General features: G+C 54.7%; 46 protein-coding genes (1 of these 46 running past the window's edge). 21 read left to right on the top strand and 25 right to left on the bottom strand.

The genetic code is table 11. The features are described from left to right. The 4 genes in view from tsaB to NP590_RS14065 are tightly spaced (at most 24 nt apart) and all read right to left on the bottom strand, a layout consistent with a single transcriptional unit that may run on beyond the window. Nucleotides 1–635, bottom strand: the 5' portion of a protein-coding gene (tsaB, locus tag NP590_RS14080; RefSeq protein ID WP_256603159.1) for a tRNA (adenosine(37)-N6)-threonylcarbamoyltransferase complex dimerization subunit type 1 TsaB. The gene continues 49 nt to the left of window position 1, outside the view; only the first 635 of its 684 coding nucleotides appear in the window; it begins with the start codon at nt 633–635; the stop codon falls past the left edge of the window. 2 nt (nt 636–637) lie between these two features. After that, nucleotides 638–2554, bottom strand: coding sequence for a DNA repair helicase YoaA (gene yoaA / locus NP590_RS14075; protein WP_256603158.1), 1917 nt, complete (start codon nt 2552–2554; stop codon nt 638–640). Between the two features lie 21 nt (nt 2555–2575). Continuing rightward, the gene (locus NP590_RS14070) at nt 2576–3286 is read right to left on the bottom strand and encodes a tetratricopeptide repeat protein (RefSeq protein ID WP_256603157.1); all 711 of its coding nucleotides are present in this window, start codon (nt 3284–3286) and stop codon (nt 2576–2578) included. Between the two features lie 24 nt (nt 3287–3310). Beyond that, nucleotides 3311–3850, bottom strand: coding sequence for a hypothetical protein (locus NP590_RS14065; RefSeq protein ID WP_256603155.1), 540 nt, complete (start codon nt 3848–3850; stop codon nt 3311–3313). 217 nt (nt 3851–4067) lie between these two features. On the opposite strand from NP590_RS14065, the gene NP590_RS14060 reads away from it, so the two are divergent. Then, the gene (locus tag NP590_RS14060; RefSeq protein WP_256603153.1) at nt 4068–5483 is read left to right on the top strand and encodes a PhoH family protein; all 1416 of its coding nucleotides are present in this window, start codon (nt 4068–4070) and stop codon (nt 5481–5483) included. On the opposite strand, the gene NP590_RS14055 is transcribed toward NP590_RS14060, so the two are convergent. The 13 genes from NP590_RS14055 to NP590_RS13995 form a co-directional block, all read right to left on the bottom strand. Beyond that, nucleotides 5478–6584, bottom strand: a complete 1107-nt coding sequence (locus tag NP590_RS14055; protein ID WP_256603151.1) for an AI-2E family transporter — start codon at nt 6582–6584, stop codon at nt 5478–5480. The two genes, NP590_RS14060 and NP590_RS14055, sit on opposite strands and share 6 nt — an antisense overlap. Nucleotides 6585–6650: 66 nt before the next feature. Continuing rightward, nucleotides 6651–6950 (bottom strand): STAS domain-containing protein, encoded by a 300-nt coding sequence (locus tag NP590_RS14050; protein WP_371927309.1) that lies wholly within the window; start codon nt 6948–6950, stop codon nt 6651–6653. Nucleotides 6951–6992: 42 nt separating this feature from the next. Next, nucleotides 6993–8198 (bottom strand): methyl-accepting chemotaxis protein, encoded by a 1206-nt coding sequence (locus NP590_RS14045; RefSeq protein WP_256603149.1) that lies wholly within the window; start codon nt 8196–8198, stop codon nt 6993–6995. A 7-nt stretch (nt 8199–8205) separates the two neighbouring features. Beyond that, entirely contained in the window at nt 8206–9246 is a 1041-nt protein-coding gene (locus tag NP590_RS14040) for a protein-glutamate methylesterase/protein-glutamine glutaminase (RefSeq protein WP_256603148.1), read from the bottom strand. Between the two features lie 7 nt (nt 9247–9253). Beyond that, on the bottom strand, nt 9254–9895 hold the full coding sequence (gene cheD / locus NP590_RS14035) for a chemoreceptor glutamine deamidase CheD (protein ID WP_256603147.1): 642 nt from the start codon (nt 9893–9895) through the stop codon (nt 9254–9256). Beyond that, nucleotides 9892–10740, bottom strand: a complete 849-nt coding sequence (locus NP590_RS14030; protein ID WP_256603146.1) for a CheR family methyltransferase — start codon at nt 10738–10740, stop codon at nt 9892–9894. Before NP590_RS14030 ends, cheD begins: the two co-directional genes overlap by 4 nt. Nucleotides 10741–10783: 43 nt before the next feature. After that, entirely contained in the window at nt 10784–11377 is a 594-nt protein-coding gene (locus tag NP590_RS14025; protein WP_256603145.1) for an STAS domain-containing protein, read from the bottom strand. Further along, nucleotides 11377–12138: a ParA family protein gene (locus NP590_RS14020; protein ID WP_256603144.1), complete on the bottom strand. Its 762-nt coding sequence runs from the start codon at nt 12136–12138 to the stop codon at nt 11377–11379. The genes NP590_RS14025 and NP590_RS14020 overlap by 1 nt, the downstream gene beginning before the upstream one ends. Next, nucleotides 12135–12644: a chemotaxis protein CheW gene (locus tag NP590_RS14015; protein ID WP_256603143.1), complete on the bottom strand. Its 510-nt coding sequence runs from the start codon at nt 12642–12644 to the stop codon at nt 12135–12137. Before NP590_RS14015 ends, NP590_RS14020 begins: the two co-directional genes overlap by 4 nt. A 40-nt stretch (nt 12645–12684) precedes the next feature. Continuing rightward, on the bottom strand, nt 12685–15024 hold the full coding sequence (locus tag NP590_RS14010) for a methyl-accepting chemotaxis protein (protein ID WP_256603142.1): 2340 nt from the start codon (nt 15022–15024) through the stop codon (nt 12685–12687). 42 nt (nt 15025–15066) lie between these two features. Next, nucleotides 15067–15600: a chemotaxis protein CheW gene (locus NP590_RS14005; protein ID WP_256603140.1), complete on the bottom strand. Its 534-nt coding sequence runs from the start codon at nt 15598–15600 to the stop codon at nt 15067–15069. 11 nt (nt 15601–15611) lie between these two features. Then, nucleotides 15612–17657, bottom strand: coding sequence for a chemotaxis protein CheA (locus NP590_RS14000; protein WP_256603139.1), 2046 nt, complete (start codon nt 17655–17657; stop codon nt 15612–15614). 42 nt (nt 17658–17699) lie between these two features. Next, a complete protein-coding gene (locus tag NP590_RS13995) occupies nt 17700–18062 on the bottom strand; it encodes a response regulator (RefSeq protein WP_256603138.1) in 363 nt (120 codons plus the stop codon). Between the two features lie 476 nt (nt 18063–18538). On the opposite strand from NP590_RS13995, the gene NP590_RS13990 reads away from it, so the two are divergent. From NP590_RS13990 to NP590_RS13960, 7 genes are all read left to right on the top strand, one after another. Next, the gene (locus NP590_RS13990; RefSeq protein ID WP_256603136.1) at nt 18539–19189 is read left to right on the top strand and encodes a GspH/FimT family pseudopilin; all 651 of its coding nucleotides are present in this window, start codon (nt 18539–18541) and stop codon (nt 19187–19189) included. 4 nt (nt 19190–19193) lie between these two features. Continuing rightward, nucleotides 19194–19646: a type IV pilus modification protein PilV gene (gene pilV, locus NP590_RS13985; protein WP_256603134.1), complete on the top strand. Its 453-nt coding sequence runs from the start codon at nt 19194–19196 to the stop codon at nt 19644–19646. Further along, a complete protein-coding gene (locus NP590_RS13980; RefSeq protein WP_256603133.1) occupies nt 19643–20077 on the top strand; it encodes a HEPN domain-containing protein in 435 nt (144 codons plus the stop codon). The genes pilV and NP590_RS13980 overlap by 4 nt, the downstream gene beginning before the upstream one ends. Then, nucleotides 20064–21293: a PilW family protein gene (locus NP590_RS13975; RefSeq protein WP_256603131.1), complete on the top strand. Its 1230-nt coding sequence runs from the start codon at nt 20064–20066 to the stop codon at nt 21291–21293. The genes NP590_RS13980 and NP590_RS13975 overlap by 14 nt, the downstream gene beginning before the upstream one ends. A 16-nt stretch (nt 21294–21309) precedes the next feature. After that, a complete protein-coding gene (locus NP590_RS13970; RefSeq protein WP_256603129.1) occupies nt 21310–21798 on the top strand; it encodes a pilus assembly PilX family protein in 489 nt (162 codons plus the stop codon). 214 nt (nt 21799–22012) lie between these two features. After that, on the top strand, nt 22013–26419 hold the full coding sequence (locus tag NP590_RS13965; protein ID WP_256603128.1) for a pilus assembly protein: 4407 nt from the start codon (nt 22013–22015) through the stop codon (nt 26417–26419). A gap of 398 nt (nt 26420–26817) precedes the next feature. Then, nucleotides 26818–27240: a type IV pilin protein gene (locus NP590_RS13960; RefSeq protein ID WP_256603127.1), complete on the top strand. Its 423-nt coding sequence runs from the start codon at nt 26818–26820 to the stop codon at nt 27238–27240. A gap of 321 nt (nt 27241–27561) precedes the next feature. Here the strand turns inward: NP590_RS13960 and NP590_RS13955 are convergent, their stop codons facing one another. Continuing rightward, complete coding sequence (locus NP590_RS13955) at nt 27562–28152, bottom strand: LOG family protein (RefSeq protein WP_256603126.1); 591 nt, start codon at nt 28150–28152, stop codon at nt 27562–27564. A gap of 213 nt (nt 28153–28365) precedes the next feature. Here NP590_RS13955 and NP590_RS13950 point away from each other — a divergent pair, with 213 nt between their 5' ends. From NP590_RS13950 to NP590_RS13940, 3 genes are all read left to right on the top strand, one after another. Next, nucleotides 28366–28587: a DUF1289 domain-containing protein gene (locus tag NP590_RS13950; RefSeq protein ID WP_256603125.1), complete on the top strand. Its 222-nt coding sequence runs from the start codon at nt 28366–28368 to the stop codon at nt 28585–28587. 270 nt (nt 28588–28857) lie between these two features. Then, nucleotides 28858–30279: an Nramp family divalent metal transporter gene (locus NP590_RS13945; protein ID WP_256603124.1), complete on the top strand. Its 1422-nt coding sequence runs from the start codon at nt 28858–28860 to the stop codon at nt 30277–30279. 11 nt (nt 30280–30290) lie between these two features. Further along, nucleotides 30291–32606, top strand: coding sequence for a cyclic nucleotide-binding and patatin-like phospholipase domain-containing protein (locus NP590_RS13940; RefSeq protein WP_256603123.1), 2316 nt, complete (start codon nt 30291–30293; stop codon nt 32604–32606). Here the strand turns inward: NP590_RS13940 and NP590_RS13935 are convergent. The 5 genes from NP590_RS13935 to ald all read right to left on the bottom strand — a co-directional run bounded on the left by NP590_RS13935 (nt 32529) and on the right by ald (nt 44255). Next, nucleotides 32529–36464, bottom strand: coding sequence for a non-ribosomal peptide synthetase (locus tag NP590_RS13935; RefSeq protein WP_256603121.1), 3936 nt, complete (start codon nt 36462–36464; stop codon nt 32529–32531). The genes NP590_RS13940 and NP590_RS13935 overlap by 78 nt on opposite strands. A 207-nt stretch (nt 36465–36671) precedes the next feature. Next, complete coding sequence (locus NP590_RS13930; RefSeq protein ID WP_256603120.1) at nt 36672–37589, bottom strand: LysR substrate-binding domain-containing protein; 918 nt, start codon at nt 37587–37589, stop codon at nt 36672–36674. Beyond that, nucleotides 37579–41490 (bottom strand): PAS domain S-box protein, encoded by a 3912-nt coding sequence (locus tag NP590_RS13925; protein ID WP_256603119.1) that lies wholly within the window; start codon nt 41488–41490, stop codon nt 37579–37581. Before NP590_RS13925 ends, NP590_RS13930 begins: the two co-directional genes overlap by 11 nt. Before the next feature lie 32 nt (nt 41491–41522). After that, nucleotides 41523–42653, bottom strand: coding sequence for a response regulator (locus NP590_RS13920; RefSeq protein WP_256603118.1), 1131 nt, complete (start codon nt 42651–42653; stop codon nt 41523–41525). A gap of 483 nt (nt 42654–43136) precedes the next feature. Continuing rightward, nucleotides 43137–44255, bottom strand: coding sequence for an alanine dehydrogenase (gene ald, locus NP590_RS13915; protein WP_256603117.1), 1119 nt, complete (start codon nt 44253–44255; stop codon nt 43137–43139). 217 nt (nt 44256–44472) lie between these two features. On the opposite strand from ald, the gene NP590_RS13910 reads away from it, so the two are divergent. The 3 genes from NP590_RS13910 (at nt 44473) to NP590_RS20505 (ending at nt 48987) form a co-directional block, all read left to right on the top strand. After that, a complete protein-coding gene (locus NP590_RS13910) occupies nt 44473–46218 on the top strand; it encodes a bacteriohemerythrin (RefSeq protein ID WP_256603116.1) in 1746 nt (581 codons plus the stop codon). A gap of 21 nt (nt 46219–46239) precedes the next feature. Continuing rightward, nucleotides 46240–47532, top strand: a complete 1293-nt coding sequence (gene nosR, locus NP590_RS13905; protein WP_256603115.1) for a response regulator c-di-GMP phosphodiesterase, NosR family — start codon at nt 46240–46242, stop codon at nt 47530–47532. Nucleotides 47533–47859: 327 nt separating this feature from the next. Beyond that, nucleotides 47860–48987, top strand: a complete 1128-nt coding sequence (locus tag NP590_RS20505) for a methyl-accepting chemotaxis protein (protein WP_305888690.1) — start codon at nt 47860–47862, stop codon at nt 48985–48987. Nucleotides 48988–49070: 83 nt separating this feature from the next. Here NP590_RS20505 and uvrD read toward each other — a convergent pair whose 3' ends face one another. Next, complete coding sequence (uvrD, locus tag NP590_RS13890; RefSeq protein WP_256603114.1) at nt 49071–51239, bottom strand: DNA helicase II; 2169 nt, start codon at nt 51237–51239, stop codon at nt 49071–49073. Nucleotides 51240–51344: 105 nt separating this feature from the next. Here uvrD and NP590_RS13885 point away from each other — a divergent pair, with 105 nt between their 5' ends. Then, nucleotides 51345–51611: a YgaP family membrane protein gene (locus NP590_RS13885; protein WP_256603112.1), complete on the top strand. Its 267-nt coding sequence runs from the start codon at nt 51345–51347 to the stop codon at nt 51609–51611. Between the two features lie 48 nt (nt 51612–51659). Here the strand turns inward: NP590_RS13885 and NP590_RS13880 are convergent, their stop codons facing one another. Next, a complete protein-coding gene (locus tag NP590_RS13880; RefSeq protein WP_256603111.1) occupies nt 51660–52109 on the bottom strand; it encodes an FxsA family protein in 450 nt (149 codons plus the stop codon). A 134-nt stretch (nt 52110–52243) separates the two neighbouring features. Between NP590_RS13880 and cutA the strand changes: the two genes are divergently transcribed. The 6 genes from cutA to accC all read left to right on the top strand — a co-directional run bounded on the left by cutA (nt 52244) and on the right by accC (nt 57644). Then, complete coding sequence (cutA, locus tag NP590_RS13875) at nt 52244–52561, top strand: divalent-cation tolerance protein CutA (RefSeq protein WP_256603110.1); 318 nt, start codon at nt 52244–52246, stop codon at nt 52559–52561. Beyond that, the gene (locus tag NP590_RS13870; RefSeq protein WP_256603109.1) at nt 52543–54762 is read left to right on the top strand and encodes a protein-disulfide reductase DsbD; all 2220 of its coding nucleotides are present in this window, start codon (nt 52543–52545) and stop codon (nt 54760–54762) included. The genes cutA and NP590_RS13870 overlap by 19 nt, the downstream gene beginning before the upstream one ends. Beyond that, nucleotides 54759–55307 carry a TlpA family protein disulfide reductase gene (locus tag NP590_RS13865; protein ID WP_256603108.1) on the top strand — a complete coding sequence of 183 codons (549 nt, stop codon included), beginning with the start codon at nt 54759–54761 and terminating at the stop codon, nt 55305–55307. Before NP590_RS13870 ends, NP590_RS13865 begins: the two co-directional genes overlap by 4 nt. Before the next feature lie 78 nt (nt 55308–55385). Next, nucleotides 55386–55847, top strand: coding sequence for a type II 3-dehydroquinate dehydratase (gene aroQ / locus NP590_RS13860; protein WP_256603107.1), 462 nt, complete (start codon nt 55386–55388; stop codon nt 55845–55847). Further along, nucleotides 55837–56283: an acetyl-CoA carboxylase biotin carboxyl carrier protein gene (gene accB / locus NP590_RS13855; protein ID WP_256603106.1), complete on the top strand. Its 447-nt coding sequence runs from the start codon at nt 55837–55839 to the stop codon at nt 56281–56283. The genes aroQ and accB overlap by 11 nt, the downstream gene beginning before the upstream one ends. A gap of 17 nt (nt 56284–56300) precedes the next feature. After that, nucleotides 56301–57644 carry an acetyl-CoA carboxylase biotin carboxylase subunit gene (gene accC / locus NP590_RS13850; protein ID WP_256603104.1) on the top strand — a complete coding sequence of 448 codons (1344 nt, stop codon included), beginning with the start codon at nt 56301–56303 and terminating at the stop codon, nt 57642–57644. Nucleotides 57645–57671: the final 27 nt, after the last annotated feature.

Here is a 57671-nt window from a genome sequence, read left to right as displayed (position 1 = left end):
ATTGCCTGTTCGACCGGCACGGCCAGACCGTTGGCAAAATCATGCGCGCCCAAGCGAGCAATGCAGGCGGCGCGCGGCCAGACTTCGCTGTCGATCTTTTTCACCCGCGAGCCCAAAAGCGCTCCCAAAGTTTCGCCGTGCACGGTCCAACCGGACCCCACGCCGGCGCCCGTCAGGTCCGGAAACGACACCTCGCCGGCCGGCGTGACCGCTTCGTGGCCCAGCAATTTCGCCAAACCCAGCGTATTGCGCCGATAAACGCCCCAAAAAATTTCATGCATGCGGGCATCCATGGCAACAAATGCCGCATCCTCCGGCTGGCGGTCGAAAAAATCCTGGGCAATGGCCGCCAGCGTGGATACCGGCACCACCGGAATATCAGCGCCGAAGGCAATCCCATGCACCACCCCGGTGGCGATGCGCACGCCGGTAAACGAGCCCGGCCCCCGGCTCAAGGCCACCGCATCGAGCTGTTGCGGCTTGAGTTGGGCGTCCGCCATCAAACTGTCTATCATCGGTAAAATCAGCTTGGTGTGCTCGCGCGGGGCCAGTTCGAATTTTTCCCTGATCTCGCCGTCGATAAACAAGGCCGCCGAACAGGCATCGGTGGAGGTTTCTACTGCCAATAATTTCAACGCTATTCCTCGCCGGCAAAAAATCGCCTTACATCTTCAATATCCCGGCTGCGCCTCATCGCCGGCACGCTATCCAAAAACATCTGTCCATAGGACTTTTTCAGCAGGCGCGGATCGCACACCATCAACACGCCCCTGTCGTTGACATCCCGAATCAAGCGTCCCACCCCCTGCCGCAGCATGATGATGGCGGCGGGCAGTTGCTGCTCGAAGAACGGGTTGCGGCCCTGTTTCTCCAGCGCATTCATGCGCGCCTTCAGTACCGGGTCGCCCGGCGAGGCAAACGGCAACTTGTCGATAATCACGCAAGACAAAGCATCGCCGCGCACGTCCACGCCTTCCCAAAAGCTGGCGGTGGCCAACAACACCGCATTACCCAATTCCTTGAACTGATCCAGCAAAACGCCTTTTGAGCGACTGCCTTGCACCAGCAAGGGATGATCGATTTTGCCTTCCAACAATTGCGCGGCCCGCTGCAAGGCCCGGTGACTGGTAAACAGAAAAAACGCCCGCCCCCGGCTGGCTTCCAATACCGGCAGGGCGAACTCGAGGATCTTGTCGGTAAACGCCGGATCGCTGGGTTGCGGCAACCCCTTGGGGTGATAAAACAAGGCCTGATTGGGATAATCGAAGGGACTCTCCCAACTGCGGCCCAGTTCGCTGCTTAAACCCAAGCTTTTGGCAAAGTGGACGAAATTGTTCGCCACGCTTAAGGTGGCCGAGGTAAATATCCAGCTGGCTTTGTGCCGAGCCATGAAGCCCCGGAATTCCTTGGCGATATCCAGCGGCGTGCGGCTGAGGGTAAACGACTTGCTGTAGGTTTCGTACCATTTGATCCACTGTCCGTCCTGGTCGTTAATCAGGGTTTCCAGTTGCATATCCAGCGTTTCCGCCCTATCGAAGCAGGACTCCAAGCCTTTACCGCGCACCGAAGCGCGTTCCAGTTGATTAGTCAGTCGGGCCAGTTGTTTTTGCAAGGACTCCAATGCACCGACTAATTTGGGGTTGGTTTCGATATCCCGCCAATCGCCTCGGCGCAATTCCAGACCGAAGGCCAGCCGCATATCCTTGACTTCCAATTGCAAATCTTCGCAAGCCGTCCGCAGATCCGGCATATCCTTGGCATCGGTAAAGTATTCCGCCAGCGTATCGTCGGCCAGATCGGTCAATTGTTTGCCGCTGAGCGTTACGCCCAAAAAATTCGATGCGGTATCGGCCAGTTGATGAGCCTCGTCGATAATGACCACTTCGGCATCCGGCAACAATTCGCCGAAACCGATTTCGCGTATCGACCAGTCGGCGCATAACAAATGGTGATTCACCACCACGATATCCGCTTCCTGAGCCTGCTTGCGGGCCTTGGTCAAAAAGCAGTCGGCATAGTCCGGGCAGTCTTGACCCAAGCAATTATCGGCGGTAGATGTGGCATGAAACCAGACCGGATCGCCGTCGTGTACATCCACTACTTCCGAGACGTCGCCGACCTTGGTGCGCTTGGACCAGGCCTTGATTTGCGCCAGGGCGGCAGCCTCTTCCTTGCCGTAGCCGAACGAAGCATTCAATGCCTGTTCCAATCGATAGGTGCATAGATAATTGCCGCGACCCTTCAACAAGCTGGCTTTGAAGGGCATGCGCGGCAGCGCTTTACGGATGAGCGGGATGTCTTTATTGAACAGCTGATCCTGCAGATTTTTGGTGCCGGTGGAGACGATGACCTTTTTGCGGGATAAAATCGCCGGAATCAGATAGGCAAAAGTTTTTCCGGTGCCGGTGCCGGCTTCCGCGATCAGATGCCTCTGATCGGCTATCGCGTCGGCGATGGCTTGCGCCATTTCAATCTGGGCAGCGCGCGGCGAATACGCCGAGATGACACTTGCCAACGCGCCGCCGTCGCCAAAGACCTCGCTAAGATCGGTCACAAAAACTAAAAACCTGTTCCATCAACGGCCGAAAAAGCTTTCCGATTTGGCCTTGGCTTCCTTGGCGCCTTGATAGTTTTGTTGCATGCGGCGAGCTTCGGCGATCAATAACCAGCTCTTGCGTTTTAAATCCAGATCGCTACCCGCCAGCAAGGCCGCCTTGCCGGCCAACTCCTCGGCCAGTTGCGGCTTGTTCTGTTTGATCCTGAGCTGGGCCAATTTGTAAGTGAGGGTGGGATTGCGCGAATCGATACGCAGCGCGCGCTCGGTGGATACCACTGCCGCATCCAGATTTCCCGCCACGCGATTACGATCAGCCTCGGTCAGCAAGGCCAGGACGGCCGGCGGCGTGCCAGTGGGGACGCGGGCTTCCTCGACTGCAAAAGCCGGCAACGCGGGCGCTGCCGGCACCGCGCCGGCCGACGGAACCTCGGGAAGCGGATCAAGCGGCGGCGTCAGCGGCTCGGCTCTGAATGCCGGCAGGCTGGGCTCGACTTTAAAATCGGTTTTGCCGTCGTCGATGGCATAGGTGGCGGTTCCGCTGCCGGGAACCGGCTTTTTGGCGACGTAAGGTTTCGGCTGGGGCTTTTGAAGGTTGGCGCCGGGAGCTTGCGGCGACTTCGGTTTGACGACCTTGGCAACCGGCTTGGGCGGAGTTTGTTCGGTGAATGTGCTGCAACCCGTGCTTAACAGCCAGAGCGGGAGAAGACATAACAGGACTTTGTTTTTCATTTACAACTTAAAAATTCGTGGCGATTAAAAGATTTCGATTTCGTCTTCGGACGACTTGCCGCTGTAGTCGTTTGCCAATGCCAAAGCCTCTTCTATGGTTTTGCCTTCATGAATGGCATCGAACATGATTTTTTCGGTTTCCATCGTATAGCGTCCGCGTATTTCTTCCTGAAAGCGGCACCATTCCGCCGGATTATACAAGCGATTTGGCGTTTCGATGATGGACGACAAGCCCTTAAGCCCGATCGACACGTGCTCAAGGCATTGCTGCAAGCGGTCGTAAAACTGAAAGGCAAAGATGGAGGTATAGATTTTTTCCTGGGTGGTCGAGCAATGCCGTAGCGCCGAGTCGCGCTGCTCGCTGGGCGGCAAGGCCTCCAGGGCGTCCTGGATGGCACTCATGTCGTCCACCATTTCCGTGAAGGAGGCGGCCAACACGCTGACAGACTCATCGCCGATCTTCAAACTGCCCTCCACCTGAGCCACCGAAACAGCCAGCAACTTAACGGTTTCCCTGATTTGGCTCCAATCCAAATCCGGCTGGTTTGATCCTGAAAATGCCATAACTGGACACCAAAAATGATTTAAAAATACATCGCTGTAACCTGTAGCCAACGGCGCATTCTAGTGTAATTAAACAAGCAATACAAACCACATCCGCGATACCGCGACTTGGCGCCCGCCGCTGGCCCGGGCCAGTTGACGGCGGCTCGGCAGATGGAGTAGAACTACTCGCGGGCATAAAATCAATAACAATCCGACCTACTCGACCAAGGACGCCATGAATATTCATTCTTCCACCAAAAAACTGTTCGTGCTGGATACCAACGTACTGATGCACGATCCGGCCTCGATTTTCCGCTTTCAGGAACACAACATCTTCATTCCCATGGTGGTTTTGGAAGAATTGGATCACGCCAAAAAAGGCCTTTCCGACGTCTCGCGCAACGTGCGCCAGGTCAGCCGTTTCATGGATGAACTGATACGCGACGCCGACCAGCACACCATCAACGAAGGCCTGCCGCTGTCTCGCATCGAACACGGTCCAGCCGGCGGCAATGTCGAATCGCCCGGCCGCCTGTATTTTCAAACCCGGCAACTCAAACATCTGCTGCCGGAAGACCTGCCCGGACAAATCGCCGACAATTCGATTCTGAGCATAGTGCTGGCGCTGAGCAAGGAATATCCGGACGTCAATGTCATTTTGGTGTCCAAGGACATCAACATGCGCATCAAGGCGGCGGCCTTGCAGATCAACGCCGAGGACTATCATAACGACCAGACCATCGAAGACATTGACTTGCTATACAGCGGAGCCATGGCGCTGGAAGCGGATTTCTGGGAAGAACACGGCGGCAAGATGGAGTCCTGGCAACAGAACAATCAAACCTTTTACCGCATACATGGCCCGCACGTGGCGGATTGGTATCCCAACCAATTTTTATATCTGGATGACGAATCCGGCTTCGAAGCCATCGTCAAAACCTGCGACGGCGAAACGGCGGTACTGCAACTGGCCCGTGATTTTCGCACCAAGCACCAAAGCGTCTGGGGCGTCAGCGCCAAAAACCGCGAGCAGAATTTTGCCCTGAATGCCCTGCTCGACCCCGATGTCGACTTTGTAACCCTGCTGGGCACCGCCGGCACCGGTAAAACCTTGCTGGCCCTGGCCGCCGGCCTGTCCCTGACCATGGAACACAAGGCCTTTCTGGAAATCATCATGACCCGGGAAACCATGCCGGTGGGCGAGGATATCGGCTTCCTGCCCGGTTCCGAGGAAGAAAAAATGGCGCCGTGGATGGGGGCCTTGATGGACAATCTGGAGTTATTGGGCAGCCGTTCCGGCAGCACCGACTGGGAACAAGGCGCTTCGCACAATATGATGATGAACCGGGTAAAAATACGCTCGCTGAACTTCATGCGCGGGCGAACTTTTTTAAACCGTTATTTGATCATCGACGAAGCGCAAAACCTGACGCCCAAGCAAATGAAAACATTGATTACCCGAGCCGGCCCCGGCACCAAAATCATCTGCATCGGCAACCTGTCGCAAATCGACACCCCCTATCTGACGGCTACCAGCTCGGGTTTGACCTATGTGGTGGATCGCTTCAAAAACTGGGAGAACAGCGCGCATATCACCTTGCGGCGCGGCGAACGTTCGCGCTTGGCCGATTTCGCCTCCGACAATTTATAATCCGCCCTCCAGCGTCGACACCTGACCCGCTCTCGGCCATGCGGTCAACACGGCTTTCACCAGCGTGGCCAGCGGGATGGCGAAAAACACTCCCCAAAAGCCCCATAGGCCGCCAAAAAACAAAATGGCCACGATAATTGCAATCGGATGCAGATTGACCGCTTCCGAAAACAGCAAGGGAACCAGCACCACCCCGTCGATGGCTTGAATAATGGAATACGCGATCAACACATACATGAATTCATCGTTGCCGCTCACCCCCCACTGCACATAAGCCACGCCCAATACAGGCAGGGTCACCAGCGTGGCCCCCACATAAGGAATCACCACCGACAGCCCCATCAACACCGCCAATAACATGGCATAGTTCAAATGCAACAAGGCAAAGGTCAGATAGCTGACGGCCCAGAGGATAAACACCTCAAGAAACTTGCCCCTGACATAGTTGGCGATTTGGGCATCCACTTCCCGCCAAACCCGCAAGGTCAAGGTCATGTCGGTGGGAAAAAACTGGGCAAACCAGGCGATCAACAAATCCTTGTCCTTCATGCAGAAAAATACCATCATCGGCACCAGAAACAGGTAAATGACCGCCGCCAGCAAACCGGCAAAGGATTGCGCCGAGCCGGAAATGACATCCTGCCCGTATTTCAACAAATCCTGCTGCACGGAAAACATGATTTCCCTGATGCGATTCTGGGTTATGAACTCCGGATACATGTCCGGCAAGCGCATGATTTGGCTTTGCGCGCTGGACACCATTTCCGGTATGCGTTGCACCAATTGCACGGTTTGTTCCGACACCATGGGAATCAGTACGAACAGGATAAAACCCAGTACCGCCAAAAACGCGAAAAACACCGCATGTACCGCCACAACCCTGGGCAAGGCACGCCGCTCCAATTTGCTCACCAAACCTTCCAACAAATACGCCAGTACCACCGATGCAAACACCGGCATCAATAAACCGGAAAGGCTGTAGACCAATACCGAGCCGAAAAAAAGACTCAACGCCAATGAAACGACTTGCGAATTGGGTAAGAACCGGTGAAAAAAGTCCCTGACAAAGTCAAGGTTGGAAAAATTCGTTTGTTTGCTCATTTGGAATTTCCGGCCTGAAACAGCCGGATACGGGGATTTAACCGGGAAAAGAAAACAGGGGATTATCTAAACAATGCTGAAAAGCTTGTCGAAATTGGCAATTTGGAGAATTTTTCTGACATCCGCCGTGGCGCCCTTGATCACCACGGACTCTTTATTGCCGGCAATCTTATCACGCAAAACCAGCAACATCCCCAAGGCCGAACTATCCAGATAATGGGTGGCGGCCAAATCCACTTCTATTTTCAAGATATCCGCAACGATCAGGTTTGACGCGTCCCTAAACTCCTTATGCAAACTGAAGTCGAATCTGCCGCCGATCTTGATATACAGCGTGCCGGACTCAATTTTTGATTCAAAACTCATTTCAATACCCCGATTGTTGGCAAATCCCAAAAATTGCCGATTTTAAAATAACTCGATATCGCCCTCTTCCACCGACGATTGCGATACGGCTTTACTACTCGCCGACCGCCACTGCTCCCGCATGGAGCGCAAGCGTTTGACACCTTCATCCAGTTGCCGCTCCCACGTTGCGCTATCCGTAGTCTTGAACACGCCCATGCCGATCGCCACTTCGTCGGCCACCGCTTGAAAATGTTGCGTGTTCGTTTGTAAAAACTCAATCAATTGCCGGCACATATCCTCAAACTGCAAGCCTCGCACGGCGTCGTTGACGCTCAACTCGACCTTGCCCGTCAAGGCGGAAACTTCCGCGATGCTTTTCGAGACCTTGCTGTTCATGGAGGCAATACTGGTCATCATGGAATCTATTTTATCTTTCGAGCTCAGCGCAATGTTCATATCCTTGGACGCCATCATTTCAATAATGGTGTGAGCCTGTTGGATATTGTTTTTCGATGCATTCACCACGGTTTTGATTTCTTCACTGAATTTGTCCGAATTTTTGGACAAATTCCGCACTTCATCCGCCACCACCGCAAACCCCCGGCCGGCTTCGCCCGCCCGAGCCGCTTCTATCGCGGCATTCAGCGCCAGCAAATTGGTTTGATCGGCAATTTTTTGCACATCCACCAACAATGTCTCGACCTTCGCCATATTGGTGCCCACGTCATTGATAACGCCGACCATTTCGATACTTTGCTTGCTGATTTGCAAAATATGGTCAATAAAAAATCTCAACACGCTGTCGGTTTCCTCGGCAAATTGTTGAAAACCCATGGTCCCCTGTTGTTTTGCGGTTGAGCTATCCAAATCGTGCACCAAGGTTTTGACAATCGCGGCCTGGCCGGCCGTCAAATGGTGCAAACTGTTAAAACTGCCGGACATGGTGCTTACCGCATCGGCCACCATGGACTTAAGCTGTTGCAGTTCCGCGTAAAAATTCCCCGACTCATCGCTCAGGCATTCATTTAAACCGGCTACATAGCGATCTATGCAACGGTTCAATCTGTCGTCGTCCCGCCGCTTTGACTCCAACTCCGCCGCATGCCGCAACTGCCGCTGCAACACGCCGGCCTTTCTCATCCACAACAATGCGATCAGCGGAACCGGCAGCCAAGTGCCCAAGCCGGCGGGCAACAGCAAGGGGGATAAGGCAAGCAAGGCCGTAACGAACAGCAATGCGCGGTTAACTGCTAAAAAGTCGGTCATAGCCATATCAGTTGATCAGAGTCATGATTCGCGCGGCAATATTGTCCAAGGGCAGGACTTCATGCGCGGCTCCCAGTTTGAATGCTTCGCCCGGCATCCCCCAAACCACCGAACTGGACTCATCCTGCACGATATTGAACGCTCCCGCTTCCCGCATCCGCAACATGGCATTGGCGCCATCCGCCCCCATGCCGGTCAACATCAGACCGATGGCATTCTTACCCACATTTTCCGCCATCGAATCGAATAACACTTCCACCGAAGGCTTATGTCGGTTGACCACGGGACCGTCGTCCAGACGGCAAATATAGCGGGCACCGTCGCGACCGACCCGTAGATGCCTGTCGCCGGGCGCAATGTAAATATTACCCGGCTGTATCGATTGGCCATCCGCGGCGATACAGGCTTTCATCGGCCCCGCCTCGTCGATGTGCTTGGCAAAGGACACGCTGAAACTGACAGGTAAATGCTGGGTAACGACCATGGCCGGCGCATCGGCCGGCAACATTCTTACCAGATGTTTAAAGGCTTCGGTTCCGCCGGTGGACGAGCCGACCGCCACAATCCTGTCGGTGGTTTGAAAATGCCGTCCCGGAACGGCTTTGCCCTGTTCGGCCGTAGGTTTGGCGAATTCCAGGGCCTTGACTTTGACCTTGGCGGCCATCCGCACTTTTCTGACGATTTCATCCGCATAGTCTTCCAGGGCTTTCGGCACATCCGCCTTGGGCTTGGCGACGAAATCGACCGCCCCCAGCGACAGCGCCTCCAAGGTGACTTCGGCGCCCTTGGCGGTCAAGGTGGAAATCATCACCACGGGCATCGGGCGCAGCCGCATCAGATTACGCAAAAAGGTCAAGCCGTCCATCCGCGGCATTTCCACATCCAGGGTCAACACGTCCGGATTGAAGGCCTTGATTTTATCCCGGGCGATCAAGGGGTCGCTGGCCGTGGCAACCACCTCAATATCCTCGGTTTCGCTAAAAATCTGCTTTAGCATCTGCCTGATCAACGCCGAATCGTCCACGATCAACAGCTTTATCTTATCCATATCGGTCCTAAAATAATTCTATGCTACTTTCAACAGAGATATCCCTGATTTGCGACCCGTAGCGTTTTTCGCGCAGGACAATGGTTTCGTTGTGTAAATCCTTGATCTTTTTCATTCTGACCCGACCGGATTGCGGGAAGAAATTGACTTTGCGCGGATAAATGCCGCCCAAATCGTGCGAGGCCAGTTTAAGCGCTTCCATATCGACGTAATCCAGCACGAACTCAATGTTCCTGGCGCCCACGTCGCCCAGCGTAGCGATGATCTTGCTGCCGCCGAACAACTTGACTTCCAGATTTTTCCGCTTGCCGCCGTATTGCAATATGGTATTGATCAGATGTTCCATGGCGTAATTGCCATAGCGCAACGCCGTACCCACCACGGCTTCTTCCCTGGAGTTCAAGCGCGAGCGGCTGGTTTCCGGCAACATGAAATGATTCATGCCGCCTATTCCCAACACGTTGTCCCGGATACAGGCAGACACGCAGGATCCCAGCACCGTGGTTATCATCTCATTATCCTTGGTCACGTAGTAATCGCCAGGCAACAATTTCGCCGAGATCAAATGATTTTCCTTATCCCAGTAGCGATTGATATTTTCAAAACCTGGAATGGATGCCGGCCCAACGATTTCCCTATGAGTTGTCATATCCTGTTTTTTTCATATTGATATATGGTATTTCCCAACAGCGTAAATGGCGTATCGAGCTGATGTAATGATTCGGAATGACCGATGAACAAATACCCGCCAGCCCGCAACAGGCCGGCGTAGCGGTTCGCCAGGCGCTGCTTCGTTTCCCTATCGAAATAAATCAATACGTTACGACAAAAAATAAAATCAAAACCGCCTTTCATCGGCCAATCTTGCATAAGATTCAGTTGTTTGAAATGAATAAGCTGACGTACCGGCGACTTGATTCGGACTTTGTGGTTTTGGCTGCCCGAGCCTTTCTGAAACCAGTCGCGCAAGCGTTGTTCGCCAATTGTGGCTACGCGATCCAGCGGATAGACGCCTTCGGCCGCCACGGCCAGCACGTTGGTATCCAGATCGGTCGCCAGAATTTTTATGTCCCAGTCCCTCGGTACGTTTTCCAGCAGCGTCATTGCCAAGGAATAGGGCTCTTCCCCGGTCGAGCAGCCCGCCGACCATACCCTGATTTGCTTTTGTGCCTGATTTTTTTTCAGCAGTTCCGGCAACAGGGTTTGGGCGACGAACTCAAAATGGTGCATCTCCCGGAAAAATGAGGTCAGATTTGTGGTAACGGCGTTGATGAATTCGGTAAACTCCTGCTCCGGATGATCCTGCAAGTATTGGCAATACTCGGCAAAACGATTAAAGCCCAAGCGCCTGACCCGCTTCGATAACCTGGAATAAAACATATCGAACTTGTCGTCCGGCACCAAAATGCCGGAATGCCGGTTCGATATTTTGCGTAAAAAATTAAAATCGTCCAGGGTGTATTCGAACTCCCGCGCTTTATCGATACCAGCCACTTTATCAATGCCCCTTGCAAACGGTTATCGGAACAGCCCCGGTTCAGAAAAAACCCGCAACAGCCCGATCGACACTCAACATTTCAGATAAGCCCAACAAATCGGCGGCTTCCATAAATTTTTCGGACGGAAAATCGATACTGACTTCTTTCTGCTGCTTGACCGCGGTCAGCTTTAACACCAGCAACAACTGCAGGGTGGCGGTATCGATTTGCGAGACGGCGGAAGCGTCTATGTCGATTTTGTTGCAACTATCCAGCATATCCAGCAAGCGCCGATGTAACTCGCCGACCGTCTGAATGCTCTGTACCGGCTCCAACGCTATATGACCGGAGGATTCCGCGGACTGGCCTTGATCGGGAGCCGACTGCAAGGCCAGATCCGTTAGGTCCGCCTCCGTCTCATCCCATTCGACCGGCACATCCGGCTCAACAACATTCTGCGCTGCTTCCACGGCCCGGGCAGCGATATCTTCGCACTCGGACGCATCGCCTTCCTCATCGACGCCCCCGGCCCCGGCCGGCGCCGGCCGGGATTCGGGCACGGCTGTGGACTTTGTATTCTCCGCTTCCGGCGAATCGTGTAACCAAGCCAGGGGATCGTAACCGATCATACTGCTTTCATCTTGCTCCGCCATTACATCACCCTGCCGGTTAAAAAATCGTCCGCCAATGCTTCGAAATCCCTTGCCGAACGCCAACCCGGGCGATATTCGAACACGGTTTTACCGAAACTGGGGCACTCCGCCAACGACGCCGTTTCCCTGATGGGCGTTGCCAAAATCTGTGCCGGAAAATACTTTTTTACGGTATGCAAAACATCCCTGGAAAGCCTGCGCGTCGGTATGAAGCGCGACATCACAATAAGCAGGCGATATTTTTTATTTAAAGCCGCCTCGAACTTTTTGATCGTACCCATCAGATGGGACAAGCCCTGCAATGCCAGATAGTCGCTGGTCATCGGCACCAACAATTCCTCGGCGGCAAACAGGGCGTTCGCTACCAATATACCCGACGAAGGCGGACAGTCGATCAACACCAAATCTCTATCGCCGGTTCCCTGAGCCAGGGCCTTGCGCAACAAATCCCCCCGACGGGATGCGCTGTCGCTTAACTGCTCGATTTCCTGCAAGCGCGGTCCGGCCACGATCAGATTCAGATTATCGCGAACCGGAATTTGCTGCCCGGCAAAATCGGCATTCCCCAACATGACCTCATCTATCCCGCTCTGCTGCTTGGATACCACGCCCAGCGCCACCGCCAGATGGCATTGCGGATCGAAATCGATCACCGTGACTTTCCTGCCCATTCGGGCCAAGGCATGGGCCAGATTAACGGTTGTCGTGGTTTTCCCTACCCCGCCCTTCTGATTCAGTACGGCAACGATTCTGCTGGTCATTTAGCCTCGGGATTAAAAGGCAATGCGGCAATATCCATGAATTCATCCGGGTTCAGCAATTTATCCACATCCAACAGCATCACCATGTTCCCCTTACCCACATACATGCCCCGAATATAGCGGGTATTGATTTTGGCGCCCAGATTGGGAGAGGCCTTGATTTCATTCGGGTCGATATCCAACACATCGGATACCGCATCCGCCACGATACCCATGACCGAATTTTCGGCGGTTTCAGTCCGAATGCTTAAAACGATGACGACCGTGGTCGGGGTATAGTCGACCAGTTCCATGCTAAACCGCTCGCGCAAATCCACGATAGGTACGATGGAACCGCGTAAATTCAATGCGCCCTTCAGGTAAGCCGGCGTGTTGGGGATTTTCCTGATCGGTTCCCAGCCACGAATTTCCTGTACCTTCAAAATTTCTATGCCATAGGCCTCGCCCGCCAACTCGAAGGTCAGAAATTGTTCAGCGTCGATATCAGACTTGGCTTCGGTGCTCATTACGGCATATCCTTGGAGAGGCTAAATAAATACGGCATCATCAAAAATCCTGCCACTCCTCGTCACTGGCGGCACTTTTATAAGCGGGTTGCCTAGGCGTAAAAGTCGCGCCGGCTTTTGCCGCCGTGCCGGTCGAGGAGCGCGAGTGGTCGTGTCTTTCGGCAACCGGATGTTCGTTACCGCCGTCATCCAGCTTGAAAAACGACAACAATTCGACCATGTTGGTGGACAAGTCGCTCATCGATACGCTGGCGGCCGAAGCCTGTTCGGCCAGAGCCGCATTCTGCTGGGTGATTTCGTCCATTTGCGCCACGGCCTGATTGACCTGGGCTATACCGGCGGACTGTTCGACGCTGGCGTTGGCAATCTCCGCCACGATATCGCCGACTTTTTTCACGCTGCCGACGATCTCGGTCAAGGCCGCTCCGGTTTGATTGACAAACTCGCTGCCGGCCCGCACTTTCTGCACGCTGCTTTGTATCAGTTCCTTGCTTTCGCGCGCCGCCGTGGCACTGCGCTGGGCCAAATTTCTAACCTCGGTCGCCACCACGGAAAAACCGCGCCCCTGCTCGCCCGCTCTTGCCGCCTCCACCGAAGCGTTCAGCGCCAACAGATTGGTCTGGAAGGCGATTTCATCGATCACACCGATGATATCGGCGATTTTGTTGCTGCTTTCGTTGATTTCCTGCATTGCCGCAACCGCCGCCGTTACCACGCTGCCGCCTTTTTCAGCCAGTTCGCGGGCACTGCTTGCCACCTGATTGGCCTGCTGGGCATTGTCGGCGTTGTTCTTGACCGTGCTGGTCAACTCTTCCATGCTGGCCGCCGTCTGCTCCAGATTGGCCGCCTGCTGCTCGGCGCGCTGCGAGAGATTGTTATTACCGCTGGCTATTTCCTGCGACGAATTATTGATGAAATGAGCCGACTCGTTCACTTGACCGAAAATTTCGCTCAGTTTATCGATAGTGGCATTGATATCGTTTTTGCAATTCAGATAAACACCCTGATATTCGCTGGTAATACGATTGGTCAAATCGCCCTCGGACATGCTTTCCATCGTGCTGCCGATGTCCTGAAATACCCGCTCTATCACATCGGTCAACTCATTGATGCCTTCGCTCAACTTGGCAAAAAAGCCTTGTTTGTCGGCCAACGACAGGCGTTTATCCAAGCGGCCGATTTTGACGCTTTCGACGATTTCCTCGATTTCATGCTCGACCTTGACTTCGCCGGTCCTGTCCAGCCACTCCACCACCACGCCAATGCGTTCGCCCTGGTCGTTTCTGACCGGATTGGCAACGATATTCATATGCCGGCCGCCGATCTCCAACTCCGAACTGAAGGTTTTATTCAAGGCCGCCAGTAAGCCGCGCTGATGGGCCGGATTTTTATGGAATTGGTCGATATTGGCGCCCATCAATTTGTTGGCGTCAAATTTCGGCAGTTGGGTGCGAATATCGGCTTCCGCGTTTTGGAACATCTCCAGCACGGTGTTATTCATATAAATGATGTCGAGCTCGTTGTTCGCCACCATCACGCAGGACTGCACGTTATCCAGGGCTTGCTTGATCCGGGTTGCCTCGGCCGCCACCTGCTTGGTGTAGGCCATATCGGCGTTCAACTTGACTTGCATGCCATACAGGGCTCGCTTGAAATCGCCCAATTGATCGCCACTATCAAGATCGATTTTGTTTCTGAACTGTTCGTCGGCCAGCCGATAACAAATTTTGATGGCGCCTTCCACCCCGTCGATAAAGCTTTTGATCAGGCCGAAGCCCAACAAAGTGCCCAACAACAAAGCTATCGCACAAACCGCCAACTCCAGCCATTGCTGCTGCTGATAATAGGAAACCAACCCGCCCACCACGGGCAACAAAAGCAAGGTATACGCCAGACCGGCCTTTTTCCATAGGCTCATGCCGGCCGCCTTGTGCCAAACGGCGGCCAAGCCGGTGGGCCTCATGGCGGCCTTGCCGGCATTCAACTTATCGTATAAAGCCTCGGCTTGCGCGATTTGTTCGCGCGAGGGCGCATAGCGTACCGACAAATATTCGTGCAGCTTTCCTTTTTTATAAATGGGGGTGACATTGGCCTCCACCCAATAATAATCGCCGGACTTGGTGCGGTTTTTTACCGGAGCGGTCCAGGGTTTGCCGTCTTTCAGACATTGCCATAAATCGGCAAAGGCCGCCGGCGGCATATCGGGATGACGCACCACATTATGATTAGAGCCTATCAATTCGTCCTTACTGAAGCCGCTGATTTCAATGAAGGCATCGTTGGCATAGGTAATGATGCCCTTTAAATTGGTGCGCGTGACCAGGATGGTGCCCGGCGTCATTATCACTTCATGATCAGTCACGGGGTGATTGATTTTCATTGCAAGTTCTCCGTTAATCCCCAGCCAAACAGTTCATTTTCTTTATTCTTCATCGTCTTCACCTAAGCCCGTCAGGGTATCCACGCCGTCCAGTTGCAATAATTTGTCCACATCCAACAGCATCACCATGCGTTTATTCACGGAAACCAAGCCATTGATGAACTCGGTACTCACCTTGGTGCCAAAATCGGGAGAACTCTGAATAGCGTTTTTTTCCACATCGATGACATCGGATACCGCATCCACCACTACGCCCATGACGCGGACTTTGTCGCCAATCCTGGCCTGCAACACCACAACCACGGTCAACGGGGTATATTGGCCGCGGCCCAAATCGAAACGCTCCCTTAGATCGATGATAGGCACGATGGCACCGCGCAAATTCACCACGCCCTTTTCATAAGCCGGCACATTGGGAATGCGCGAAACCGGCTCCCAGCTGCGAATCTCCTGCACCCGCAGAATATCCACGCCGTATTCTTCACCACCCAAGCTAAAGCTCAAAAACTGGGCATGCTCGGCCAGCGACCGCCTATCCCGTTGTTCCGCTGGTTTGCCTGTATCTGTATTGGACATGCTATCCGTCTTTACTGGTTGGCCAGACGCACCAGGCCTGGAATATCAAGAATCAACGCCACCGAACCGTCTCCTAAAATCGTCGCCCCCGACACGCCTTCCACCCGCCGATAATTGGCTTCCAACGACTTGATGACCACTTGCTGCTGGCCGAGCAGATCATCCACGAACAAGCCGCATCTGACACCCTGCCCTTCCACGACCACCAACAAACCTTCGGTCAGTTTAGTGTGCCTTGCGGAAACCACCTTAAAAATCTCGTGCATCCGGATGATAGGCAGATATTGGCCGCGCAACAGAAAGGTTTCGCCCTTGCCCACCACCCGATTCAGCCTATCCTCCTTGATGTTCAGCGATTCAATGATGCTGCCCAAGGGCACGATATAGGTCTCATCGCCCACCGCAACCGACTGTCCATCCAGAATGGCCAGCGTCAGCGGCAAATGGATGGAAATGGTGGAACCCTTGCCCAGGGTGGAAATAATTTCGATATTGCCGCCCAGCGCCTGAATATTGCGCCGCACCACATCCATGCCGACACCGCGCCCGGAAATGTCGGTGAGCTTTTCGGCGGTGGAAAACCCCGGCATGAAGATCAATTCGTAGGTCTGCTTATCGGTTAAAACCGCATCCGGTTCTATCAAGCCTTTTTCGACGGCCTTGGCCCTAAGTTTTTCCTTATCCAGCCCCTTGCCGTCATCGGTGACTTCTATCACGATATTGCCGCCCCGATGATAGGCTTCCAAGGTGACCGTGCCGGTTTCCGGCTTGCCGGCCGCCAGCCGCGCTTCCGGCATCTCTATGCCGTGATCCAGGCTGTTTCTAACCAGATGCACCAGCGGATCGCTGAGCAGTTCCACCACGGTCTTATCGACTTCGGTATGCTCGCCCACCAGTTTCAATTCAATTTTTTTACCCAATTTGCTGCTGATATCGTGGGCCAGCCGGGGAAAACGGCTGAACACGAAACTGATGGGCATCATGCGAATATTCATGACGCTTTCCTGCAACTCGCGCGTGTGCCGCTCGAGCTGCGACAAGCCGTTTTTCAGCTGATCCAGTTTGCTCAATTCAAAATGCTCGCCGATCAAACTAAGCATGGACTGGGTAATCACCAGCTCGCCCACCATGTTGATCAAGGTATCGATCTTGCCGGTATCCACCCGTATGGAACTGGACCCTTTCGCGGCAGCCTTTGGCTCCTCTTTTTTCGGCTGCTTAGATTCCATGGTCGGCAGCGCCGCAACCGATGCTGCGGCCGGAGCTTGCACATCGGACTCGGCCTTCCAGTCGTCGGGCAACGGTTCCGCATAAGCATCCCGCGCGGCAAAAACCGGCTGTTTGGCCAAATCGCAATCGTCTTCCACCCAATCGAATATCTCATCGATTTCGTTAAGCGGTACATCGCCTTCCAGTTCCAGCTTCCAGGAAAGATGGCATTCCTCCGGATCCAGATCGTAAAGATCCGGCACTCCCTGCAAATCCGCTCTTACCCGTAAATCGCCCAGGCTCGCCAATTCGCGAAACATCCGCACCGGCTCGTTACCGGTTTTCAGAAGATGCAAATGCGGACTGAATGCAATCGACCAGCCGGAAATTTGCCCATCCGCCCCGTCTGCTTCAACAACGGGCGGCGGAAGACTGGTTTCAAGCAGAGCCGGAGAAGAGGCATGGTTCAATTCATTGTCCAGGGCAGCCTTATGCAGGTCGACACTGTGCCGGTCGACCTCGACACCGTCCTGAATGGCGCGCAGCATTTCCCGTAAACAATCCACCGAACCCAGCAATACGTTCACGGCGGGCTGGGTAACCGATCTGCGGCCATCGCGCATCTCGTCCAGCAAGGTTTCCATGACGTGGGTGAAATCCGAAACGGCCGTAAAACCGAATGTGCCGCTGCCGCCCTTGATCGAATGGGCCGCGCGAAAAATGGTGTTGATCTCGTCGACATTCACGTCACCCATGTCAAGATTCAGCAATCCCGATTCCATGGCATCCAGGCCCTCGAAACTTTCCTCGAAGAAAACCTGATGAAATTGCGCCATATCGATAGACATAACCTTACCCGTGCAGCGAATGTTATGAGATGGCCGGCTTAATCAACCCAAAACTTTTTTGATGGTTTTAAGCAATTGATCGGGATTGAAGGGCTTGACAATCCAGCCGGTCGCGCCGGCATCCTTGCCTTGCTGTTTCTTGTCCATGCCGGATTCGGTGGTCAGCATCAGCATCGGCGTAAATTTATAGTTGGGCAATGCCCGCAAATCTTTTATCAAGCTGATGCCGTCCTTGTTGGGCATATTAACATCCGTCACCACGCAATCGAAGGCCTGGGCCTTGGCTTTATTCAAGGCGTCCACGCCATCGACGGCTTCCACCACTACATAACCGGCCCCCTTCAAAGTAAAGGAAACCATTTGTCTCATGGACGCGGAATCATCGACCGCAAGTATTGTCGCCACTGTTGAACTCCCAGAATTGTTGAAAAGAAAGTAGGTATATCTAAACCCAAAAAAACCGAATTAACAATCATCGCATTGAAAATCCGGTCACACCGCAAACACAGCAAGATCGAACTCAGCGGCCCAAGCCTTGCCATTTTAAAGAGAATAAGCACCTAAACAACGCGTATCACCATTTATGCGATCCAATTAACAGACAAACCGCCCTCAAACAGGACGGCGGACCGGGTGACGGTCACCACGAACACTCTCGATGCGTCGGCATCCACGCCAACCCGCCAGCCACCAACAATTGAATCTTGATCTATTATTAGCGAAACAAAAAATTCAGCCGGAACCGCTCGCCTTCAAGACCAAGCTCAAGCCAAATCCTAACAAACCCAATAGTGTGATTCGTTTAACAGATAAAACAATGCTTTATGATAGCCTTTCCAACCGAAGACGATATCGTCCGCACACCTTGAACAGAGGCAACCATGCTTAGTAAACCTGTCTTAAGTTTAGGTTTTACCCTGATAGAACTCATGGTGACGATAGCGATTGCCGCCATTTTGCTGGGCATTGCCATACCCAACTTCAGTGCCATTGTGGTGCAAAACCGCCTGACAGCTAACGCAAACGAATTCATTACCGCATTGAACATGGCCAGAAGCGAAGCCATCAAGCGCGGCCAACACGTAGTGGTAAGAAAAACCGGCACCAATTGGGAGAACGGCTGGCAGGTCTTTGTCGACATCGACCGCTCCACGGCAGCCAAGGAAAACGTACTTGATGCCACTACGGATATTCAGTTGAGAGTGTACCAAGCATTGCCGGCCAATTTCACCTTGCGGGGTAATACTAACTTTGGCTCTTTCATCACTTTTGGGCCGAATGGTGTAAACGAACAACCTAAGTGCGCAGATAACGAACAACCTAAGTGCGCAGATAATGAGGATTTCCATAACGCAATCGTTCTTTGTCATAACAGTCAACTAACAACAGCTAAGTTAATTACTGTCAATCCTATTGGCAGAACTCGACTAGGTACTGACAGTGATAATAATGGCATCCCCGAAAATTCTAAATGTGATCAAAATCAATCGTTAACCAACATTAGCTCTTGCACAACGACCAGTGGTTTTTAAGCAAATGAAAACACACCACGGATTCACCTTGATCGAAGTATTGGTTGCGGTCGTCATACTGGCACTTGGCTTGCTCGGCTTGGCCGGCATGCAGGCTACCGGCCTGAGAAACAATCAGGACGCCTTCAACCGCAGCCAAGCCACCCAACTGGCCTACGACCTGGCAGACCGGATTCGCGCCAACGCCAGGGCCGTCGATACCTACACGGATATTGGGGACGCCCCGACAGCAGCCGATGAAAAAGCCGATTGCCTCACCAGCACCGGCTGCACCCGGGCCGAAATGGCCGAGAATGACCTGTTCGAATGGAACAGAGACCTAACCACCATACTGCCCTCAGGTGCCGGGACGTTGACGGCCAACGGCAATATTTACACCATTACCATCACCTGGGATGACGATCACGATGGCAACGATGACAACAACCCCAGCTTTCAAACCAGCTTCCGACTATGAACATCCCCACATTAGCAGCGCTCGCCAAACATGAAGGGGCTCATTACGCCTGGCTACGGCAAAGCCTGAATGATTATGAAATGGCCACCATTCTGCAAAACGCTAAAAAATGGGATGGCGCTTGTTACCATGCACAACAGGCAACAGAAAAAGCCTTAAAATTTTTACTCAGCTATGCGGGCGTAACCTTTCGACATACGCATTCAGTGCACGACCTTGCCAAAGACTGCAACGCGGCATTGACTCAAACCGTATTCAACGACGAATACATTGACCGGTTTAAAGAATTAACCCAATACACGACGATTGCCCGTTACCCAACCTCATCAAATGCACCGGTAGACATCATCACGTCGAAACAAGCTCAGGCCGCCATGCAAACCTTGACCGAAACATTATTGCTTTTGGAAAATGTTTATGAAACCCACTAATTTTATTCATGCCGCGCGCGCCAAAAAACAGGCAGAAGTGATTCGCTCGTTGGAGCAAGCCTTTTCGGACTTTCCTTACCCCGTGTATTTATTCGGCTCTTTCGCCAACGGCAACTTCCATGGTTATTCCGATATTGACTTGGTAATCCTGGTTTCAAAACAACAGGCCAGGCAAGCCTATAACCTGGCATGCGACAAACTGGCTGGTTTAAGAGCACCTTACGACATTTTGACTTGTCAATCGGTGGATGAACTCGACAACACCATCAAATCCGCCCTGCATCCCATTCACGCCCCCGAACAGGCAGAAACGCCTCTCAAACGCCAACAAGGCATGACGCTTATCGAACTTCTGATTGCCATGCTGCTGGGCGCATTCCTGCTGGGCGGCGTCATTCAGATATTCGTCAACACCAAACAGACCTACAGGATGCAGGAAAGTCTGTCGCGTCTACAGGAGAACGGTCGTTTCGCGATGGAGTTTTTGACTTACGATATTCGCATGGCGGGTTTCCTTGGCTGCATGAGCCGGGTCACCAGCGTTACCAACACCCTGAATAACGCCACCAACTATTTATTCAACTTCGGCATCCCCATTCAAGGCAATAACTGGGATACCGCCACCTCGACCTGGTTGCCGGCCGCCGACGGTAGCATCACGTCGCCGCTGAACGGTTCGGACATCATCACCATCCGCAGCGTCAACCCCAATGGCACTATGGTTACATCCCATTCCGGCATCAACAACTGCGACATCGCCATTGTCTCCGACTGTCAAGCCGCAGCCGTGTTTCAAATCACCAACTTCAACGCGGCGAACAATAATAATAAGGACTACAAGGGTGGCGAATTGTTTCTGGCCCAGACCACCAGCTATTACATACGTAGCAACCCCGGCGGGATACCGGCTTTGTACCGCAGAAGGATTAGAACCGACGCCGAGGAATTAGTGGAAGGCATAGAACAGATGCAAATTCTATATGGCATCGATACCGACGGCGACAGCACTGCCGACCGTTATCTGACAGCTGATAACGTCGCGGACTGGAATAATGTCTCCAGCGTTAGAATCAGCTTATTGGCCCGCACCATAGACAACAACATCGCCTCGCAAGTACTGGATTACACCTACAACGGTGCCACGGTAACCCCAACCGACCGCCGCATCCGCCGGGTGTTTACCTCCACCATTGCCCTGCGCAATCGGCTGCCTTAAATACCGGACAAACCTCATGAGCCAAACATTCAAGTATCAATCCGGCGCGGTACTGGTGGTGAGTCTGGTCATGCTGCTGTTGCTGAGCATCATCAGCGTGGCCGGCATGCAGACCACCACCCTGGAAGAAAAAATGACCGGCAACCAGCGCGACCGCAATCTGGCCTTTCAGGCCGCGGAATCGGCGATTCGGGCCGGGGAGAACTTTCTCACCCAGGCCACCTTGCCCACTTTCAACGGCAATAACGGTCTTTACGCCCAAAACGGCGCTCCGCCCGGCGCCGATGCCAATTGGGCCAGTTACAGTACCGTAGCCTATGCCTATGACAACGAACAGGTTGCCTCCGCGCCGCTATACGTGATTCAGCGCATGCGCGACATAGAAAGCGGCTCCAGCCTGGATGCCGGCTCTTACGGACAAAGCGAAATGTATCGAGTCACCGCCCGCGGGGTCGGCGGCACCGACACCGCCGTCGTGGTGATCCAAACCACTTACAGAAGATAAAAGCCGCCGCCCATAGCAAGACGCTGCCGCTACAAACAGGAGCACGGATATGAACAACTTGATTTGTCCACTAAGGATTCCACCCAAAACAACTTCCGCACACTATTCCCTCTCCCTTCGGGAGAGGGCTAGGGTGAGGGGTATAAATAGGGAAGTTATTATTGGCGGAATCCTAAAAACCTATCTGCCAATATACGCCGGCCTTATTTTGGGTTTGCTGATTTCTCTGCCGGTGGCGGCCGACTTGGCCTTATCGCAAGCACCCTTGTTTCTGACCCAATCGGCCAAGCCCATCGTCATGCTGAACGTCTCCAACGACCATCAGCTGTTTTTCAAGGCCTATGACGATTTTTCCGACTTGGATCACGACGGCATACCCGAAACCACCTACAAGCACAGTTTCGATTATTACGGCTATTTCGACAGTTACAAATGTTACACCTATGGCAGCGGCGTGTTCAGCCCGGCATCGACCACCGCCGACAAATATTGCTCCAGCCAATGGAGCGGCAATTTTTTGAACTGGGCCAGCATGACCCGTATCGACACCATCCGTAAAATCCTCTACGGCGGCATGCGTTCCACCGACTCATCCACGGAAACCGTCCTGCAACGGGCTTATTTACCCAACGACGCCCACAGCTTCGCCAAGTTTTACAGCGGCAACGACCTGACCCAACTGACGCCATTTACTTCCACCGAGGTGGCAAGCGGCATCACCTTGTGCAATACCACCGTCAATAACGACAATGCCTTGTCGCAAAACGTTACCAATGTACCTTTGATCCGGGTGGCGAAAGGCAACTATTCGCTATGGGCAGCCAATGAACGCTGGCAATGTCGCTGGTCCGGCGAAAAGAGCGATGGCAATGGAAACGTTTCCGCTTCTTCCGGTATTAGCGCATCTAGCAGCAATCCCAGCGAGAGCACCCATGGTTTAGGCAGCAAAAATTACACTGCTCGCGTTAAAGCCTGCGTCAGTAACCTGGTAGGCACGGAAAACTGCAAAACCTACACCAGCAGCAATAAACCCATAGGTTTACTGCAAACCTATGGCGACGACGACAAAGTTCGCTTCGGCCTGCTGACCGGTTCCTATGCAAAAAATAAATCCGGCGGGGTATTACGGAAAAATGTCGGCTCCATGAGCGACGAAATCAACATTTCAACCGATGGCACTTTCAAAACCGCTCCCGCCGCCGGCGGCATCATCAACACCCTGAATCGTTTGCGTATCTACGGTTACCGTCACGAAGACGGCACCTATCATTCCGCCACCAATTCGGACAACTGCATCTGGGGCATTAACACTTTTACCAACGGAAATTGCAGCAACTGGGGCAATCCGCAATCTGAAATATTTCTGGAATCCCTCAGATATCTGGCCGGCAAAACCGTTTCAACCGCATTCAGCGCCAACGACACCAGCAAAATCGCCAATTTGACCACCGCCACCTGGTCCGATCCGATTGCCACCGATCAATGGTGCGCAAAAATCAACACCATACAATTCAATGCCAGCACCAGTTCCTACGATGCCGATGAGTTGAGCGGCGCCGCCGACATAGGCCTGTCCGATCTCAACGGCAAAACCGATTTCATTGGCGGTGCCAACGGTGAAGCTATACACGGCAACGCTTATTTCGTCGGCGAAAACGGCACCGACAACAACCAGTTATGTACCGCCAAATCCGTCAGCGCGCTTAGTAGCGTGCGCGGCACCTGCCCGGACGCACCGCGTCTTTCCGGCTCCTATCAAATCGCCGGTCTGGCCCACCATGCCAAAACCAATAGCATTAGAACCGACCGTACCGGCGATCAGTTGGTCACTACGTATGGGGTGGCCTTGTCTCCCGGCACGCCGAAAGTGGTGATTCCGGTTCCCGGCGACGCCGGCAAAAAAATCACCATCCTGCCCGCCTGCCGTAACAGCAGCGTGGGAGGCAACTGCGCCATCGTGGATTTTAAAATTATTAGTCAAACGGTAACATCAACCACAGCCAGCGGCAGCCTGTATGTCAACTGGGAGGACAGCGAACAGGGCGGCGATTTCGATCAGGACATGTGGGGCGTTATCAATTATAGCGCCACCGCAAGCCAAATTACGGTGACAACCGATGCCATTGCCCAATCCACCCCTTACGCCATGGGTTTCGGCTATATCATCAACGGCACGACTAAGGATGGCTTTCACGCGCATTCCGGAATCAATAATTACGCCTTTACCGACCCGACATCGGTGACGGGTTGCGTTAATTGCGCAGTCGGAGACGCAGCCACCGGTGTCACTTATGACATCGGCACATCCGACGCCGACAGCCTTGAACAACCGCTATGGTACGCAGCCAAATGGGGCGGATTCGACGACGGCAACGACAACGACCGGCCGGATCAACTAAGCGAATGGGATAAAGACAATAACGGGCTGCCGGACCGTTACTTTTTCGCTACCAATCCGGCCGAACTGGCTACTTCACTGGGAAATGCGATGGCGGACGTGATTGCCACCGCCGGCTCATCCGCGTCGGTAGCCACCAACTCCACCCGCCTAGACACCAATACCGTCATTTATCAGGCCAAATTCAACAGCAGCGACTGGACCGGTCAGTTGCTGGCCTTTACGGTTAATGCCAACGGTTCGATAGCGACCTTGCCGTCTTGGGATGCCGGGCAAAAAGTAACGACACAGGGTGCCGACGGCCGTTCCATATTCAGTTATAACCCGACGGCCACCACCAGGGGCATAGCCTTTGCGCATAGCAATTTAAACACCGCGCAACAAGGCCTCATCAACGAAGCGCAGCTTAATTACATCCGCGGCGATCAAAGCAACGAACAACCCGGCGGCACCTTTCGCAAGCGCTCCGGTACCAATGCCCTGCTGGGCGATTTGATCAATTCCGACCCCTGGTTCATAGGCAGGAACGACTTCGGCTATGGTCTGCTGGCCGGTACGGAAGGCTCCAGCTATCTAGACTACCGCGCCAGCACTGGCTATCAAGCCCGCACGCCGCTGGTCGCCGTGGGCGGCAACGACGGCATGTTGCATGTTTTTAATGCCAACATCAGCGGCACCGGCGCCGGCCAGGAAGTATTCGCCTATGTACCGCATACCCTGCTGTCCAAACTGCCCGCCTTGACGCTACCGTCTTACAACAACTCGGGCAACCACCAATATTATGTAGACGGCTCGCCCATCGCGGCGGACGCTTATTTCGACACCAACGCCGACACCGTCAAGGAATGGCGCACCGCATTGGTGGGCACCCTGGCGGCCGGCGGCAAGGGCGTTTTTGCACTGGACGTGACCTTTTTGAACACCAGCAACGTGGCGGAAACCGCTTTTTCCGGCCAACGGGTGCTATGGGAAATCAACAACCAGTCGGCACCGGTCGCCACCGATTTGACCGATGATTTGAGCGGCAACCCCAAACGCTACGGTTTTACCAATCATCTGGGCCATACCTATGGGCAGGCTTCCATCGTCCGCATGGCCAACGGCGAATTCGCCGCAGTATTCGGCAACGGTTACAACAGCGTCAATCATAAAGCCGTGCTCTACATCGTCAACATCGGCACCGGCGCCTTAATCAAATCCATCACTACCGGTGAGGGCGACTCCGGCAACCCCAACGGCCTGTCCACCCCGATTGCCATAGACATCAACGGCGACCGTATCGTCGATGCCATTTACGCCGGCGACTTGCGGGGTAATATGTGGAAATTCGATGTCAGCAACTCCAATCCCGGCTCATGGGACGTGGCCTTTAAATCGGGTAGTACGCCCAAACCGCTGTTCACGGCCAAAAATGCCAGTAATCAGACTCAACCCATCACCGCCAAACCGCAGGTGGGCAAGCACCCCAACGGCGGGGTGATGGTATATTTCGGCACCGGTAAATTTTTCGAGGTAGGCGACAACTCTGCGGCCAGCCCGCAAACCCAAAGCTTTTACGGCATTCGCGATACCTGCGTAAAGGCGGCCGGCGACACCAGCAATTGCAGCGGCAGCGACCCAGCCATAAGTACCGGTTCCAACAGAGATACCAACTTGCAAAAACAATCCATCATTGCCGAAGGCAGTTTCGGCGATTTCGATGTCCGAGTGACCAGCGCCGCTGTCACTAACAAAACCACCTTTTACAGCAATAAAAAAGGCTGGTACATGGACCTGTTGACCCCGCCACTACCCGGCACGGGAGTCGGAGAACGCATAGTCAGTCAGGCCTTATTGCGGGCGGGGCGCATTATTTTCGTCACCATTATTCCGGAGACCGGTCAATGCTCATTCGGCGGCACCAGTTGGCTGATGGAAATGGAAGCCTTGACGGGCAACAGACTAGATTTAACCCCGTTCGACCTGAACGGCGACCAACTGATGAACAGCGCCGACATGACGCAATTGGTTGACACCAATAACGACAACGTCATTAACGCCTCCGATACCAAACTCGCCGCCTCCGGCAAAAAATCCCGCGTCGGCATCATCAAATCGCCCGGCGTCATCAGTGCCGGCGAAAAAGAGTACAAATACACCAGCGGCTCCACCGGCGCACTCGAAACCACGGTGGAATCCGTGGAAAGCGGCGCCGGACGCATGTCCTGGCGGCAATTGCGTTAAGGATTCCGCCCGCAATAACTTCCGCATTCTGTTCCCTCTCCCGCCGGGAGAGGGCTAGGGTGAGGGATATAAATAGGGCAGTTTTTAGGGGCGGTATCCTAAAAGCCGCAAATGGCGCGGCAAATTGTAGGAGCGACGCACAGTCGCGATGATGGCGTTGCAAATCGCGACTATGCGTCGCTCCTACAATTGAAGCAGGATTAAACGGGATTTAACATACTCAACCGATTATTTCGGATATAGCGTTATCTTTTGTAACTGTTCTGCAATGGTGAAGCGTAGGATGGCTAAGCGAAGCGCATCCACCATGACAGCCGGATGCGCTTCGCTTTTCCAGCCCAGGTCCGTTTTACCCTGTTTTAACTGAATAATTAGTATTTTTTTAAGGAAACAAAACCATGAAATCGTCCAAGGGTTTCACTCTGATTGAATTAATGATCACCGTGGCGGTCATCGGCATTCTTGCCGGTATCGCCTATCCCAGTTATCAGGACAGCGTCATGAAATCGCGCAGACGGGATGCCCAGGGCGCCTTGGTGGGCCTGGCCAATGCCATGGAAAGGCATTTCACGGAAACCAACAGCTATGCGGGTTCAGCCGATGCCAATGACAGACCGACCATCTTTGCCATCCAAAGCCCGGTCGATGGCGGAACCGCCGCCTATGAGTTGTTTATCACCTCGGTAACAGCCACCACCTTCACGCTAGAGGCCAGCCCCACCGGCGCCCAGGCAAACGACAGATGCGGCAACCTGACCTTAACCAATACCGGCGCCCGCGGCTTTGACGGCGCCAACGGAAATACCGAGGATTGTTGGTAAATGCTTGAGAATCTGCTGATAAACTTCCCGGAATCAATATTGTTCAGTATCACATGGTCAATGCCGTCCCCTTGAAGAGGTTGGTAAACATCGAAACGAAATGTAGGCCGGAATAAGCCTGCCCGGCGACAGCAAGGGCGGGCGTTTCCGACAATCAACAGAGGGTGTCTTAAAGCTCTCCTCGCGGGCTGGGGAGAGGGGAAATAACAAGGCAAGGCGTTGATTTTTATACCCTCACCCTACCCTCTCCCGGAGGGAGAGGGTTCTGTTATGGCTTTTACGACACTCTCCGGAGGGAGAGGAAACAGAAGGCGCAAGTTCTTAAATTTCGCCCTCTTCAACCCAACGTTTTACCTCGGGCGCTTGAAAAGCAACGTAGCGTTCCAACAGCGCATCCGGACCGGTTTCCACCATCAACAAGCCGTGATACCGCCGGCTGACGAATTGCTCGGCCAGCACATGATCCAGAAAAGCCAGCAAGCCGTCGTAATAGCCGGCCACATTCAACACGCCGCAGGGTTTTCGATGAAAACCCAACTGGGCCCAGGTCCATATCTCGAACAATTCCTCCAGCGTGCCTATGCCGCCCGGCAGCGCGATAAAACCGTCGGATAACTCGGCCATCCGCATCTTGCGTTCGTGCATGGACGCCGTAACAATAATTTGGCTGAGATTGGCATGGGCAACTTCCTTATGCGACAGGGCCTTGGGTATAACGCCGATTACCTCGCCTCCCAGTTGCAATACCCTATCGGCCAGTATTCCCATGATGCCGATACCGGCGCCGCCGTATACCAAGCGAATGTTTCTTTCCACCAGCGCCCCGGCAAGCGCCCGCGCCGCATCGGCATAGACTTCGCTTCGCCCGGGACTGGAACCGCAATACACGCATAAACTTTTAATCGTGGCCATTGTTGTGTTACCCATTGGAAAACCAGCCCGGAATTGTACTGCTAAACGCTGGCGATTCAGCCCAACAAAAAGCCGATTGCGCCACGGTATTTCATGCCGGGATCAGCCTTTGCTTTGTTCTACGTCGATACAAAAACCTGCCCTTTGCCGAATCCCGATCCGCCGACATACAATAGCCGGCAAACCTTCACAGCTTAAATTCGAGGAAAGCCCATGAAATTCAATCCCTGTATCGATCAATGCACCAAGGAAGGCACGCACTGCGCGGGCTGCGGCCGGTCGCACGAGGAAATCGCCGGCACCAAGCAGATTGTGCAAGCGGCGCTGGCCTTTATTCAGGCGCGGGACTACGATAATCCGGACGAATTCGTCGCCGCCATCGGCAAAAGCATTTTGAAGAAACTGCAAAAAGCCAAGGAGGCCAACCAGGCATAGGATTCCGCTCCTAATAGGATTCCTATTTATATCCTCCGCCCTAACGCTCATGAAACCGGCGCATCGCCCCGGCAAATGAAAGTAGTGCAGCTGGGCACGGTTCCTCGCCGGACAGGACGCCGTAAATACGTCCGTGTAGGCTCGTCGGCAGCATCCTTGCTGCCGACGCCTGTCCAACAAGCAACCGTACCCGCTCGATTTTTTACTTTCAGAGTAAAACCCTTAGGCAACAAATCCGTCATCGACTTTGTCCCAACCGCGCCAAACACCATGAACATCACCGATTTACATCAACTCAAACGCCGCCCCGTCCCGGCATTTCCCGGCTGGTGGGCCGCTCTGGGACCGGGCGTGGTCTGGATGGCGCTGGCCCAAGGCAGCGGCGAATTGATCTGGTGGCCGTACATGGTGGCCAAATACGGTTTGACTTTTATCTGGCTGTTGGCCCCCGCCTGCCTGCTGCAATACCCCTTGAATCTGGAAATCGGCCGTTACACGATGCTGACCGGAGAAAGCATTTTTCACGGCTTCATTCGCCTGCATCGCGGCTTCGGCATATTCTTGTGGTTGTTGATGAGTGTGTCTTTTTTATGGTTTGGCGCCTTTGCCTCGGCCGGCGGCACCGCCATGGCCGAACTGACCCACTGGCCGGAGGGTTGGAGCCAGCGCGGCCAAAGCCTGTTTTGGGGTTATGCCTCGATTGCGGTGTTCGTCAGCGCCATTCTGGCCAGCGGGGTGGTGTATACCCTGATCGAACGCTTCATGAAACTGGTGGCGCTGGTGACTGTCATCGGCCTGCTGTCGGCCTGCATGCAAACCGAGGTGCTGGCCAGCCTGCCCGGCTTTATGCGCGGTCTGCTCGGGCCTAGCGAAGCCATCCCGCGTCCGTGGGAGGCGGCCGATGCCAGCAAACTGCTGACCGCCATTACCTTCGCCGGTCTGGGCGGGTTCTGGATTTTGTTTTATTCCTATTGGCTGCGCGACAAGGGCGCCGGCATGGCTGGCCTGATCGGCCGTATCACCGGCTTGGGCGGCGCCGAGGAAGCGGTGCACAGCGACGGCTTTTTACCCGATGAAGACCAACAAAGCGCGGCAAACTGGTCGATCTGGCGGAAATTCTTGAGCGCCGACATTATGGTCGGCATTCTGGGTAATTTATTCACCACCCTGATGACCTGCCTGTTGGCTTATGCCCTGCTGTTTCCCAAGGGCTTGCTGCCGCGGGAATACGAACTGGCCGTGGTGCAAAGCCAGTTTTTCGCGGTAAGTTGGGGCGAATTTGGCCGACTGCTGTTTTTAGTGATTGCCGCCGCCTTCCTGACCGACACCTGGCTGGCCACCGCCGACGCCGTCAGCCGCATTCAGGCCGACATCGTCATGACGCTGTTTCCGGCCAGCCGCCGTCTGCCTGCCCGGCGCTGGTATTATATTTTCCTGGCGCTGCTGACCGCTATCACCTCGTTTACCATGCTACTGGACGCGCCGGGCCCCTTGATTTTGACCAGCGCCTTGATCGGCTTTGTCGGTACCATCATTTTTCCAGTGGCGCTTTATATTCTGAACCATAAACTGCTGCCGCCGCATTTGCCCGAATGGGCCCGTCCCAAGCGGCGGCCCTGGCTATTGGGCCTCAGTTTTCTGGTTTATTTGGTTCTGGCGGTTTTATATCTCAAATCCAGTCTGGGCTATTGAGAATGGTCAGCATGCCTTCATCCCCGCCTTCGCGCGAGCAATTGATCGAACTGGTGGGACAAAACATTCTGGTGGCCGGCGCGCGCCGCGAGCTGTTGAATACCATTGCCGAATGCCTGCAATTTGTTGCGCTCGAGCGGGACACGCTGATTTTCAAGCAGGGCGCGGAAGCCGACGGTTTATATCTGGTCATTGAAGGCACGGTGCGGATTTTTTGCGAACACGACAACGACCGGGTAATTATCTCCCATTCCGGCCGTGGTCATCTGTTCGGCGAATTTCTGTTATGCGGCAATAGCATGCGCTCGACCAGCGCGCAGGCCTTGACCGATTGCCGCTTATTGTTTTGGCCCATGGCAACCTTCGGCAGCCTGCTGCTGCAACAGCCCGACGACTTCACGCCTATCACCACTCGTCTGGTCAGACGTCTGGGCTGGAACCAGACCATGCTGGCATTGCGCCTGTCCACGTTGTTCATCGGCCTGAACGAGGAAATCGTCCGCGAACTGATCAATCAATTGATCATTAAACCCATACCCGCCAACACCTTGTTACTAAAGCAATACGACCCGGCGGAGGATATGTGCATCGTTATAAACGGCCAATTCCAGATCAGCCGTGAGAACGCCGCCGGCCAGAACGACATTTTGGCCTTGATCGGCCGCGGCGAAACCGTGGGCGAAATCGGCTTGATGTCCGGCTGCAAACGTAGCGCCAGCGTGGTTGCCATGCGCGATTCGACCGTGGCTTATCTGAATCGCAATGCATTCGAACACCTATTGAAACAGCATCCGCTGGAGATCAACCAAACCTTCGTCAGAAGCCTGATCAAGCACCTGGACAAGAATTCGCGGGTTAAAACCAATACCGCCAATACCTTTGCCCTGATCAGCCTGTCCCCGCGGCTGGATACGTTCGGATTTTGCCAAGCTTTACTGGACGGCCTGCAAAACCACGGCTTGGCCAGCATATTGACCAGTACTATCGTCGATCAGGCATTCATGCATAGCGGCGCGGCCCAATGCGACTTCAGCAATCTGGACAATGCCAGTCTGGTACAGTGGCTTTCCGAGCAGGAGCTGGTGCATGAACACATCGTTTATCTGGCCGACCCCAAACTGAACCAATGGACCCGCCGCTGCCTGCGTCAGGCCGACCAGGTATTGTTTTTGGTCGATGCGCGGGACAGACCCGACATCACGGCATTTGAAGCCCAGATACGGAATGAACTGAACGGCTGTTCGGTGAAACGCTCGTTGATTCTGCTGCATCCCGGCGCCACTCAAACCCCGCTGGCCACCTCCAGCTGGTTAAAATCCAGAGCATTGGACGCGCATTACCATGTCAGACAATCTCTACAAAGCGACTTCGATCGACTGGCGCGCTTTCTGACCGGCAATGCGCTGGGCTTGGTTTTGGGCGGCGGCGGCGCCCGGGGCTTTGGGCATATCGGGGTGCTCAGAGCGTTGAAAGAACTGGGTATCGCCGTGGATATGGTGGGCGGAAACAGCATGGGCGCGGTGTTGGCCGCCGAATTCGCCTTGCAGTGGGATGAAAAACGCATGCTGGAAAAAACCCGCCAACTTTGCCTGCAAGGTGATCGCATGACCCTACCCTTGGTATCGCTGTTTTCCGGAAAGACCATGACCGATGCCCTGCAAAAATTGTTCGGCGATATTTACATCGAAGATTTATGGATGCCGTTTTTCTGCGTGTCCTGCAACATCAGCCGGGCCACGCTGATGACGCACCGTCAGGGCACCTTGTTGGCGGCCCTGCTCAGCAGCAATGCGCCGCCCGGCCTGTTTCCGCCTCAAGTGCGCGACGGCGATTTACTGGTGGACGGCGCGCTGTTGAACAACCTGCCGGTCGATGTGATGCGGGAGTTGAATCAAGGCGGCCGAGTCATTGCGGTGGATGTCAACGAACGGGAAGACTTGCTGAACAACACCGACCATCTGGGCGGTATCAGCGGGTGGCGCCTGTTATGGCATCGCCTGAATCCGCTGGCACCGCGCATTCAGATGCCGGGCATGGTGCAAATATTGACCCGCGCCAGCATGATTGGCGGCTTGGCCCAACAGAAAAAGATGCGCGAAGGCTTGGCCGATTTATATTTGCAGCCGCCGGTCAGCGGCTTTCCACTGACCGGATACAACCAAGCCCAGGCCATCTCCGACGCCGGCTATCGATATGCCCTTGAACGGCTGCATGCCTGGCGGCAAGCGAACAACGACCCGCCACCGCCGTCAAACTACTTGCAAGCCGCGCAATATCACCCGAGCCAGGATGGGCAAATACCTTCGATTAAACATGGCGCCGTGTAAACCCGGTACGTAATCCACGCTCAGCCGGCCGCCGAACAAGCCGCGCCAACCGGCAAACCACCAATATCGAAAACAACTCATCCGTTTGGACATGATCAACAATGTCGTCCCGGAATACGGCTTAATCTGGTGCCGACTCAAGGCCGCCAATTGTTGAATGATGCCCGGATCCGTCAGCATGGCCCGCAGCTTGCGGCCGTTGACGGAGATTTCATTCAAGCCCCACAGGCCGGACGAGGCTTGCAAGAGCCTGAATACCCAGGCCGACCGCAACGGCCAGCGCGGATAAACGGTGTCCAGCAAAATCAGCTTGATAGGCGGCAAACCCTGTAATTCCAGCAGCCTGGCGGTTTCCAACGCCGTTACCCCGCCTATCGAAAAGCCGCCCAAGTAGAACCCTTGCGGAGCCTGTTGCCGAATCAGTTCCGCGTATTGCCGCGCAATCCATTCCATACCGACCGCTTCAGGTGCATTGCCGGGCGGATAAAGCACTCGCAGACAGCAATGGGCCGACAGGCTGTCGGCCAGGGCCTGAAAACGCATGCTATCGCCGTGCCCCGAGGCCGCCAAATAAAAACACAGTCGAGAGTCGGGCGAATTCGGTTCCAGGCCGAGGGTTCGCCCCATTTCGCCGGCCTCGTGTTTGCGCAATAAATCGTTTGCGCCATGTCGTTCGGATTCGAATGCGCCATCTGCTACAAAAAACTGGGGCCCCACGGTGTTCGTCAATTGCGCGGCCTGCTCCGCCACCGTGGGATAGGCCATCAAAAATGCAATCGACTGGCGGACGCCGGTGGCCTTTTCGATGGCGGCGATTAGATCTATGGCTGTCAGTGAGTCCGTATCCTGGGCAAAAAAGCTGTCTTCCACAGCCAGATTCGGCTTTTTCAGAATCCGCCGCCACACATCCAGCAGACTGCTTTCCAGGGCCGAGTCCGGCCCGCGCGGCGCGGCGGTTTGAATCGGTAGCTCCGGCCTCGGCAAACGTTCGTAGGCAATCTTGCCATTGGCGGTCAGCGGCAATTGATCAAGGACGCTTATTGCGCGCGGCTGCATATAATCCGGCAGGCGTCCGCGCAGGAAATCGGCCAATTCGGCCCGCAATAGGTCAGGCTGCTCCGTAACCGCTTGAACATAGGCGACCAGATATTTTTGCCGCCCAGCCTGTTGCGGCGCCACCGCCGCGCGCGCCACCGCCGGATGCCTTAACAGCGCCTGCTCGATTTCGGCTGGTTCGATGCGGTAACCGCCGATTTTCAGCTGCCTATCCAGACGCCCGGCAAAATATAATTCGGCGTCCGTACCGATATAGCCTCTGTCACCGCTGCGATAGAGCGTGGCGCCGGGGCGCTCGCCGTAGGGGTCGGGCACGAAGACCCGCCGGCTTAGGTCCTCCCGCCCTAAATAGCCCTTGGCCACGCAGGCGCCGCCGATGACGATTTCGCCCTCCACGGCCAGCGGCAGCAATTTCAATTGCGCGTCCACAATCAAAATCCGGCTGTCGCTCAGCGGCCGACCTATGGGCAGCACATCGCCGTCGTCCACGCCGCATTGCCAGGCGCTGGCTAAAATGGCGGTCTCGGTGGGCCCGTAGACATTGAACAATTGCGCGCCGGTACGGGCGATAAATGCCTTGGCCGATGCGGCCGGCAGCGTTTCGCCGCCGCAGCAAGCCACTCTGAGCGGCACGGGGCCGGATGCGGGCAAGCCCTGCAACAACTGGTTTAAACTGCCGGGCACCAAGGCCAGCGCATTGATATTTTCCGTCAGAACGAAATCAGCAAACTCCGCCGCCGTCAGATGTTGTTTGGGCGGCAACACCAATTGCGCGCCCTGGGTGAAGGCCAAACCTATTTCAATCAGGGAAGGATCGAAATGGGTTTGCATGCTTTGCCCCACTCTTTCATGGTTTTGAATTTTGAACGCCTGTTGCAGCCAAGCCAAGCGCAAGGAAAGCGCCCCGTGATGAATTTGCGCGGCCTTGGGCTGTCCGCTGCTGCCCGAGGTATAAATCAGATAAGCCGGATCGTCCGCCCTGGGCTCGGGCCATGCTATTTTGCCGGTGCCGGCCTCGCCCTCCAGCCTATCGACGCACAAACAAACGCGATGCATCGGAAACAGTTGTTTTTCCGAACCGATGGTCAATAAAGCGGCGGCCCCGCTTTGCCGCAATATCTCTTGAATACGCTCGCCGGGGCTGTCGATATCGACGGGCAGATAAACCACCCGCAGTTTAAAAATGGCCAGCAAACTCAGCATGGACTCCACGCAACGCGGCATGCAGACGGCCACAATATCGCCGGCGCCGATATGCCGCCGCTGCAATTGACCAGCCAGCCGATCGGCAAGCCGGTCCAGCATCCGGTAAGTCAGGCAACGGCCGTGCTGGCTCAACGCAATCGCTTCCGGAGTCCGTTCGACCCAGGCGGAAAATTGCCGGATGACACCGTTAAACCCGGGCGCCGATTCGGCGGCGTTGAAGCGTTGAAAGATCAGCTGCTTTTCCGCCGCCGGAACCAGATCGACATCGCGCACCAGCATTTCCGGCGAGTCGATAAACTGTTGTAAAACCCACTGTAAGCGGCCGGCCAGCAACTCCAGTTCGACAGGGGTAAAGCAGGTTTCCGCCCCCTCGAAAATCAAATCGACATCGTCCGTCGGGTTAAATTCGCAGACCGTCACGGCCAGCGGATAAAGCGCATAAGCGCTGCATAATTGCCGAGCGCTTACCTCGGCATCACCGAAACGGACCGTGTAATCCTGTTTTTCAAAAGACAACACCAAGTCAAACAGGCCTTCGCGCTGATTTTTCAAACATTGCAGCCGCTGATGCAAGGCGCTTAAGGGGTAGCGCTGATGTTTATGGACTTGCCTGACCGTCCGGGCGGTATGTCTTAGCAGCGCCGTCAAGGAAAGTTCGCTGTCGATTTGAATCGGCAACGGCGACAGGCTGGCAAACATGCCCACCACGTTTTTATAGCGGGCGCCGCTGCGATTCAAGGCCGGCAAGCCAACGGTGATGCAGTCTTGCTGCTGGACCCTGGCAAAATAACCGGCCAATGCGCCCAGCAAAACATGATAAATGCCGGCCCGATGCTGGCCGGCCCATTGCCGCAGGCTATCATAGAATGCCCTGCTCAGACTGGCCCGATGAATATGAGCTCGGGCAGCCCCGGCGCGGCCGTTGCCGGGATATTTTCGCCTTATCAAGGCTTCCGGCAAGCTCGGCAAGGCGGCTTGCCAAAATCTGGCGTCGTCCTGAAAAGCCCTGGAGTTCAAATAGCGCGCTTCGTCCGCCACAAAATCCAGATAGCTGTTTGTTTCCGCCGCCGGCGCCTCCATCCCCGTCAGCAACGCGTTATACAGTTCGGCCAGACGATGGATGACAATTTTGGTCGACCAGCCGTCGGCGATCAGATGATGATATTTGGTTAACAGGGCGTAATGACTGTCACTGATTTTAAGCAGGGCGAATTGCCAATAAATGCCGTGTTCTTCGAAAGAAATGGCTTGTTTAAACTGCTCTTTCAACCAGTCTTCCGCGGCGGCTTCCGGCCGCTCGGCCCGTGAAAAATCCAGCAACGGCAACTCGACCGCCAGATACCCGCGCACCGTTTGCCTGGGTCCGTCGCCGCATTGGCCGATGCTCAATCTCAAGGCGGCATTTTCCGCAACCAATTGCCGCAGGGCTTTCCGCAACAAGGCATGATCGACCTCGCCGTAAATCGCCAGACGGCCACCAATGTTATACACCGGGCTATCCGCCCGGGCGATTTGGTCATACCAGATGGCTTGTTGATTGTCGGCCAATACCGACGTTGGAATACCTTCGGCACGGGCCATGGCGGCTTGGGTCATGGCAACTCATTTAAAAGAAATCGTGATAATTCAGTCAAAACGGTGTAAAGCAAACCTCCGCCGATAAGCGTAGCGCATCCGGCAAGCAGGGTGGATGCGCTGCGCTGAACAATTGGAAAAATCAATGCCTTAAGACTATTCCAAGCCGACCAACCTGCTCCGCGCCGATTAAACTGCCCTGAAAGTTATGCTTGGAGCGACTGTCTTTCATTGGCCGGAGCAATGCCCAAGATGTTTCAGTTGTGCTTGTTCCAACAGTGCATCGATGAAATAACGGCAGTAGGACGGCAAATATAACTGTTTCAGGTAGGCAATTTTGGTGACCGAAGTCGCAATCAGGCGGCTCAGGTCCAGAGCGACCAGATCGCTGTCCTTGCCCGGCTCATAAGAGGTTTCGGCAATGATGCCCACGCCCAAGCCCAATCTGACATAAGTTTTGATCACATCGGAATCCGCCGCCGCCAAAATGATATCGGGCTGCAATTCCGCATCGTGAAAGGCTTTTTCAATGGCCGAACGACCGGTAAAACCCGGGCTATAGGTCAAAATAGGCTCCGCCGCCAAACGTTGCAATGTCACGTCTCCGCCGGTCAAGGGGTGATCTTGGGGCACGACGGCAACATGATGCCAGCGATAACAGGGCTTTAGAATCAATCTGTCGTCTTCGGCCAGTTTTTCGGTGCAAATGGCAATATCCGCCCTGTGCTGATGCAGCAAATCGATCAGATTATCCGGCGAAGACTGCAGCATATAAATCTTCACGCCGGGATATTGCCGGCGAAATTTTTGTACCGGCACCGGCAATAAATATTTGGCCTGGGTATGGGTGGTGGCGATATGCAGGGTACCGTTGCGATTGGCGCGAAAATCGTCCGCCATGCTCTGAATGTTCTTTTTGGCCTGGTGGATCTGCTCCACTTCCCGCATGATGTGTTCGCCCAGCGGGGTCAAGCCCAGCAGCCGCTTGCCATGGCGTTCGAACACCGGGCTGCCCAGTTCCGCCTCCAGCAATTGCAATTGCCGGCTGACCGCCGATTGCACCACATGCATTTTTTCCGCCGCCTTGCTCAGGTTGTAATCGGTTTCCCGCAAGAGCCGTAACAGCTCCAACTGATTAAGATTCATGGTCGGTATCCGTCTCCCGGCATTGTTGTAACTCCGTTAATAAAACCGTCAGACAATCCGCCAATTGGTCGGCCAATTGAGGACAACTCGGGTCTTGATCCTTGGCGGACTTCTCGGTCGCCTGCGCCAGTTCCATCAGCACAGGCGCCTGAAACACTCCGGCAAAGCCCTTCACACCATGCGCCAAAAATTTGATATCGGCGAAATTCCTCTCCAAGGATGCCTGCCGCAGTTTTTGCAGATTGCCTTGTTGCGTGCCATCCAGCGCGCTGTCTATCAGGCGCCGGATAAACTCCCGCCGCCCGTCGAAACGTTGTCGGACTGCCTTCCAGTCTATCAAGCCTGTGGACTCGGGGGCGGGCCGGGCGTCCGGCAAAACTGTTTGCGCATCGGGCGCGGGCAGCGGCTGGACTTGCGGCGGATTGCTTATATTTTGCCTTATCACCTTGAGCAGATATTCCGCATCGATGGGCTTGGTGACCCGTTCCCGCATGCCCGCCTCAAGGCAGCGTTGCCGCTCTTCCGGCATGGCGTGAGCCGTCAAACCGATAACGGGCAGATCGGGCGCCATGCTCAAAATTTTTCGCGTCGCCTGATAGCCATCCATCAGCGGCATCTGTATATCCATCAATACCATATCGAACTCCGACCAACCTATTTCCTCCAGCCGTTCCAGGGCCTGCAAGCCATTTTCCACCAAAATGACATGCGCCCCTTCGTGAACCAATAAATCCTCCAACACCAGCCGATTCAATTCCACATCGTCGGCCGCCAGAATACGCAGACCCGCCAAGCGGGAACCGGCCGCCAACGGCTCGCTAGGCTGGTTGGTCGGCGGCTCGGCGGCCGGTAACGGCAGGCTTAAACAAAATTGGCTGCCCGTTCCCAACTGGCTTCTGACCGTGATATCGCCACCCATGATTTTGGCCAGATTGCGGCTGATGGCCAAACCCAGGCCGGAACCGCCGAACTTGCGCGTCGTAGAGCCGTCGGCCTGTTCAAATGCGGCAAACAGCCGTTGCGCTTGCTCGGCGGAAATACCTATGCCGCTATCGCTAACCGTCAACTGGGTCAGATCGCGCTCGCGGCTGACGCTCAGGCTGACATAACCCTGCTCGGTAAACTTGACCGCGTTGGACAGCAGGTTTACCAATATCTGCCGGATGCGAAAGGCATCGCCGGCCACCCACGCCGGCAATTGCGGCGATTTTTCCACCACCAGTTGCAATTGCTTTTCCCTGGCCCGCAATTCCACCATGCTCAACGCATCCTCGATCAACGCGGACAAATGAAAGGGATGGCTTTCGACGGTCATTTTGCCGGCTTCTATTTTGGAAAAATCCAAAATATCGTTGACCACGTTCAGAAGATGCATGCCGGCATCGTGGATGCGCTGACTGTTGACAAGATCCGCCGGCGTGCCGGCCCGCTCGCGCAAGGCGATTTTGGCCAAACCGATAATGGCGTTCAGCGGGGTGCGGATTTCATGGCTCATATTGGCCAAAAACTCCGATTTGACGTGGGCCAGATGTTCCGCTTCCCGGCGGGCTATTTCCTGGCTTTGTTCGGACGCCTTGCGCTTTCGAATATCCTGAATGACGCCGATATAGGTATGCCCCTCGTCATCCATCAATTCATTGACCGACAATTCGATCGGAATCAAGTCGCCGTTTTTGTGTTTGGCGTCAAATTCGACCCGCCGGCCGATGATGACCCGGTTGCGCGTTTCCCTATGTTGCTTGAGATATTCGTCATGGCGCGAGCGATACGGTTCCGGCATCAGCAAGTTGATATTGGCCCCCATCAACTCGTCTTCCTGATAACCGAACAACTCCAGGGTGGCGTCATTCACCAACAGGATATGGCCGAAAGCATCGATTTGTACGACCGCATCCGCCATGGTACGCAATATGCCGCGAAAGCGCGATTCGCTGGTCAGCAGCGCTGTTTTGGCGCGTTTTTGCTCGGTAATGTCCCTGACGGTGGCCTGCAACAGGCTATCCTGATTGATGGCAAAGTGGCTCAACTGTACTTCGGCGACAAAGTTTTCCCCGCTCAAACGTCTATGCAGCCACTCGAACTGAATAAAGCCGGCCGCCATCGCCTGCCGAATTTTCGACCGCGCGGCGTCGGCCGACGATCTGCCGTCGGCCTGAAATGGCGGCGACAAACTTACCGGGTCCTGACTGATCAACTCCGCTTCATCCTTGCAGCCGAACAAGCCGATGGCCGCCGGATTTCCGGATAGGATGCCGCCGGCGGGACCGAGGGTAATGATGGCGTCGCGAGAGGATTCGAATAACAGGCGATAACGCAACTCGCTGTCCCGCAAGGTTTTCAGCGCCTGTCTTTGACTGCTGATGTCCCGGATAAAGGCGCTGAATTCGACGGTCTCCCGCATTTGGTTCGGGGTTATGGTCAATTCAATGGGAAACTCATGCCCGGACTTGTGCAAACCGACGATTTCGATGCGCCGATTGATCAGCTTGGCGCCGCCGCCGGCCAGATAATGTTGCAAGCCCTTACGATGCGCCTCGCGCAAACGTTCCGGAATGATGATGCCGTGTAATTCCTTGCCGATTACTTCGTAGGCTTTCCAACCGAAAATTTCCTCGGCCTGACGATTCCAAGCCTGTAACACGCCGTCCGCATTCATTTGCACCACGGCATCCAGTGCGCTGTTGATGATGCTTTGCAGCCTTTTTTCGTTTTGCTCCCGACTCCGTAACAATTCCTTAAACCCGGCCGCCATCCGGTTGAAACCGTCGGCCATTTGACCGAGTTCATCACGACTGTCGATCCGCAAGGCGTGGGAAAAATCGCCGCCGGCAAATGCTCGGGTCGAGCGCACCAAGGCCGCCATCCGGCGCGATGCCGACAGGTGGGCGCCAACCGCCAGATAAACCCATAATCCGAACAGCAGCGAGGGGACCGGCACGCTGGACCAAAACGCCCGATAGGCTTGATCGATGCGGCTCTGTACTTGCGAAACGGTGGCCGGAAACAAATGTTCGAATATCCGCCGATAGCTGGTATCCACCAGCATCAAGGCACTGGAAACGAAATATTCGGCATCGGCATCGGTACCGAACTGCCCCGACAAAATGTCCGGCAGCACCAAATCGGTGAACAAGTGCCGGCTGTCGCGCAAGCTGTCGCGAATGGCCGCGAACGCGGCTTCAAGCGCGGGATTGGCGCGGCCGGCCCGCGACAAAATGCCGTCGATTCTGTCGGCATGCGCTTCGACGGTGTTTTTTGCCGCCAATATTGCGGCACGCTGTTCGTCGCCAAGGTTTTTGGAGGCCAGCGCCATGATGCCACGCTCGCGCAGTTGGCAGATTTCTTCCAAAAACTCCGGCAGTTCTTCGCTTAACAGGCGTTTCAGAAAATAGCTATCGGCGCCGGGTAGGAGCGCATGGTCCGTCAGGTCTTTATGCAGTTGCAACACGCGCGCCACCAATCGGCTCTGTTCGGCGAAAATCGCTTCCGCATCGAGCTCGGCCCCTGCCTGGCGGATTTGCCGCCAGGCCGACAAAATCGCCGCGTAGTCGAAGCGTTCCCGCAAGTCGGTCGGTAGCAGCGCCGAAAAGTCCCGCAGCGCCCGGTCGACCTCGGCCGCGGTGGCCGCTTTGTTCTCCGCCATCCGCCGCGGGCCGGCGCTTACCGCCATGGACAGGCCGCGATACTTTTGCAGTTTGTTCACCAGGCGGACTGATTCCTCCAAGCGCCGCACCGCTTGCAACTCCAATCGCGATTGTTGCACCATGTGGTCCAATCTTTGTGCCAGGACGGCGATAACCGCCAGGATGGCCAATAGCGACAGAATGGACAGCAACAGGTTTTTCTTGCCGAAACTCAAACGATCCATCACGGCAACGGCCGGAGAGAATAGACCCTGCATCCGCTTACCCCGCTAACAAAAAAACGACTGCGTCATGCTGTCCGCAGCAATTGTCTTTGTTTTTCCACAATGCCGTGCAGGCGCAAGGCCAAATGGTTGTCCTTGACGAACAGCGTTTCAACCTGGGTAACCAAGCGGTCCACAATGGCGTGCAACTGCAATTCCTGACTGTCGGTCAGCGCCAAAAACACGAAAGCGTCTTCCATTTCTATCCGATGTTGTTCAATCAAATGTTCCAACTGGCTGTAATTTCGAGCCTGATTGGCCTCGATTTCGGCAATCAAATCCACCAGTTCCTTGACGCCCGCCATGCGGGCATTGGCCTGTTGCAGGCGCTCCTGTTCCATCACCATGGCATCTATCCTCACCCCGACGCCTTCGGCGATGATGGCCAAGTGATCCCGCAATCGTCCCATCAATTCGGCATCTTCGACATCCAGGCCGGTAGCCAACAGGGTAATATTGGGATAATTCAGGGCCAGGCGGTCACCGGTCTGGCTGATGCGACCCAGTTTGGCGGCATAGCTTAAAATCGACTTCTCCAGTTCGGTGCAGTTGGCATCGGAACGAAAAAAACACTCTTGGCCGGCACAATGCAGTTTTATCAAAACATGCAGGCCAAATTGATCCATGGTCTCCACCAACAACTGCCCCAGCGCCTGTAGCGACAGACACTGAAACGATGAACGCAGAAATTGCAGAACCAGCCCGGTTTCTCCCAGGCTGGACATGGCGGTAAAGGCGGTCTTTTGCGCATAGGACAATTGTTGTTGCAATTGGCGCTTTTGTTCCTCGGCCTCGATGGCGATTTCGACCTTGCGCAACAATACATCCTTGGCGGCATTTTTGGGGATGAAATCGTTACCGCCCGCTTCAAACGCCGCCAGCAAGGTTTCCAGGTCGTCATGGGCCGAGACGAAAATCACCTGAACCTCATCGTAGTTTTCGGCGCGCAGTTGGCGGCAGGTGTCCAGGCCGTTTTGTCCCGGCATTTCAATATCCAGCAAAATCAGATTGGGCCGCAGGTCCATGGCCGCCAGACAACCCGCGCCGCTGTCGAATTCGTGTACCTGATAGCCGTGACCCTGCAAATGATCGGACACTATCAGACGCTGCAAACTGTCATCATCCACTACAAAAATACAGAAGGGTCGGTCGGACATCGCATTCTCCGGAGTCATAAGGCAAGGACGGCTCGAACCGCCATCGGGGCGGCTATCATATCAACTTAGGAATCCGCCCAAAATAACTTCCGCATTCTGTTCTCTCCCGCCGGGCTAGGGCGAGGGATATAAATAGGGACGTTATTAGGGGCGGAATCCTTACCGACGACTGCCGCGCGAATGATGCGGCGAAACAAACCGAACTTGTCGATTTAGGCGAACTGAACAGGAATTGCGTTAAAAGTAAGCTTCTCCTTGGAAAGACCGAATCGCCGGGATTTATAAAAAACCCTCTGTCATCCTTAAAAAAGTGTGGGGGGTAATTATTCGGTCAAAAAGCGTAAAACAAGCGTAGGCTTAGATGCGACACGCTTCCGGTAAGCACGGTGGATGCGCGGGGCTTATCCCCCTACTCTCGGCAATCGCCGAATAGTTACAAGAGGTCTCTATTCAGCGCGCGGCAGCCATAAGCCATGTAGCGGCTCAGGCGGCGGCCGACAATTCCGGATAGGATTTGTAACGATCGGCCAGGGATAGTGCTTCCGCCACCGGCCGGCAGGTGATAAATCCCCCACGAGTATTTAACGCCTTGGCGAAGCCGGGTTCCTTGTCCAGGGCCGCCAAACCCAGATTCGCTAACTTCAGCACATAAGGAAAGGTTGCATCGGTCAAGGCCATGGTGGAGGTGCGGGGAAAAGCGCCCGGCATGTTGCTGACGCAGTAATGAATGACGCCGTGTTTTTCGTAGACCGGCGCCACATGCGTGGTGGCATGCGCGGTTTCGATACAACCGCCCTGGTCGATACTGACATCCACCACCACCGAACCGGGCTGCATGGTTTGCACCATGGCTTCGGTCACCACGTGCGCCGCCCGGGCGCCATGTATCAATACCGCCCCCACCACCAGATCGGCCTTGCGCACGTGCTCGGCAATGGCGGCCGGCTCGGAGACGATAAAGTCGATGTCGATGGAGATTTCGCGCTGCAATCTGGCGGCGTTTTCCGGGAACAAGCCAGCTACCGTCACATGGGCGCCCAGACCGATTGCGGTGCGGGCCGCATGACTGCCCACCACGCCGTCGCCGATAATCAACACATGTCCATGGCGCTTGCCCAGCACCGAACCCAGCATCACGCCCTTGCCGCCATTGCAGCGGGCCAGATAATGGCAACCCATTTGCACCGCCATATTGCCCGCCACCGCGCTCATGGGCGCCAACAAGGGCAAGCGGCCGTGTTCGTCTTCCAGGGTCTCGTAAGCCACCGCCGTGGTTTTTCCGCTTAATAAGGCCTCGGTGAGCGCTTTGGGCACGCCGGCCAAATGAAAATAAGTAAACACAATCTGTTGTTTCAGGTAAGCATATTCAGCCGCAACTGGTTCCTTTACCTTGATCACCAATTCGTTGTCCCAGGCCTGTTCGACGCTGACGATATCAGCGCCCGCGCGCTGATAATCCCGATCGCTAAATCCGGAACCCACGCCGGCGGACGTTTCAACGGACACCCGGTGCCCTTGGGCAACCAGGGTTGCGACGCCGGCCGGGGTCAATCCCACCCGGTATTCTTCGCTTTTGATCTCTTTGATCAGACCTACTTTCATGAAACGACACTCCTCATTGAGTCAATATGCGGCGACTGCGGTTGCCGCAGTATTGCCAAGCTACCTAATGCTGTCAATTACCGTATGGCGAAACAGTTTAATTCATCCTGGTTTATAAGTTGTGCCACTTGCGTGTATGATCCGAGTCTAACGGCAATCTCGCATGGGCATGCGTTGTTTGTTCCGCCGAATTCCGCACATTTTCAAAGTTAGTACTATGAGCATCATTACCTGGAATGACCAACTCAACGTCGGCATAGCCACCGTCGATCAACAACATCAAAAACTGGTTGAGATTCTCAATCAGCTGGATGAGGCCGTGGCCTTGGGTTACAAACACAAAAAAATCCTGCAACTGGTGGACGAGTTGATCGATTACACCCGCTACCACTTTCAGGAGGAAGAAGGTCTGATGTTGCAGCCGGCATACGATGCGGCCATGTATCAAAAGCATAAATCCGAACATGACGAATTCATCCGTAAAGTCGTCCGGGAGCGGGAAGCGGCAATCGACAATCCAGATGCGGTCTCCAATGAGTTGCTGGATTTTTTGGTCGCCTGGATCATGGACCACATTTTGTATTCGGACAAACAAATGGCGCTGGCGTTGAACCGGGCGCCGAACGTTAAAGATGACGAGCTGCGCAAACAACAGGCCGACATCATGCACAGCAACTTGTATGCGGCCTTGCGCGAGAGCGAAAAACGCTTCAAGGAACTGGCCGACCAGTTGCCGGCCCTGATCTGGATCACCAACAACCAACATGTACCCATCTTTTGCAACCGGTTTTGGGTGGAGACTTTCGGCCTGCCCAAGCAAAAGATCACCATGGACAATTGGCATAGCGCCATTCACCCGGCCGATATAGAGTTGGTGAAACAGGCTTACCAGAAGGCGAGCACCGAATATTGCGAGCAGCAAATCGAATACCGCCTGAACCGGGGCGAGCGCGGCACCTTTTGGATGCTGGAGAAAATCGTTCCGCGTATCCGGGCAAACGGCCATATAGCCGGCTTGATGGGTTTCGGCATGGATATCAGCCTGCAGAAGCAGGCGGAATCGCAACTGGAAATTTTGGTTGCCCAACGCACCCAACAACTGTGGGAAGTCAATCAACACCTGGAAGACGAAAAAAATCAACAAATTGCCCTGAACCAGCAATTAAAGGAAGTGCAAGGCCATCTGGTACAATCGGAAAAAATGGCCTCCCTGGGTCAGTTGGCGGCCGGAGTCGCGCACGAAATCAACAATCCGCTGGGCTATATTTATTCCAATCTCAACACCCTGAAGGAATATATTCAGGATTTGTTGAATATCGTCGAATCCGGACAACGGCTGGCCGATCATCTACCCGCCGACGACCCGGCGGTGCTGGAATTCAAACAACTGCAAAAAGCCGCCGATCTGGACTTCATGAAGGGCGACATTCCGGAGCTGGTCGAGGAAGCCATGGAAGGGGCAACCCGGGCCAAAAAAATCGTACAGGATTTGCGCGACTTTTCCCGCATCGACAAACAGGACAAAAGTCCGTTCGATCTGGAGGCCGGCATCGACTCCACCTTGAACATCGTCAACAACGAAATCAAATACAAGGCGGAAGTCGTCAAGGAATATGCCGGCTTGAAACCCTTTGTCTGCGTCGGCAGCCAGATCAATCAAGTGATTTTGAACCTGCTGGTGAATGCCGCTCAGGCGATAGACGAGTTCGGCAAAATACACATACGCACCGGCATGGAAGAGGACAGGGTGTGGTTCGAGGTGGAAGACAGCGGCAAGGGCATTCCGGAAGAGATCCGCGGCAAAATATTTGATCCCTTTTTCACCACCAAACCGGTCGGCAAGGGCACGGGACTGGGTCTGTCGCTGTCCTATAAAATAATCCAGGATCACCAAGGCGAAGTGGATTTACAATCCACCGTGGGCAAAGGCACTAAATTCAGAGTCTACCTGCCCAATATCTAACTCAATCCCGGGGCTAACGACATGAGCGAAACCCTCCAGACATCGCCGGCCACGCTGCTGTTTGTCGACGACGAACCCAACATACTCAAATCATTGAAACGGCTGTTTCGCGGCCCGGAATTCACCATTCTGACCGCTGAAAACGGCGAGGAAGGTTTAAAAGTCCTGAGCGAAAGCGCGGTCGATTTGATCATATCGGACATGCGCATGCCGCAAATGGACGGCGCGGAATTTTTATCCCGTGCCGCCGAAAGCTGGCCGGACACGGTTCGCATTTTATTGACCGGTTACGCCGACATGGAATCCACCATCGCCGCCGTCAACAAAGGCAAAATCTACAGTTATTGCAGTAAGCCCTGGGAAGACAACGAACTTAAAATCCTGGTCAAAAACGCCCTGGAACAAAAGCGCCTGCGGGACGAGCGCCAGCAATTGTTTGCCATTATCGAACAACGCAACCGGGAACTGAACGAACTTAACGAGCAACTGGAACACAAGGTGCAGCTGCGCACCGAACAAATCAGGCTTTCGCTGCAAAAGATAGACCTGGCCCATAACGAGTTGAAAAAACAGTTTGCCAACACCGTCAAAACCTTTGCCCGCATCATCGAAATGCGTCCAGGCATTAAAAGCGGCCATTCCAAATACATAGCCGAAAACGCCAGATCGATTGCGCAGCGCCTAAACATGCCGGACGATGACGTCAAGGATATTTTATACGCCGGCCTGCTGCTGCAAATAGGCAAAATCAGCCTGCCCGACGACTTGCTCAAACAACCCCTAACCGCCATGAGCACGGCCGGTAAAAAGCGCTTTCTCAACCACGGCCAGGAAGGCTGGAATTTATTGAGCGGCATAGATCAACTGAAAAATGCCGCCGAACTTATCCGCTACCAATACGAAAATTTCGACGGTAGCGGCGAACCGCACGGTTTGCGCGGCGGCCAGATACCGTTGGGCTCGCGAATCTTGGCGGTGGTGCGCGACTACATCAGCAGCCTGGACGGCTTTATCAACGGTAGCGTACTGAATACCGATAACGCCAAAAAGCGCTTATTGGCCAAAAAAGGCAGCCTTTACGATCCCGAGGCGGTTGACCAGTTTCTAGCCCTGTTGGCCGAATCCGAATCCGCCGATGAAAGACCGGTTATCGAAATCTCCTGGACTCAGCTACAGCCGGGCATGGAAGCGGTGGAAATCATTCACAACGGCATGTTGTATTTAAAGGATCAAATTTTAAGCCTGGGTCAGATCGAAAAAATTCTGGAAATGCGCAGACACAGCAAAGATCTGATTTTACGGGTACGGGTTTAGGGCTCGGGCCACCCTGGCCGATCCGCGTCATTTGCCGCCATACGCAAGACCGCTTGCGCCGAACACGGTCGGTGGCCGCGGAGGGATTTGCCGGACCCTGAATTTTTTGTGACGCGGCCAAAACTCCCGCCGACTCGATGCGCTATCGGCCTCGAAAAAATGTCATTTTCGGCTCTCCTGATGTAAGCTTATTATTACAATCTGTAATTCGGAGCCAGCCGTGTTTGCCACCTTGCCGCCATTGTCATCCTTGATGTTTTCAACATTTTCAGAATCCTCGGCTTTCGCCGCTTTTGCGCAACATTCGAACCTGGCGGAGCCTTGATTATGGCGTTTTCATTTTTCAACAATAAGCAACTGGAATCCCTGCAACAGGAACTGGCAAGCGCGCGGGAACGCAACCGGCAACTGGAGAACGAACGCGATCAGCTGTTACAGCAGTTAAAACAAAGCGATGCGGCCAAGTGCGCGGCGGAAACCGCGTTGAAGCTCAACCTCGACACTATCGGTTATCTGCAAAACTTCGGCCAGTCTCTGCTGAATACCCAGGGCAGTTTCCAAACCCTGGCCAATCAATTACGGAACGAAAAAAATAACGCCGTGGAAGCGCAAGGCATCTCGCTGACCAGCAGTCAGGCCATAGAACGCATCGCGAATAATTTAACCAATCTGGCGGATTCATCCAGCCATGCGGCGCTGCAGGCCGGTACGCTGGATCAAAGCTCCCGGGAAATCATAGGCGTGGTGCAATTGATTCGCGGCATCGCCGATCAAACCAATTTGCTGGCCTTAAACGCCTCGATCGAAGCCGCCCGGGCCGGCGAACAAGGCCGCGGTTTCGCCGTGGTGGCCGATGAAGTGCGCACGCTGGCCAAACGTACCGCCGAGGCCACCGACAAGATTTCCAATCTGGCCGAATCGATACAAATCGGCAGCGGCAACACTCGCGAACAAATGTACACCTTGGCCGAGCAATCACGGATGTTCAGCGAAGAGGGGCACCGGGCGACCGCCACCATGCGGCAACTGGTGGATTTTTCCCACGTCATGGAACAAGTGGTTGCCGCCTCGTCGCTGCGCAGTTTTTGCGAACTGGCCAAGGTCGATCATTTGATCTACAAATTCGAGGTCTATAAGGTTTTGTTTCATTTATCGCCAAAAACCGCTCAAGACTTTGCCCAGCATACCGAGTGCCGGCTGGGTAAGTGGTATTACGGCGGCGAAGGCAAAAGCTGCTTTTCCCAACTGCCCGGCTACGGCGATATCGAACAACCGCACATCGCGGTTCACGCATCCGCCCTTGGCGCGCTGAAAGCCCACGCCGAGGCCGACACGGCTTCCATGTTATCGCACATCGGCAATATGGAGGAAGCCAGTCTTTTGGTGCTGGCAAATCTGGAAAAAATGGCGCTAAGCGCGGAAAAAAATCCCAGTATCTTGTGCCAAGCGCATTAGTAAAGACTCTGCCGCGCGGCACCGTGTACTCCCTGGCGGCCAAAATGCCGCCGATACGGCTGGCGACGATGGGAGGCAAACTGCTAAACCACCTCCAGCTTGGCATAGGACAGCATCAGCCATTTGATGCCGGCGTTGCGAAAGTTGATTTGCACCCGCTCCTGGTCGCCGTCGCCCTCGGTTTGCAGTACCACGCCTTCGCCGAATTTCTCATGCCTGACCGACTGCCCCATGCGGTACTTGGCGGATTTTGCATGCAAACTGTTCAAGGAGGCGCTGTTGCCGGCAACCGGTCGGCTGATATTGGCGCGCAGGCGGATTTCCCGCAGGGTCTCCGGTGGAATTTCCCGCAAAAACCGTGACGGAGCCGGGTAATTGTCCTTGCCGTACAAGCGGCGGGATTCGGCATGGGTCAGATAAAGCTGCTCCCTGGCGCGGGTAATGCCGACATAACACAGCCGGCGTTCTTCCTGCAGACGGCCGGCATCGTCGGTGGCTTGCTGGGAGGGAAACAGACCGTCCTCCATGCCGACCATGAACACCAGTTTAAATTCCAGGCCCTTGGCCGAATGCAAGGTCATCAATTGCACGCAGTCTTCATCCACATCGGCTTGCATGTCGCCGGCTTCCAGGGCAGCATGGGTCAGGAACATATCCAGCTCGCCGAGATTTTCGTCGTTTTGGCTGTCGTAGTCGAACAGGCGGGCGGCGTTGACCAACTCTTCCAGATTTTCCACCCGGGTTTCGCCCTTGTCCTGCTTTTCCTTTTTATATAGTTCGATCAGCCCGCTTTTTTCGACGACCAGTTTGACGGTTTCGTACAAGGCCAAATCCTGTGTATCCGCGCCGAGTTGCAGGATCAATTGCATGAAACCTTTCAAAGCCGAACTGGCGCGCGGCGGCAGACGGTTTTCCGCCAGCATTTTTTCCGAAGCTTGCCACAAGGACAGGCTTTGCTCGCGGGCCAATAGACGCATGTCGTCCAGGGTTTTGGCGCCGATGCCGCGGGTTGGGGTGTTAACCACCCGCTCAAATGAGGCATCGTCATCGTGATGGCTGGCCAAGCGCAAATAGGCCAAGGCGTTTTTGATTTCCATGCGCTCGAAAAAACGCAAACCGCCGTATACCCGATAGGGCACGCCGGTGGTCATCAGACGTTCCTCGAATTGGCGGGACTGGGCGTTGGAACGGTACAAAATCGCCGCGTCGCTGCGCAAACCGCCGTCCTTGATCCATTGGCGGATTTTTTCCACCACGAAGTAGGCTTCGTCCTGTTCGTTGAAGGCCGAATATAGCGATATGGCATGGCCTTCGCCGGCCTCGGTCCAGAGTTCCTTGCCCATGCGGGCTTCGTTATTGGCAATCAGGGTGTTGGCGGCCTTTAAAATATGCCCGGTGGAACGGTAATTTTGTTCCAACCGCACCACCTGGTGTTGCGGGTAATGTTTCTGAAAGGCGAAAATGTTTTCGATTTTGGCGCCGCGCCAGCCGTATATCGATTGGTCGTCGTCGCCGACCACGAACAGATTGTTGTTGCCTTCGGTCAACAGCCGCAGCCAGGCGTATTGTATGGTGTTGGTGTCCTGGAACTCATCGACATGCACTTGTTGAAAGCGTTGTTTATAAAAGCTCAGCAAGTCTTCGTTATCGCGCAGCAGCTCGTGGGCGCGCAGCAGCAGTTCGGCAAAATCCACCAGACCGGAACGGTCGCAAAGTTCTTCGTAGGCTTTGTACACCGCCAGCATTTGCCGCTGATAAAAATCGCCGCTTTCGGCCATGTAGCGGGCGCGTATGCCTTCTTCCTTTTGCGCATTGATGAACCATTGCACCTGCTTGGGCGGCCATTTGCTGTCGTCGATGTTCATCGCTTTCAGCAGGCGCTTGACGATACGCAATTGGTCGTCGCTGTCCATCACCTGAAAATTGTCCGGCAGTTTGGCCTGCTTGGCATGCTGGCGCAACAGCCGATGCGCCAGACCGTGAAAAGTGCCTATCCACATGGAGCGCGCGGAAATATTCAATAACTCTTCCACCCGACCGCGCATTTCGTTGGCGGCCTTGTTGGTGAATGTTACCGCCAGAATGTTTTGCGGCGAAATGCGGTTGATTTTTATGTGCCAGGCGATACGGTGCACCAGTACCCGTGTCTTGCCGCTACCGGCGCCCGCCAGCACCAGCATGGCTTGCTCCGGGGCGGACACCGCCAGCCGCTGAGCGTCGTTTAATGAGGCAATAATTGAGGAGACATCCATTTTTTGTTTGCAGATTTCAATCAGCTGTGTATATTTGCGGCCTCTATATAAAGGAAAGCCTTAAGTCAGGATAATAAAAACAATAGTACACAGAGAGGGTTGGAAATGAGTTTCGATTATAAACGCATGATTAAGTTTGAACACAACGTGGGGGCCAAGGACAAGAAAATTCGCCTGTATGCGGGCGTGGCATTGTTGGCCGTGTCTTTATTTACCGCCAGCATCATCTTGCTGCTGGTAGGTCTGGTGTTGGTGGCCACCAGCTATTTCGGCTGGTGCCCTGCCTATTCCGGTTTCGGTAAAAACAGCCTGGAAGCCGGCGAGGCCGAGGCGGCAGCCGCTCCGGCCGAGTCCGAAAGCGACAGCGAATAAAATCGTTCGGCCATCCGGATTTTCGTCGGCAATCCGGATGGCCGACTTTCAATCGCTGTCTTGCTTTCTATATTCCCCTTCAATGACGTCCGCTTCCGGACCGCCTGATTGCCGGAAGTTGCCACCGGCTCCCGTCACCAATAAATGATTTTCTATCACATATTGAGCAAATTTACGGCGCAGGTCTGGAATCAGGCAAGCAAAGCCCAACGCGTCGGTAAAAAAACCCGGCGTCAGCAGCAAGGCGCCGCCGACCAGTAAAATCGGCCCTTCTATCATTTCATAGGCGGGAATCGCACCCTGGGCCAGATTGGCCTGAAAACGCTGCCAGGTGGCGAAACCTTGCCGACGCAACAACCACGCTCCCAACCCGGCGGTAAATACCACCAGAAAAACGGTCGGCAACGCGCCGATTATTCCTCCGACCTGCAACAACAGGTAAATCTCCACGAAGGGAACGAGCAAAAAAAACAAAAACAGTATGCGCATGGCTTTCATGAGGGGATGCTAAGGGGTGGCTGACGCAACAGTTTAACCGATTTAAAGCTGCGTTTTCCTGGTTTACGCCGATTGAGCGATAATGTTCGGTCTGCTTAGCCCCGCATTCCCTTGAACGACCCGAGAAGAGCCGCATGCACCATTTGATTTATTGTACCTGTCCGGATTTGGAAACCGCCGAGCGGATAGCCCGCCACCTGATTACCGAAAAGCTGGCGGCCTGCGTGAATATTTTGCCGGGCTTGCATTCCATTTACCAATGGCAGGGGCAAATCGAAACCGCGCGGGAACATTTGCTGCTGATCAAAAGTCCAGAGGCCCGCTACGAAGCGGTTGAAGCCGCCATTAAAACCCTGCACCCTTACCAACTTCCCGAAATCATTGCAGTCGCGATTGAACGCGGCTCCGCCGAGTATTTGAAATGGATAGACTCATGTCTGCATACCCACTGATTCTGTTTTGCCTGTTGTCGCTGATTTTCCAGCCGGCCCTGGCCTTGACCGGCGAGGAGATTTTGCCGGCCGACCAGGTTTTTAAATTAAGCGCCGCCGGACAATCCCGGCAACAACTCGAACTGGAATGGCAAATCGAACCGGGTTATCACCTGTATAGCGATAAGACCAAGGTTGAATCCGAATCCGCCGGCATTCAAATAGGCGCCCTGCAAATGCCGGCGGGCACCGTGGAGCATGATGCGGTTTTCGGCGAGATGAGCGTTTACCGCGACAGCCTCAAACTCACCGTGCCCTTGGACAATCCCGCCAACCTGCCCCGCGTCGAGCTGTTGGTGAAATACCAGGGCTGCGCGGATATTGGCGTGTGTTATCCGCCGCAAAAAAAGCGCGTCGTGGTGGAATTGCCGGAAACCCCGGCGACCGGCGCGCCCGATGCCGTCAAGCAATTTTTCGGCGGTTTGAAAAATCTCGCTTCCAGCCTGTCTACGGACGAATTATTGCCGCCCGAGCAGGCCTTTCAATTTTTCGCCAGCCTGAAAGACGAACATACCCTGCATGTCAGTTGGCTGATTGCCGACGGCTATTATCTTTACCGGCACAAGCTGGATTTGCGTCTGGACGATACGACCAAGACCCAATTGGCCAAATTGCCGTTACCGACGGGGGAAGAGCATCTGGACGAAGAATTCGGTCGGGTGGAGGTCTACCGGCATGAACTGAGTCTGGACCTGCCCTTGCAAAGGCAAACGCTGGCGGCGGAAACCATAGAGCTGACGGCGAAATTTCAGGGTTGCGCGGACCGTGGGGTGTGCTATCCGCCCATGACGGACAAAGTGGTGTTGCAATTGCCTGAAAGCAAAAACCCCGCGCCGGTTATTTCCGCGGACGCGAATGCCGAGGCATCGGAGCAGGACCAAATCGTCAACGCCCTGAAAAGCGATAGCCTGATATTGACCCTGATCAGCTTTTTCGGCTTTGGGGTGTTGTTGTCGCTGACGCCCTGCGTGTTTCCGATGATACCGATTTTGTCCGGCATCATCGTCGGACACGGCCACCAAATCGGTACCCGCAAGGCCTTTTTGCTGTCCGCCAGCTTCGTATTCGCGTCCGCCCTGATGTACACCGTGTTCGGCATCTTGGCGGCCCTGTTCGGCAGTAATTTACAGGCCACTTTTCAAGAGCCCTGGGTGATTGCCGTGTTTGCCGGCCTGTTTGTGCTGTTGTCGCTGTCGATGTTCGGTTTTTACAATTTGCAGATGCCGGCGGCGATACAGTCGAAATTGCATAACTCCAGCGACCTGCACCGGGACGGCTCCTATTGGGGAGCAGGCATCATGGGCGCCCTGTCGTCCCTGATCGTCGGTCCTTGCGTGGCGGCACCGTTGGCGGCGGCCTTGATCTATATCGGCCAGACCGGCGACGTGGTGCTGGGCGGTTCGGCCTTGTTCGCGATGGGCTTGGGCATGGGCTTGCCGTTGTTGCTGGTGGGCGCTTCCGCCGGCAAATTGCTGCCCAAGGCCGGCGACTGGATGAACGCCACCAAGGCGGTATTCGGCGTCATCATGCTGGCGGTGGCCGTGTGGATGCTGTCGCGGATTTTACCGGCCGCCGTCACCATGTTGCTGTCGGCCATGTTACTGATCATTCCTGCCATCTATTTGAATACCTTGGAACCATTGCCGCAGCCGGCTTCCGGCTGGAAAAAATTGTGGAAGGGCGTTGGCCTGATGATGTTGCTATTTGGCGTATTACAGCTGATCGGCCTAAGCGCCGGCAACACCAATCCCCTGCAACCCTTGATCGGTTTGGCGGTTGGCGGTGAAACGCCCGCCCGGACGGGCCTTCAATTCAAGCGCATCGGCACCATGGCGGAATTGGAACAGACGCTTCAGCAAGCCAAGGCCAATAATCAATGGGTCATGCTGGATTTCTATGCCGACTGGTGCGTGTCGTGCAAGGAAATGGAGGCTTACACCTTTACCGATGCCCAAGTGCGGCGCCAGTTAAAGGATTTTGTCTTGATTCAGGCCGATGTCACCGCCAACAACGCCGACGACAAGGCCTTGCTGAAACGCTTCAGTCTGGTCGGCCCGCCGGGCATCATTTTCTTCGATCCGGCGGGACTGGAGCGCGCTAACAAGCGGGTGATCGGTTATCAAGATGCCGCCACGTTCGTCAACACCTTAAATCGCTTATGAAATCCACCATAGCCATGCTACTGGTGGCGGCCTTGGCGTTGAGCGCCGGAATGTTGCTGCAACAAAAAGCTAAGCTTGCCGGCGCGGCCGACGCGCGGAGTCCGGCGCTGCAATTCGGCTTTCCCGACCTGGACGGGCAAATTCAAGACGTGGCGCAGTGGCGCGGCAAAATTTTGCTGGTCAACTTTTGGGCCACCTGGTGCCCGCCTTGTTTGAGGGAAATTCCGCAATTCATCAAGTGGCAGCGGGAATATCGCGACCGGGATCTGCAAATCGTCGGTATCGCCCTGGACGACCAATCTTCCGTTGCCGAATATCTGCGGCAGATGAAGGTCAATTACCCGATGCTGATCGCCGGCGATGAAGGCGGCGCCTTGGCCTATCGCTTGGGCAACATTATCAACGCCGTGCCGTTTAGCGTCGTCGTCGACCGGCAAGGCAGGATTGTGCATCGCCAACCCGGCGAACTGACCGAGGCGCTGTTTTCGGAGACCGTGGCGCCGCTGCTGGCCCCCGAAAATTCGACAAGTCGGAAATCGCCATAAAAAGCGGGTTTATCTGGACAAAAACCCGCAAATTAGGCAGAATTCGCGCTTCAAAATTCTTGACCGTTTTATATTTGCATGGCGACCATTTCCGTTCTCAACGGCCCCAATTTGAATCTGTTAGGCGTGCGGGAGCCGGGTCTGTATGGCAATAAAACCCTGCGGGATATTCAAACCAGTCTCGAACAGCTAGCCGCGACGCTCGGCCATGATTTGGATTTTTTTCAAAGCAATGCCGAGTTCGAAATCATCGAGCAAATCCACCAAGCCTACGGCAATGGTGTCGATTTCATCCTGATCAATCCGGCGGCATTTACGCATACCAGCGTGGCGATACGCGACGCCCTGTTGGCCACCAAAATTGCATTCATTGAAGTACATTTGTCCAATGTGCATGCCCGCGAAGCCTTCAGGCGACATTCCTACTTCTCGGATATCGCCGTCGGCGTTATCTGTGGCCTGGGAGCCCGCGGTTACGAACTGGCTTTACAAGCCGCTCATCAGATTTTACAAGAGAGAACTCAGAACAATGGATATTAGAAAAATAAAAAAGCTCATCGATCTTATCGAGGAATCCGATATTGCTGAGATTGAAATAAGCGAGGGAGAGGAATCGGTCAGAATCAGCCGATATTCCGCCGCCGCGCCGATCCAATATGCCGCCGCGCCGGTTGCCGCTCCGGCGGCGGTTGCCCCCGCCAGCGCCCCCACCGCCGCCGCACCCGCCGAGGAAAAAGTCAGCGGCCACGTGGTCAAGTCGCCCATGGTCGGCACCTTTTACCGTTCCGCATCGCCAGGCTCCCCTTCGTTTGTGGAAATCGGACAATCCGTTTCGGCCGGACAAACCTTGTGCATCATCGAGGCGATGAAAATTCTCAACCAGATCGAGGCCGACAAAAGCGGCACGATCAAACAAATATTGGTTGAAAATGCCCATCCGGTTGAATACGGCCAACCTTTATTCATCATTGAATAACGGGCCGGGTGACGCTTATGTTTGAAAAAATTGTCATCGCCAACCGGGGCGAGATCGCATTGCGCGTATTACGTGCCTGCCGTGAGCTGGGCATTAAAACCGTCGCGGTATTTTCCGAGGCCGACCGCGACTTGAAACACGTGCGTCTGGCGGACGAAGCCGTCTGCATCGGTCCCGCGCAGTCCTCGCATAGCTATTTGAACATACCGGCCATCATCAGCGCGGCGGAAGTGACCGATGCCCAAGCCATTCATCCGGGTTACGGCTTTCTGTCCGAAAACGCCGATTTTTCCGAAAAAGTCAGCCAGAGCGGCTTCGTCTTCATCGGCCCGAAACCCGAAACCATCCGCATGATGGGCGACAAAATCTCCGCTAAAAAAGCCATGCTGGAAGCCGGCATCCCCTGCGTGCCCGGCAACGGCGACCCCTTGTCCAACGATGACGACGCCAATCTGAAAATGGCCCGGGAAATCGGTTATCCGGTCATCATCAAGGCGGCCGGCGGCGGCGGCGGCCGTGGCATGCGAGTGGTGCATACCGAAGCGGCGCTGGTCAATGCCATCGAATTGACCAAGGCGGAAGCCATGTCGGCATTCGGTAACGGTACGGTCTACATGGAAAAGTTCCTGGAAGACCCGCGCCATATCGAATTTCAGGTGCTGGCCGATTCGCACGGAAACGCGATTCACTTGGGCGAACGCGACTGTTCCATGCAGCGCCGTCACCAAAAGGTGGTGGAAGAAGCACCCGCCCCCGGCATTACGGACGAACAACGCAAACAGATGGGCGAACGTTGCGCGCAAGCTTGCGTCGAGATCGGCTACCTGGGCGCGGGAACCTTCGAATTTTTATATGAAAAAGGCCAGTTTTTCTTTATCGAAATGAACACCCGAGTACAGGTGGAACATCCCGTCACCGAAATGATTACCGGCTTCGACATCGTCAAGGAACAGCTGCGGATTGCCGCCGGCCTGCCCTTGTCCGTCACGCAAGATCAGGTGCGCTTCACCGGTCACGCCATCGAATGCCGCTTGAATGCGGAAGACCCCAAAACCTTCATGCCCAGCCCCGGCTTGATCGAGCAGTTCCACATGCCGGGCGGACCGGGCATCCGTTGCGAAACCCATATCTACAACGGTTACAAGGTACCGCCTTATTACGATTCCATGATTGGCAAGCTGATCGCGCACGGCGATGACCGCAATAGCGCCATTGCCCGCATGAAAACCGCCCTCAGCGAAATGGTGATCGACGGCATTAAAACCAACATCCCCCTGCAACAAAGCATAATGGCCGATTCGGCTTTTGCCTTGGGCAGCCAAAACATCCATTATCTGGAAAAGAAACTGGGTATTCATTAATACGGCAAGGTGCGCGCCGGCATGGCG

The organism is Methylomonas subterranea (genome assembly GCF_024505185.1).
Classification (GTDB): Bacteria; Pseudomonadota; Gammaproteobacteria; order Methylococcales; family Methylomonadaceae; genus Methylomonas; species Methylomonas subterranea.
This window is presented reverse-complemented; position numbering and strand designations above follow the sequence as displayed.

Bases quoted from the DNA above. Each gene is read 5' to 3' on its own strand.
- ald (WP_256603117.1), bottom strand. From the start codon at position 44,255: ATGAAAGTAGGTCTGATCAAAGAGATCAAAAGCGAAGAATACCGGGTG.
- NP590_RS13880 (WP_256603111.1), bottom strand. From the start codon at position 52,109: ATGAAAGCCATGCGCATACTGTTTTTGTTTTTTTTGCTCGTTCCCTTC.
- NP590_RS14060 (WP_256603153.1), top strand. From the start codon at position 4,068: ATGAATATTCATTCTTCCACCAAAAAACTGTTCGTGCTGGATACCAAC.
- accC (WP_256603104.1), top strand. From the start codon at position 56,301: ATGTTTGAAAAAATTGTCATCGCCAACCGGGGCGAGATCGCATTGCGC.
- NP590_RS14045 (WP_256603149.1), bottom strand. From the start codon at position 8,198: ATGACCGACTTTTTAGCAGTTAACCGCGCATTGCTGTTCGTTACGGCC.
- NP590_RS13950 (WP_256603125.1), top strand. From the start codon at position 28,366: ATGAAATTCAATCCCTGTATCGATCAATGCACCAAGGAAGGCACGCAC.
- NP590_RS13955 (WP_256603126.1), bottom strand. From the start codon at position 28,152: ATGGCCACGATTAAAAGTTTATGCGTGTATTGCGGTTCCAGTCCCGGG.
- NP590_RS14020 (WP_256603144.1), bottom strand. From the start codon at position 12,138: ATGACCAGCAGAATCGTTGCCGTACTGAATCAGAAGGGCGGGGTAGGG.
- NP590_RS13870 (WP_256603109.1), top strand. From the start codon at position 52,543: ATGTCTGCATACCCACTGATTCTGTTTTGCCTGTTGTCGCTGATTTTC.
- cheD (WP_256603147.1), bottom strand. From the start codon at position 9,895: ATGACAACTCATAGGGAAATCGTTGGGCCGGCATCCATTCCAGGTTTT.
- NP590_RS14010 (WP_256603142.1), bottom strand. From the start codon at position 15,024: ATGAAAATCAATCACCCCGTGACTGATCATGAAGTGATAATGACGCCG.
- NP590_RS14055 (WP_256603151.1), bottom strand. From the start codon at position 6,584: ATGAGCAAACAAACGAATTTTTCCAACCTTGACTTTGTCAGGGACTTT.
- NP590_RS13945 (WP_256603124.1), top strand. From the start codon at position 28,858: ATGAACATCACCGATTTACATCAACTCAAACGCCGCCCCGTCCCGGCA.
- NP590_RS13990 (WP_256603136.1), top strand. From the start codon at position 18,539: ATGCTTAGTAAACCTGTCTTAAGTTTAGGTTTTACCCTGATAGAACTC.
- NP590_RS20505 (WP_305888690.1), top strand. From the start codon at position 47,860: ATGGCGTTTTCATTTTTCAACAATAAGCAACTGGAATCCCTGCAACAG.
- NP590_RS14040 (WP_256603148.1), bottom strand. From the start codon at position 9,246: ATGGATAAGATAAAGCTGTTGATCGTGGACGATTCGGCGTTGATCAGG.
- aroQ (WP_256603107.1), top strand. From the start codon at position 55,386: ATGGCGACCATTTCCGTTCTCAACGGCCCCAATTTGAATCTGTTAGGC.
- nosR (WP_256603115.1), top strand. From the start codon at position 46,240: ATGAGCGAAACCCTCCAGACATCGCCGGCCACGCTGCTGTTTGTCGAC.
- pilV (WP_256603134.1), top strand. From the start codon at position 19,194: ATGAAAACACACCACGGATTCACCTTGATCGAAGTATTGGTTGCGGTC.
- NP590_RS13970 (WP_256603129.1), top strand. From the start codon at position 21,310: ATGAGCCAAACATTCAAGTATCAATCCGGCGCGGTACTGGTGGTGAGT.
- NP590_RS14005 (WP_256603140.1), bottom strand. From the start codon at position 15,600: ATGTCCAATACAGATACAGGCAAACCAGCGGAACAACGGGATAGGCGG.
- NP590_RS14015 (WP_256603143.1), bottom strand. From the start codon at position 12,644: ATGAGCACCGAAGCCAAGTCTGATATCGACGCTGAACAATTTCTGACC.
- NP590_RS14065 (WP_256603155.1), bottom strand. From the start codon at position 3,850: ATGGCATTTTCAGGATCAAACCAGCCGGATTTGGATTGGAGCCAAATC.
- NP590_RS14070 (WP_256603157.1), bottom strand. From the start codon at position 3,286: ATGAAAAACAAAGTCCTGTTATGTCTTCTCCCGCTCTGGCTGTTAAGC.
- NP590_RS13885 (WP_256603112.1), top strand. From the start codon at position 51,345: ATGAGTTTCGATTATAAACGCATGATTAAGTTTGAACACAACGTGGGG.
- NP590_RS14025 (WP_256603145.1), bottom strand. From the start codon at position 11,377: ATGGCGGAGCAAGATGAAAGCAGTATGATCGGTTACGATCCCCTGGCT.
- cutA (WP_256603110.1), top strand. From the start codon at position 52,244: ATGCACCATTTGATTTATTGTACCTGTCCGGATTTGGAAACCGCCGAG.
- accB (WP_256603106.1), top strand. From the start codon at position 55,837: ATGGATATTAGAAAAATAAAAAAGCTCATCGATCTTATCGAGGAATCC.
- NP590_RS14050 (WP_371927309.1), bottom strand. From the start codon at position 6,950: ATGAGTTTTGAATCAAAAATTGAGTCCGGCACGCTGTATATCAAGATC.
- NP590_RS13940 (WP_256603123.1), top strand. From the start codon at position 30,291: ATGCCTTCATCCCCGCCTTCGCGCGAGCAATTGATCGAACTGGTGGGA.
- NP590_RS13930 (WP_256603120.1), bottom strand. From the start codon at position 37,589: ATGAATCTTAATCAGTTGGAGCTGTTACGGCTCTTGCGGGAAACCGAT.
- NP590_RS13935 (WP_256603121.1), bottom strand. From the start codon at position 36,464: ATGACCCAAGCCGCCATGGCCCGTGCCGAAGGTATTCCAACGTCGGTA.
- NP590_RS13975 (WP_256603131.1), top strand. From the start codon at position 20,064: ATGAAACCCACTAATTTTATTCATGCCGCGCGCGCCAAAAAACAGGCA.
- NP590_RS13925 (WP_256603119.1), bottom strand. From the start codon at position 41,490: ATGCAGGGTCTATTCTCTCCGGCCGTTGCCGTGATGGATCGTTTGAGT.
- NP590_RS14000 (WP_256603139.1), bottom strand. From the start codon at position 17,657: ATGTCTATCGATATGGCGCAATTTCATCAGGTTTTCTTCGAGGAAAGT.
- NP590_RS13980 (WP_256603133.1), top strand. From the start codon at position 19,643: ATGAACATCCCCACATTAGCAGCGCTCGCCAAACATGAAGGGGCTCAT.
- NP590_RS13865 (WP_256603108.1), top strand. From the start codon at position 54,759: ATGAAATCCACCATAGCCATGCTACTGGTGGCGGCCTTGGCGTTGAGC.
- uvrD (WP_256603114.1), bottom strand. From the start codon at position 51,239: ATGGATGTCTCCTCAATTATTGCCTCATTAAACGACGCTCAGCGGCTG.
- NP590_RS13960 (WP_256603127.1), top strand. From the start codon at position 26,818: ATGAAATCGTCCAAGGGTTTCACTCTGATTGAATTAATGATCACCGTG.
- NP590_RS13920 (WP_256603118.1), bottom strand. From the start codon at position 42,653: ATGTCCGACCGACCCTTCTGTATTTTTGTAGTGGATGATGACAGTTTG.
- NP590_RS13910 (WP_256603116.1), top strand. From the start codon at position 44,473: ATGAGCATCATTACCTGGAATGACCAACTCAACGTCGGCATAGCCACC.